We start from the raw sequence: 53018 nt of genomic DNA, 5'->3' as shown, positions 1-53018 counted from the left end.
CAGTACGAGCGCGACGGACAAGCCGACCGCCCCGGCGAAGTCGAACTTTCCCCGCGTACGCAGCGGTGATTCGGGTACGACCAGCAGCACGAACAGCATGCCGAGTGTGCCGATGACGGCGGCTCCCACAAACAGAAAATGCCAGTTCGCGTACTGCACCACGACAGCGGCGACCGGCAATGCGAGCGCGCCCCCCCACGCCAAGCGATGAGCTCATCAGCCCCATCGCCGAACCGACCCGGTCCGCCGGAAGGACGTCTCGCATGATGCTGATTCCCAGCGGTATTGCTGAAAGCGCGCAGCCTTGCAGGGCGCGACCGATCAACACCGGAAGAAGTGAGGCCGAAACCGCGCAGACGATGGACCCGGCGATCAGCGCGGTCAGGGCGATAACGATTATCCGCCGTTTGCCGAACATGTCACCGAGTCGGCCCGCCACCGGCGTGAAAACCGCCGAGGCCAGCAGGGTGATCGTCAGTACCCAGGCCGCATCGGCCCGACTTGTGTGCAGCAGCGTGTGCAGGCTCGGCACCAGCGGAACGACCAGGGTCATCATGACCGACACGACGATGCCGGCCAAGGCGAGTGCTGCCACGATCAGCCCGCTGGGTCGCCCGGTGCCCGTTGTTTTTTTCATGGAAATCGTGTCTCCAACGGAAAATGGTGCGTGAACGACAGACCACTGGGGCCTGCCAAGAAATGGATATTCCGTCAGCCGGTGAGTGCTCAAGACGACGGTGTACGTGACCGTGCTATTCACTCAGTAAAAGGAAAAGATTTCGTCGAGGAATCCAGGGAGCCGCTCCTCGATCACTTTGTCCGCCTCGTCGTCGCCGCGGCCCAGGGTTGCCACGAAGAGCGCGACCAGCCCGTGCGCACTGACATAAGCGTGGGCGGCCGATTGTGCTTGGACAGGCGTAGGCAGTGGCCGGCGTCGGCGCAGCGTTGAAACGCCTGGGTGAGGTCATCGAGGACGCCGCGAACGGAGCTGTTGGTACAGCCGGTGGAGTACGTGGGCGGGGTATCGATGATCAGCCGATAATGGGCAGCGTGGGTGTAGCCGTACTCGCAGTAGGCACCCGCTTGAGCACGTGCCCGGCCGATCGCGTCGTCAGGTGCGACGCTCGCGTCCGCGGCGGCGATCGCCGTACGCAACTGCTGCACGAGGTGCTCTCTAATGTCGTCGATGAGAGCGGCCCGGTCCTTGAAGTGTTCGTAGATGCTGGCTGGGGCGACCACGACGGCACGCGCGACGCCGCGAATGGTGACGCCGTCCTCGCCGCCGAGGTCGGACAGCAACTGGCTGGCACCGGCGAGGATCTCAGTGTGTAGGTGCTCACCTTCGCCCCACCGGTTGCACAGCCTCGACTCGACCGGCTCTGTCCGATCCGACACTCCGCCATTGTGGTCAACGATGGTCCGGTTCGCGGCTATAGGGGCGCGCATGTCGGGTGCCGCCTCTCAGAGAGATGCGTTTCGCGAGTAGCGGATCGAAGTTGGCTGCGGGCGATGGCGTGTTGCCGGAGCAGCCGAGCTTGGCGCGGCACGTTCCAGGTGAGTGCAACGACGATCCGGTCCAGTGAGTTCACTGGACGCTCACGGCAATCGCCAGCGCGGGGCAGATCCGGGCAGCTTCACGTACGTCCTCGCGGTCGGCTTCGCCCGGGTTTTCCTGCAACAGTACGGCAATGCCGTCCTCTCGAATGCCGCGAAGTGCCGCCGGCGCGAATTTGGTCGTTGAAGTAGATCAGGATGAGGTAGGCGCGTTCGGCCCAGAGGCGGGGTGTCCGGACGATCTCGCGGGGGGAAGACACTCACTCCTACGGGCAGGTCGAGTGTGGTCAGCGGCGGGGCCGCGGCGGAGAAGCCTTCCCAGTAGAGCCGGGCGGACGAGGCCGCAGGCCGGTGAGCCGGTACACGGAGATGTCGTCGAGGATCGCGTCCAGTCCGAGCAGAGCCTCGGGGTTGTCGTCGAGCGCCCAGTGTCCATAGCCCTGGCCGCGCAAGCGCTCCCCTTGTACCAGCGCTGCTGTGCGGCGAGGTCAGCCGCGGAGAGGCTGAGGTGGTGGAAGCGGATGGCGAACTTGGACGTACCGGTCATGAGTGGTGCTCCTTCAGGTGGTGTCCGCCGTTGCCGACTTGTACAAATGTAGACGGCATCTATATTGTAGTCAATGTCTAGATAGGCCTGCCGCAACTTGGAGGATTGGATGAGTGACTTGATCGCTCCCGCTGTCACGCTCGACCGCGGGGTCACCATGCCGACCATCGGGTTCGGTACCGCACACCTGACCGACGAGACTGCGGCCCAGGCTCTCGAGAAAGCGTTTGCCGCCGGCTACCGGAAAGTCGACACCGCCACGGCTTACACCAACGAGACTGGTGTCGGCCTAGCCATCGCGGCGTCGGGCCTGCTCAGGGACGAGGTGTTCGTCACCACCAAGGTGTGGAACAACGACCAGGGCCGCGACGCCGTCCGTCCCGCCCTGTTGGCCAGTCTCGGCAGGCTGGCTCTCGACCATGTCGACCTGTATCTGCTGCACTGGCCCGCGCCAGCTCTCGGCCGGTTCATCGAGAGCTACCAGGTTCTCGAGCAGCTCCGCGACGAAGGTCTGACGCGGGCGATCGGTGTCTCCAACTTCCAACCGCACCACCTGCGACAGCTTCTGTCGGCGACGACAGTCACGCCTGCGGTCAACCAGATCGAACTACACCCATACCTGCAGCAGCAGGAGTTGCGCGCCCTCCATGACGAACTCGGAATCGTGACCGAAGCCTGGTCACCACTCGGGCAGGGCTGTCTGCTGAACGACCCAGTGCTGCTCGACATCGCCCACCAAAGAGCAGTGACGACGGCGCAGGTCGTGCTGGCCTGGCACCTGCAGCGCGGCACAGCCGTGATCCCCCGCTCGCAGGACCAGGCACGCATCCGGGCCAACCTCGCCACCCTCGACGTCGCTCCGCTCGACGAGGCCGACCTCTGCTCGATCGACAAGCTCGACCAGGACCGCCGGCTCGGCCCACATCCCGACGAATTCGACGGGCGATGACGAGCGGCCCCAATTTCCTTGAAGAGAAAAGAAAAAAGACATCGTGGAATACGACCAAGAAATGGAAGCCGGACAGGCACGCATGGCAGTGCGCGACTGGGCCACCGGATACCAGCACTTCCGCCAGGCACACGACCTCGGCCACCCCGTCCGCGGCCGGCACCTCACAGCACACCGGGCAGCGCTCAAAGCTGCCCGCCGTGCGCGTCATCCCGGCCGCGTCCTTTACCAGCTGGTCTTCCTTGGTTTCGCCAGCATCACCTCGCGTGACGGCAAACCCCATCAGTAATAGCCGCCACGGGCGGTGGGGGGGGCGGTCAGCGCGGCAGCCGCGCTCGAGAAGAGAGAACGATCACGGCTCCGACATGATCGTTGTTCGCGCAAAGTCGCTGACTGAGGCTCGCGCAATCTCAGAACGCCGCCGTTCATTCATGGCCTCCGCGCGTACGACTTCACCGAAAAAAACACACGTTGATGCACGAACTTGACGACCTTTGTCCGTCAATCTGATTGGCTGAGTCAGGATGATGTCTGTCGTGACCATGGACGTGAACCGCGGATCAGCAGCGAATGGTAGCTATTCATACTGAAGCTCGCGCGTAGACGGGCTGAGTTTGGATCTGCCGATGAAGCCGTTCGAGATCGAAGAGTCCTTACGGTATGTGGGTCACTGTGTCACGACGTAGTTCTTGCCTGGACGTTGCGCGCGGAGCCCGTGGACGAGCGTGTGGATTGTGCCTGAGACCACCGTCTCGACAGGACGGTCACCGGTCATGCCACTTGCGACGATCGTCGCAAGGCCCTGTTTCCGTGATGGTAGCGGTCTGCGGTCTGATCCATAGGGCACGTGTAGTCGATGACTACAATGTAGGTATTGACTACATGTTAATGAGCGGTGAAAACTGGCGGCCAGAGTCAGCCTGCTGTTGACGCTCATCAGCCTCCGTGGCGGCGCAACCACCAAAGTTTGCGACAGTTGCCGTCGTAACTAAATGTGTTATGTTGAGATTGATGTAACCAAAACTATTACAACAAGGAGTTGGATATGAGTAAGCCGCTGGCGGGCAAGGTCGCGCTGATCACCGGAGGCTCCCGTGGGCTAGGCGCCTCGACTGTCCGGTTGCTGGCCGGACAGGGCGCGGACATCGCGTTCACCTACGCGAGTTCCGCGGCCAAGGCGCAGGCCGTGATCGACGAGGTGCGGGCACTCGGCGCGAAGGCGGTCGCCTTCCAGATCGATCACGCAGACACGAGTCAGGCTCCGGCGCTTATCGACAACGTCGTCGCGGCGTACGGCGGCCTCGACATCCTGGTGAACAACGCGGCGATCTCCGTCGAGCAGGGCCGTACGGTCGACGACCCGAACGTCGACACCGCGGCGCGGGACGGATGCACGCGATCAACTACCTCGGGGTGATCGCGGTCATCCGCGCGGCCGTCAAGGTACTCCGGGACAACGGCCGGATCATCACCGTCAGCTCCGGTCTCGGCACCCGCGTCGGCGTCCCCGGCCTGGCCGACTACTCCGCGACCAAGTCGGGTATAGAGCGGTACACCCTCGGCGTCGCCCGCGACCTCGGCCCACGCGGCATCACCGCGAACGTCGTCGAGGCCGGCCTGATGGAGAGCGGGATGGCGCCGGACCCAGAAGTTCTGAAGATGATGCTCAGTAGCCTTTCCATCCAGCGCGTCGGCCACCCCGACGAGATCGCTGCCGCCATCGGCTTCCTCGCCGGCCCCACCGCCACGTACATCACCGGCGCTGTCCTCGACGCCCACGGCGGCTACAACGCCTGAGACCGCAGGCTCCTCCGGAAGGCAAGGACAGCAAGCGGGAGCTGCTCGCCGCGTAGAATGACGCGGAACGTGTACTGGTTGAGGGTCTGCTCCCGGTCGAACGGCAACGGCACGACGCCGACCAAGCCCCCGCCGATGCCGTTCGGCACCGCCCGAACAGCGTGGGAACGACGTACTCCAAGCCGTCCTGGCAGTCCCCGCTGACCCTCAGTCGGCAACGCGGACGGCACCCGAAGCCGCAGTCAAGGCATCGATCGTGGAGACCGTGTCGTTGGTAATCGGTTGCCCGCGGCAGGGGTGGCTACAGTCGACGCGCGCGCCTGCAAGGGCTCCAGCCCTGACCGCGTCAGCTAAGCCGAGCTGTTGCCTGCCACTCCTGGACGCCCACTCCGCCCTGGTCGCGGGCCTGCGTTCCCTCGGGCATCGCCAATCTGCACCCGCTCGGCGACCCGGCCGGCGATCACCGTCGTGAGCGTGTGCAGGTCTGGGATGCACAGGTTGATGTAGGCAGTGACCATATAGAGTATACGCTCGCTTGATGATGAGCGTGTCGGCCGAGAGGTCCCCTTATCACCACGGCAACTTACGCGAGGCGTTGTTGGATCGCGCAGAGCGGAAGCTGGAGGTGGCGGGTGTGCAAGGTTTGTCCTTGCGGGAACTGGCGCGCGAACTCGGAGTAAGCCATGGTGCGCCCCGCCCGCATTTTCTTGACAAGCAGGCACTGTTGGACGCGTTGGCGGCCAGAGGACTGGAGCGGCTCGGCGTCGCGCTGGATGAATCACTGAGCGAAGCCGAGGGCAGTTTCACGGATCGTTTGGAGATTTTCGCTGCCACGTACGTTGAATTTGCCACTCGTCGACCGGCGATGCTGAAGTTGATCTCTCGCCCGCAAGGAGCAACCTGACGCGGTGGCGTTGCGCGCAGCCAACGACCGTGCGTTCGCGGCACCAAAGGCCTTGATCGCAACTGCGCGCGTTACTGGAGAAATCGACAGCGACGATCCTGACCGGACAGCGATGGCGGTGTTGGCGACGTTGCATGGGTTGGCGTCGTTGGTCACCAACGGAATGCTGGGAGACCGCAAGATCGAGGCAGTCGTCTCGGGCACGATCCACACACTCGTGGAAGGTCTTCGCCCACGCCGCCGCATGCGGCACCGCAAACGGGCTTGATCGTCGCGTCGCATTCTGGGACCTTTTACCGAGGAAGCCTTGGTCGCTGTCAGTTGGAAAGGCCTGTCCGGGATGGGGCGGTCACCATCGGCGTACACCCTACGGGCGCTGTTCGGAACGGTCGTGTTCGTGATCATCCCCAGCTTCTCCACACTGACCTCCGCGACGTCGCCCGGTTTCAACAGCCATGGCGGCGTTCGGGAGGGAGCCCACGCCCGACGGTGTGCCGGTCCCGAGGAGGTCACCCGCCGCAGGGTGAACGTCTTCGACATCAACGACAGCGTCGTACCGACGTCGTAGACCATCTCGTCGCTGCCGCCCTCCTGGGCGAACTGGCTGTTCACCCGCGTCTCAAGCCGGTACGTAGATCACCGACCGCGTCCGCGGGCACGAGCGGGCCCAGCGGGCCGGACCGGTTGGCGTTCTTACCCAATGTCCACTGGGAGGTGGCAGAGCAGATCAAGCCCCACCTCGTGGTCCGTCGGAACACCCGCGCGGACGGTCCGCGACTGAGCAAACTCATCGCTGCTCTGCGTTGCGTGTACAAAGTGGCAACGCGCTAAGAGGGCGCGCGGCCGGCTCAAATCTGGCGGATATCGCTGTGCGGTACATGGCCCGCCCCGCAGCTTGCGAGGGGCGGTCGTAACGTTTATGGTTACGTCGTGACCGGGAAGCGAAGGCCGACGTGAGCGCCAACAGTCGACTGACTGTCGCCGCACATGCCCTGACCTGGATCGGGCTCTATCAGCGTCGCGGCCACGAGGTCGCGACCTCCGAGCAGATCGCCACGAGTGTCAACACCAATCCGGTGGTGATCCGCCGCCTGCTGGCCGAGCTGCGCAAAGCCGGCCTGGCTGACTCCCGCCGAGGCGCCGGCGCCGGCTGGACGTTGTTGCGCGACTTGGCGGCGATCACTCTGCTCGACGTGTACGAGGCGATCGAGCCGGGGCCAATCTTCGCCCTGCACCGATCTCCACCTGACCCCGAGTGCGTTATCGGCAATGGCATCGGACCGGCGATGGCCGCGGTCTACGACGGAATTGAGGCCACACTGCGCGCGGAGTTGGCGAGAACCACGCTTGAGGACGTGCTGAGGGACATTCTGAAAGGCGCTTAACCGACCACCTTGGTCACTGGAGATGGATTCCTGCGGCCATAGATGTAACAAGAATGGTTACGTCTGCTTGGAATCATCCGGATAGTACGGAGGAAAAACCGTGAGAAGTGTGATCTTCAGTCAAGCGGGTGATGCGGCGTCCGTGGCTCGGGTGGCGGATGTTCCGGACGCGCCGGCGCCACGGGCCGATGAGATCCAGTTGCGGGTCAGTCTGTCGCCCGTGCACAGGGGAGACCTGGTCGGCACCGAAGCTGTCTCGCTCCCGGCTGATGAGTCCCGTCATGTTCGGTTGGGCAGCGAGGCTGTTGGAGTGGTGACCACGGTCGGCGATGCGGTGTGCAACCTCCGGGTCGGCGACCGGGTCGCGGTGTTTCCGGCGCCGGGTGCCTGGGCCGAAAGCGTGACGGTGCCGGCCGAAGCCGCCGTGAACGTGCCGGAGACGGTCAGCGACGAGATCGCGAGCATCCTGCTCGTCAACACCATCACCTCGCGAGACGTACTCCGCGCCGTCAGCGACCTGCGCGGCACAACCGCTACCGTCGACGACACCCCTCTCGTGGTGTCCGCGGCGGCGTCCGCAGTGGGCAAGCTCGTCGTGCGGCAGGCCCTGGACCGACGCTGGCCGGTGATCGCGGTCGTCCGCAGCGACCGCTCCGCGGCAACAGTACGCAAGCTCTTCCCCGACGTCCCGGTCGTGGTGACCGGCAACGACGGGTGGCAGGGCGAGCTGCGCGGATCTTGTTGGTGCGAGGCAGCTGCCGGTCATCGCCGATGCTCACGGTGGCGGTTTCGTACGGGAGATCCTGCCGTTCCTCGCCGACGCGGGAACCCTGGTCGTGTGGGGTGACCTGGCGGCGCGGCCGTGGACGCTGTCGACCTCGGACCTGCTGCCACGTGAGCTGCGGGTACGCGCCGTGAGCATCTCACGCTGGATGACCCGTCCCGCCGACGTCCGCGAAGACGACCGGCGGGCCGCCGCCGAGCTCGCCGCGCACCACCCCGAATTACTCGCCGTGCACGCCGCGTACCCGCTGGACGACCTGCGTGCGGCCATCGACGCCGCGCGTACCAACGGCACGGGCGCCGCGTTGCTCGACATCAACGGCCGGCAAACCAGCAAATAACGAAGGAGGCATTCCGCCGTGGAATTCATGACCATCGGCACTCTTGGCGCGGGAGCGGTGGCGCAGGCAGTGGCCAGGCACGCCGCTCGAGCGGGCCACCCGGGTACGCATGAGCAACAGCCGTGGCCCCGAAACTCTCGGCGACCTCGTCGCCGCCATCGGACCTGGTGTGACAGCGGCCACGTTCGAGGAAGCAGTAGCGGCGGACCTGATCCTGCTGGCGGTCCCGTTCGGAGCAGTTCCCGCGATCGGGCAACGGTTGGCGGACTGGACGGGGGCGGGTGGTGGTGGACATGACGAACCAGTTCGCACAGTCCGATCCCTATCGTGGTTTCGCCGACGTGTCGCCGCTGACCGGCAGTGAGTGGGTGGCCGAACAGCTGCCGGGTGTCACTCTGCTCAAGGCCTTCAACGCGATGTTCGCCTCCTATATGGCCGCCGATCCCCGCCACGGCGAAGGCAACCAGGCCGTGTTCGTCGCCGGCGACGACGAAAAACGGCCAAGGCGGCCTTCGCCGGGACAGTCAGCGGCTTGGGTTTCGCGCCCGTCGATCTCGGTGCGCTTCGTGCGGGCGGTGCGCTCATGCAGCTAGGCGGACCACTGAGCGGTAAGCACTTCCTGCTCCAGGGATAAGAACCCGAAACAATTCGTGATTTCCAGTTGAAAGGAAGGAATGATGGCAACAGATCCGCGGACCTCGCGGGCCGTGGCAACAGCATTTTTGGAGCGTCTCGGCAAGCAGGACCAGGACGGCATCCAGGAACTGTTCGCGTCCCGGGATCGACCGGCTCGTCCCGGGAAGCGACACGCTGCCCTGGACCGGCCGTCGCACCCGCCGGGAAGACGTCGCACCGTACTTCACCACCCTGTGGTCGGTGTTCGCGCCGGGCAAAAGCAAAGTTGCCCTGGAGCGCACGATCGTCGAGGACGGCGAAATCGACCGTATGCACCTCTACAAGGACACGCTGACTGCCGACCGGGCACTCAACGCCGGCGGACTCACACCAGCACGGGATTGGACATCAGCAGGCGAAAGGCATGACGCATGAAAACCGTGCGGTTCGAACAACAGGACGCGGTCGGGAGCATCATCCTGGTCAACCCGCCGGAGCAGGAGCTGGGCCGGCGGTTCGCCGACGACCTCGCCAATGCCGTGCACGAAGCGAGTGACAGTGACATCAAGGTGCTCGTCGTCCGTACGGAAGGACCCAACTTCGGCACCGGCGGAAACGTACCTGAATGGCCTGGCAAGAGCGCCAGTTGGTTCCGCACCTTCATTGCCGAGGTGAACCAGTCGTACGCGGCCATCGAGGCGCTGCGAGTGCCCACGGTCGCGTCGGTCCGGGGCAGGACGATCAGCGGTCACTACGAGCTCGTCCTTCGCTGCGACCTGATCGTGGCCGCCGAGGACGCCACTTTCACCTGGGTGGAGGCGACGACCGGCATGGCCCCACTGGCCGGCGGTGTCCAGCGCCTGGCCGAACGCATTGGCCGCGGCCGCGCCGCTGCGCACGTCATGCTCGGCGAGACGATCACTGGCGTCGAGGCCGGACGGATCGGCCTCGCGGCCCGTGTCGTCCCTGAGTCCGCACTCGACCACGAAGTGCGGGCCATCGCCCAGCAGCTCACCGGCCACTCCAGGCAGGCGAACGCCGCGATCAAGTCCCTGCTCAAGGCATGGGCGGGGAGCGGGACGCCCGGGGCGGACGCCATTGCACTCGACCTCACGATGGACCTGTTCGAAACCGACGAGGCTCAGGAGAACTTCCGCAGCAGGACAAGCAGGCAGCCGAGTCGGCGAAGGCGTCAACGGCGGCGAACGGGTGACCAACGACGCCAGCCCCTGCTCGCCGACGGCAGGTTGGTCGTCACCCGTCACATTCGTCCGGGTGCGGGCCGAGCCGGTGGTCCAGGTCACGCTTGTCGATCGAGTTCAGATCGGCGTCGTCGAGTGGGGCGAGGACGATCTCGAGCATGGCGAGATTGGGCCGCATCCAGTCCGGGTCTTATGACCGGTCCGCGCTCAGTCCCGTGGCCGAAGTCCTTCGATCAGTGCGTGAACAGTGCCGGTCACCAATTGGTCGATGGAGCGGTTACCGGCCATGCGTCCGACCACCAGAGTGGCGAGTCCTTGGAGGACGGCGAGGATCGCCATCTCGACGCGATCCCGGTCGGAGTCATCGATCTGACCGCGCTTGCAGGCTTCCTCAATCAGTCGCACAGGCGCACCGAACGCCCGCTGGTTCGCTTCTCGCAGCTCTTGGTTCGTAGCGTCTTCCTTGCGCAGGAACATCAGCTCGAGCAGCTGTGGACCGTTACTGGCGAACCGCACGTACGTGGTGGCGAACGCGGTCAGCTGGCGGGCGAAGTCCTCGTCAGTGTGGTCGAGGGCCGCGTCCAACTGCTCACCAAGGCGGTCGAGACCGACCACGGCGAGCGCGTCGAGCAACGACTGCTTGTCGGGAAAGTGCCGACGGGGCGCACTGTGGCTGACGCCGAGCTCGCGCGCGAGCTCACGCAGCGACAGCCCTTCGATACCGGATTCCCGGATCCTGCGTACCGCCGCGTCCAGCAGGGCAGCGCGCAGGTTCCCATGGTGGTACGGGCCCTGACTCGATGACATGCGTTCAGCGTACCAACGATGTGCCCATTGACAACATTGTAGGCGGTGACTACTTTTGTTGATGTTCGTTCCCATACCACCGAAGAGGATGCTGACAATGGCTTCATCGACCTGGTTCATCACTGGAGCCGGTTCCGGCCTTGGACTGGAGTGACACGACAACTACTCGCGCGTGGCGATCGTGTCGCCGCGACGAATCGCGCGCCGGCAGCTGAGGTCGGCTTGGCCGAGCTCGTCGATCGGTACGGCGACCGCCTGTGGACCGCGACTGTCGACGTGACTGACGCTGCGACCGTCAACCACGAAGTCGGCCGGGCATTCAACGACTTGGGCCGGATCGACGTGGTGTTCTCCTGCGCCGGGTTCGGCGTACTCGGCGCCGCGGAGGAGCTGTCCGAGGATCTGCTCACGCGGCAGATCGAGGTCAACCTGATGGGTGCCATCCGGGTCGTCCGCGCGACTGTTCCGCGCCTGCGCGCGCAGGGCGGTGGGCGCATCATCCAGATGTCCAGTTCGGGTGGTCACGTGCCGGACCCGGCCATGAGCGTCTACAACGCCACGAAGTTCGGTGTGGAGGGCTTCCTGGAGTCCGTGGCGATGGAGGTGGCGCCGTTCGGGATCGGGGTCACCCTGATCGCGCCGGGCGGCGTACGCACCGGGTTCAACGCCCACATAGTCCAAGCGCAGCCACTTCCCGCCTACGCCGACGGCGTCGTGGGGATGACCCGAGCCGCGCTTGGTGGAGGTCTCTCACCGGAGGCGATGCGGCACGCGATTCCGGGTGATCCGGTCCGGATCGCCGCCGCGATCATCGACTCCGCGTCAGTCGACCCCGCGCCGCGCCGCCTGGTGTTGGGAGGAGCCGCGTACGAAGCGGTCACCGCGGCACTGCAGAACAAACTCGACGCATTGCGAGCTCAGAAGATGCTCGCAATGAGCACGGACGCCGACGACGTCCGAGAACACTGATATCGGCTGGTGTGGAATATCGGCAAGTGTTCGATATCCCGCCGATTGATCGGACGAACGTGTTCGCGCGGGACAACCCGATTTCCGCGCGCTGGTGCAAGCGAAAGGTGAACGCCCGATACGGTACGAACCCTCTATGCCGACTGCTGTGACTATGTTGGCGCCAAACGCTATCGATCGATGTGGTCTGGGGCACATCTAATGCAGATAGATTTGTTTGTAATTTACTCCGCCTGGCGCGTGAGATCGGCGATCTCGGTGGCGGCGAACAGGTGCGCCATCTGGGAGGTGATATTGCAGATCTTGTCGATGATCTCGTCTGCGGTTGCTGTCCACTTACTGAGTACACAGTCGAGGTTCCAGTTGGCGACAAACGAATTGATGTCGTCTGCGAGCATCTTCACCGAAGTATGCGTGCCCTTCCTAAGGAACAGTTTCCGTTACTCCAGCAGGAAATACTGGTCCAGATCGCCGCTGACCTCAAACCCGTCTACACAGCGCCATCCGAGGCCGCCGCACTGGACCGGTTCGCTGACTTCAGCGAGAAATGGGAATTGAAATCCCCCCGCGATCGTCAGCCTGTGGACAGATGCCTGGGCCGAGTTCGCGCCGTTTCTGCAATTCGACAACGATGGCCCGGCTGGGCGCTTTCGGAGCGCCGCCGTGGTGCGTGCTGGCCAGCATCGATCTCGGGCCGAACACTGGCAGGTCCATCCTGCATTCCGGTACTGTCTGCGCCGCCCTCACGGCCGCATCACTGGGCATATCCGGGTTGGCGGTCAGCATCGACGCTACCGAGCCACAGCACCTCCACACCGCTGCCGGCGTCGCAGCCAAGGCCACCGAATGGCTGCCGGCCGCCCGTAAAAGGACCGTAGTCAACATCAACGTGCCAGACCTGCCGGCCGAGGAGTTGGGTGGGATCCGGCACGCCCGGCTGGCCGCCTTCGGGCGGGCCCGCCGCGACTGGAACGCCGGCGACGCCACCGTCAATGTCGAGCCGACCGAGCTGCCACTCGACCCCGACACCGACGAGGGCCTGCTCGACGCCGGTTTTGCCACCGTCACGCCGATCACCGACGTACAGGCCGTCGCCGACGACTCCGCCGCGGCTGCGACAGCGAGTACCAGCCTGCGCGCCTGACAGTCGTCGCCGCATAACGCCCGAGCCGGCGCGGACAGTTCGTGAACAGGGCCTGGCCGGCCTCGGCGAGCGCGGGTGAACGGGTTTTGTCCAGCCCGGCGACGAAGGTGAGTTCGAACAGCGCCGGCCGGTCGGCGGCGAACTGGACGTACGCCGCGGCGAAGGCCGCCAGCTTGTCGGTCGCGGACCTGAATGCGCAGCGTGCCTGGTATCAGCGGGCGCTCGGCCTGCATGAGGTCATCGAGGAGTTCCAACTCGACGAGCCAGCTGTGCGCACGGTCGTGCTGCGGTCCGGTTCGGGCGTACGCCTGGAACTCATTGAACGAGCTGGCGCGAGCAGGAACCGCGACTATGTCGATCCGCTGGACGCAGCGAGCACGCTGGGGTTCGGGCACTGGGCGGTGTCGGTCCGCGATCTTGATGCGGCATTCGCCGCCATCGTCGCGGCCGGAGGTGTCGGGGTGTGGCCGCCGGTCGACGCAGTGCAGCCGGGCGCGCTCGGTTTGCCTACGTCAAGGATCCGGAGGGAAACCTCATCGAACTGATCCAGCCACCGGCAACGACGGTCACTTCTCCAGAGTGACAACAATCTTTCCCTTTGCCCGCCCAGATTCCAGGTAGGTCATGGCTTCGGCGATATCCTGGAACGCAAACGTACGGTCCAAGACGACCTCAAGTTTGCCGCTGTCGAGAAGCCCGGCGAGCAGGGTGAGGTCGTCCCCGCTGGGATGCATCAGGAGATATCGATAGGTGATGCCGCGCCGGCGAGCTTTCCGGCGCGTACCGATGCTGATAGCCCAGAACAGCGCCGTCAGCAATATACCCGCTTTGAGGTCCAGTCGAGCGGTGGCCGGCTCTGGACGGCCGGCAACCGACACTATTTTGGCGCCCGGCTTGAGAATCCTGAAGGCTCGATCCAGCGTCTCGCCGCCGATGAGCTCGAAGGCTCCGTCGTAGCCATGCAGGAGGTCGTCGAACTTTTCCGTCGTGTAGTCGACGATCACGTCCGCGCCGAGCCTCTTCGTCAGTTCGGCACCGCGGACCGACGCGGTGGTGGCGACCTCCGCGCCCAGCCACTTGGCGAGCTGGATGGCAAAAGTCCCGACGCCGCCGGCGCCACCGGAAATGAAGATCTTCGAGCCCTTGGCCACGGCCAGTTCGTCCCGGAGCGCCTGCAGAGCGGTCAAACCAGCCAGTGGTACGCCCGCGGCCTGCTCGAACGTGAGCGACGACGGCATCGCCGCGAGGAGGTCCTCGGCGACGACGGCATATTCGGCAAAGGCGCCCATCTGGCTCTTGTCCACTCGCGCGTACACCCGGTCGCCTGTCGAGAACCGGCTCACGCCGGACCCGACCGCGCTCACCACACCCGCAAGTTCGTTGCCAGCGACAGCTGGAAAAACTAGCCGGTTGATGAGTCGTACGCTGCCTTGGCGGGTCTTGTAGTCGATCGGGTTCAACCCCGCGGCGCGTACCTGGATCTGCACCTGTCCTGGGCCGGGCGACGGCGCGTCCACCTCCCGTAACTCCATCGCAGAAGAATCGCCGTATCCGGTGAAGACGTAGGCGCGCATTCTTCCTCCCAGGTTCGATGTTAGCGCCGTCCACATTAACGACTCCATGTGAGCAGTGTCAACATCTGCCGCCGGCGACCTCTATGCGACGGACTGGGGCCAGGGCTTTGGCGTTGACAGCGGTAGTTTGCCAATATTTTTAGGGCTTTCTCCTGAAGGTGAGGTTGGTTTTATGAGCGGGTGTGTGTGTGACGGGCCGAGCTCCAGTTCTGTCAGAGTCGGGACCCCGAGCCGGACCGCCTCGGTCGCCAGCTCGGTGCGTACCAGCGCGGCGGCGCCGCCGGCCGCGTAGCCCTCGTTGAAGATCAGGTAGACGGTCGCCGCGCCGCCGGACAGCCGGCTGGGCAGCTCGGCCGGCTCCCGCACCCGATACGGGATGGCGGCCTGCCGGATCTTCTGCTTGGCCCAGGTCGGCCGCTTGGCCATCGTCGCCTCGGGCACCAGCAGGCCGCGGGCGGGCGACCTCGCCAGTGGACAGGCCGCCCAGGGTGCGAAGGGCGAGTGACGAGGTGTTCAAGAGTGTCCTACCGGCTATCGTGGTATTCCGATCGTGACTGGTTTGATAGTCAAGGTGGGAGGGGCGTGATCCGGCGGTGGCCGACGACCGCACAAGGCCGATCCTCGTGGCTGGTGATGGATCTGATGGACGAACTTGCAGGACGATTGTTGACTTGTTGCGCAACGCCGGTGTCTCGGCTGAGGTCGTAGTCTATTCTGAAGGTTCGATTGATCATTGGGTCGAACAGATTCGTGACGGTCTGGGTGACTATAGTTGTTTGCTGTTCGTGCTTAGCGATGCTTCGCTCGTTGCAGTCTGGCCATCGGTTGGCCGAGAGCTGATGCGAACCCGGGAGCTAGACGATCGTGCAGTGACCTTTGTTTGTGCCAGAATTGCGGGGACTCACACTCCTGCGATGTTAAATGCTTTTCCTGTTGTCGAAATTGGCGCGACCGGAAAAGGGCTGCCGGAGTTAGCGGAAAGGCTCTCCAATCTCCTTTCGCTCGACTTTCAGCGGCTCGAGCCAAGCGCCTTTGAATCTATGATCCGCCAACTACTCGAGCGGCGGACTAGTCTTAGGTTTGTCGAATTACCGGCAGACCAGTACGGGTTCGACTTCGCTATGCGTCCAACCGGTCCGCCCGAGCGCCAAGCCACGGCGCAATTGGTCGTTGAGGTGAAAAGGTGCCGACACCGGGTCGGTCCTGAGGTTATCAGGCAGTTTGCGTCTATGGTCGCGTCGCAGACAGTCCCGTCCCGAGGTTCATCCGGCTCCTGGCACCGCTCGACCATTTTGTCGCCAGTCTCGTCACCGACGAGAGTCGCCCGACGGAATGGGGCGAGTGGCTATTCCCCGGCACGAAAGCTGGACAGGCGCGCAGCGCGGCCCGTATGAAAGTCCGACTCCACCACATTGGACTCAAACCAGGTCCTCAGCGCTCTCGCGCACTCATCCACCTCGCCCAACGCATGGAAGCGCCCCTCCTAGCGCGCACCCCCTGGGCCTACACCCCAGTACCGCCATCCGGTGGTCGGAACTGGTTGGACGCAGCTACGGCGGCTATGTCGGCCGCTCAGCCCACCAAGACCCCCCGATAGACGGCTGACCCCGCGCGGCCCGCTCCGCGCCGGCCGATCAGGATTGCCTGAACCGGACTCTTGGCGGCATTGCGGGGTTAGTTAGGTGAACTGAATGTCGAGGACGGCGTGCAGCTCGATGCCGTTGGGGGCCACCCCGGTTTGTCCATGCAGGAAGTCGAAAAACCCGACACCGGTGACGGTGACCGGCACGTTGACGGTGTGGAAACTGCCAGTCGGGGTGTATTTGGCGTTGAACTCGGTACGCGATTTCTGGATGCTGGTCCGAAGTGGGCTGCTGTTGCCCACGCAGGTCGGATCCGGGATCTCACTGATCATGGTGTGCCCGACGCCATCGGCAAGCACCAGGTGGTAGTCGGAGTCGGCTTCCAGCTTGTATTTCGTCAACGTCGCCGCCAGCTGGTAGACCGTCGTCTCGGTCGGCGTGACCCGGGAATTCGAAGGCAACGACGACGGCGCCGTCAACGCGTCCAGGGCAGCGATCGTGGTCGGCGTCGTCGACTGCAACGTGATCTTCCCGGCGTCGGCATCCGTACCGGTCTTGACCGACCACCGCTCCACTCCGCAACTGCCGGAGGCGGCGTTCACGTTGGCCACCACCGCTTCGACTTCCTCGGCATCAGGTTCGGAGCTGCGCACATTGGAACTAACGGCAGGCAAAGCCACCGCGCCAAGACCGACCACCACCGCGCCGGCCACGACACCGATCAGGGTGTAGCGCTTCCACCGTTGCATGACACACCCCTTCCACCCACGTGCAGCAGAACCCACGGCCCTATTGCAGGGGTCACCTCGTCACACACAGAATCCGCTCCGTGACCAAACATCACAACCAAGCAAAGGTAAAACAAGGCCCGGAGTCCATCGCGCCGTCGAGAACACCCTTGGGACGTGGGTCGGCGGTGGATCTTCGTCAAGGATCGTCGTCAAGGTCGAGGGCCACAACCCGACGGGCAGCATGAAGGACCGGAGGGCTCAGTCGATGATCTCCAGTTCACTCACCCATCCGACAGTTGCCACTTTAGCCAACGGTCAGCGGCCATCAGCTGGATGTGACTGCATTGCTGGACTCGCGGGAGGCGGCCGGATTCTCGTTCAGTCACTTCGATGCCGACTCCAGCGTGCGAGCCGCCTTTAGCGATTGACGAGTTTCCCGAATGGCGTAGAGGGCCAAGATGTAGCCGGCCAGCGGATCGGCCCACCACCAGCCGAGAACGCTGTTGAGGACGAGGCCGGCCAGCACCGCGACGGCGAGAATGCCGTCGATGGTGGTGACTCGTGCCTCGGTGCGCAGGACCGGGTTGGCCAGGACAGCGCCGGTACGCGCTTTGCCGGCAGCGAGGGAAAACATCACCAGCGCGGTGATCGCCGTCGGCGATCCCGGCCGGCGAGCGGTCTGGCCGGAGCCCGGCGATCAGCGCGACGGTGGATTGCAGGACGAGATATCCGGCCAACGCGGCAAAGGCGATGCCGATCAGCCGCAGCGCGCGCGCGCGCCGGGCGCCACCGGTGTCGGACAGTTCCCAGATCACCGCGATCGAAGCGCCGATCTCGATCAGCGAGTCCAGCCCGAACCCGGCCAGCGCCACCGACCGGGCCGCGACTGCCGCGGCGGCGAGCACCACGATGCCGACGACGTTCCAGCCCAGTGTCGCCCATTCCAGCGCAAACCCGCGGCGCAGCAGGCGGCTGGTCTTGGTGGCCATGTCGGTGGTCTCGTTGGTGTTGCTCATAGCGTGCGCTCAGCGATCAGGTCGAGAAATTGGTCATGTAGTACGCCGTTGGCATCCTGGCCGTGCTGCGCCAGGTCGACGACCCCGAATCCAACCAGCCTCAACCGGGACTGAGCCGCCTCGACGCGCTGGTGGCCGGGGTCAGCGCGGCCGGTCTGCCGACCACCATCGCCACCACCGGCCAACCACCCAGCACCCTGCCGCCCGCAGTCGACCTCGCCGCCTACCGCATCGTCCAAGAGGCACTAACCAACTCGATCCGCCACGCCGGACCGGCCACGGCCACCGTCCAGTCCAGATCAACTACGACCAACGCGAGATCAGCCTGCAAATCAGCGACACAGGACGCGGACCGGCACCCTCCACTCCAGCTGGCGGTCATGGCCTGATCGGCATGCGCGAGCGGGCCGCAGCCGTCGGCGGCGCCCTGCACGCTGGACCAGGCCACGGCGGCGGATTCCATGTCACCGCACACCTCCCGCTGAAAAAGCCACCAGATGATCCGAGTTCTTCTCGCCGACGACCAAGCCCTCATCCGAGCGGGCTTTCGCGCACTGCTGCAACACACCGACGACATCGAGGTCATCGGTGAAGCCCTGGACGGGGAACAAGCCGTGAGCCTGGCCGCCACGACTCATGCCGATGTTGTCCTGATGGACATCCGGATGCCAGGAGTCGACGGTCTGGAGGCGACGCGCCGCATCGCCGACAACCCGAACCTTGCCGGTGTGCGCGTACTGATCCTGACCATCTTCGAGTCCGACGAGTACGTCTACGAAGCATTACGCTCAGGAGCCGCCGGGTTCGTCGTCAAAGACACCGAACCCGCCGACCTCATCCAAGCCGTCCGCATCGTCGCCGGAGGCGACGCTCTGCTCTCGCCCAGCGTCACACGCCGTCTCATCGCCGATATCGCCGCGCGAGGGCGCCCCGGCAAAGCCGCAACCGACTACCCCCTCGACCGACCGACTCACCGACCGGGAGCGCCAAGTGCTCACCCTGGTCGGCCAGGGTCAATCCAACGACGAGATCGCCAACACGTTGTTCCTCAGCCCCCTCACCGCGAAAACACACGTCAGCCGCATCATGACCAAACTCGCCGCACGCGACCGCGCCCAGCTCGTCGTCATCGCCTACGACGAAACCGGACTCGTGATCGCAGGAGCGCGCGCCCAACCCTGAACAGCGCCGGCCACGGCCGTGCCGGATTCGACCCACTTCGAAAACTCGTCTCCCACGCCTAGCCAGCGACCGGCAGGGCCAACTACTAACCCGGAAATTGGGCCAGATCCTAAAATACTCGACGACACTCGGGCGTCGGGCCCCGGAATTGCTGATTCCCGATTTGCAAACCTCGGCCTCTACCAGATCCACGTGTCGGCAACAACAACTCCTACAACAAAGACAGCGTCGAGAACGCCGTCAAGAAAGCAGTCTGCGCGCGACAGGTCACCCTCGCGGCCGCGCAGCAGACGATGCTGACGAACTGGACCACCGCCAAGGCCGTCCTCGGGATCGGCTGATGACCACCGGGGATCCGGTCCGTACGCATACCCGGCACACCACGCCGGACAGCGGTTTTGTTACATCCGTTGTGACCCGCGGAGGTAAACGCCACGGCAAAGTCATCGCGAGCGATGGGGCGCGGTGGGTCTGGTATGTGTCGACTGTTCGAGCCGAGCCCCTGCGGAGGTCGGCTCCCGGATCGGTTTCAGGTTCAACGTCAACGGAGCTGGAGGTCAGCGCGGCCGGGCTCGGCATGGCCTGTGTGTGTCCTGGTGAGAAATCTTGGCTGACGATTGTGTTTAGCTGAGCCGAAAGCGTTCAGTCGCTCAGCGGGTGGTTTCAGCGATTTTCTTGACATGGTTGTTCCGGATGTTGATCAGCCGGGGCATGTACCAATTGAGTGCCGCCCGTTCGGCGACGGCTCCCAGGAGGCCGAGCGGAGCAGCGAAGTCGACCACGTCGCGCATCAAGGTGCCGCCTTGCTTGTCCGGCTCGAAGTGGTGGGCGTGGTGCCAGCGCTTGAACGGTCCCCGGACCTGCTCGTCGACGAAGTATCCCGGTGGCGTCAAGGCGCTGATCCGGGAGGTCATCCGCCACGGCAGGCCAAAATGCCTGGCTTGCCACGTGACGGTGTGTCACCGAGCGTCAGACGACCAGACGTGACGCCACTGACAGCGCGCTCGGCGGCACCGGCCATCGAAGCGGTATGCACCTCCACCTCCAACGAAACCTCAAAGACACGCTGCGGAGATGCGCTGATGCTAGTGGTGACCTCAAAACGCGGCATTGGGCAACCCTACGACCGACGACGCCCACGGTGCCAACCTGTCCGGGTACGGTGGAGTAGCGCACCGAGCAGAACCGCCCGTACGGAGCCGGGCGGTGAACATGTCCGTCGGGCGCCTGCCAACGGATGAATTCCGTCTCAGTGAGGCTTGGGCGGTGGAGAGATTCACGTGCGAGCCTGACCCCACCGAGGTGGAGTTCGCCGGACACGCCAACAGGCATTGGTTGGCCAGCAGGATCGAGAATGAACGTGGTCTGGTTCGCCAATGGGCGCCTGTGCGGAATGCTCCGCCATTGTGGATCGACATCGGTTACCTCGTAGAAGGTGGAATGAATGGACGCCCCCGCCGAGGGCCGCGAACACGACCTGAGGTGCGATGGCGCGCAAGCGTGCCAGGCGGTTGAGTGCAGCCACGCTGGCGGGCGCGGCCTTGGTGACGCATTTGCCTGGACCATCTCTGGGCAGTTGTGGGGTAGGCCGTCCGCCGCTACGAGTATCGTGTACAACGTCTGCGACACTCATGCATCGTTGACGATCAAGAGGCGGCAATGGGTATCAGGCAGTTGGCAGCCACCATGTTATGCGTCGGAACCGGGTTGGCGGCATGGGTGACGCCTGCTGCCGCCGCACCGACCGTGTCGATCCCGCTTGTCGGGCTGACGGTGACCCCGGCCACGGCCGTGGTCGGTGATCAGGTCACGGTGGCGGCAACGCTCACCAACAACACCTCCGCGACGGTGTCGGCGGCACTGGGTATTGAGAATCCTCAGTACGCGTCGCAGAAGATCACCGGGGTGGGTGGAAGCGGGTGCGCCCGACGCAACCTCCAACGCCTCATCTATATGCGGCAACTCGTTATTGGCCCCCGGCGCCACCGCGAGCATCATCGTGACTCTGGTGACCACTGCCGCCGGAACCGACAACTTCACAGCCTATGGGCGCATTACCAACACCAACGACGTCTACGCGTACGCCACACTCAGCACTTCCTGAACGTCTGGGCGCGCGAGACCAGCTAACGGGCGGGTCCGCAGACGCGCGACCTCGAATCGGCCACGCCGACATCAAAAACCGGCCGCGGCGGCGCAGCGAGGCTGGTATTGATCTCAAGATGCGGCACGTGGAGACTTAACAATAATGTGTCAGGTACGCCAGCCAGGGGGAGCGGTCGACCACCGATACTGGGGCAAGCAGTCCGGTGCGCTGGTCCGCGATGCAGGTCCCGTGGACCTGCCCGTCCTGGTTCCATTGATAGTCTTGGCCCCAGCCGTTGGGGTCGCAGTTGGTGGCTACCCACCACGAATTTCCGTTGTCGTCCACCTGCTGATGCACACCGCAGGTGTCCGCCGGTGCCGCCGATGCTGGCACGGTAGGTCCGACGAGCGCGACGGCCGCGACTGTCATCGCGATCAACAATTTACGCACGAGTTTCCCATCACTGGTTCCGTTCTCGGATTTCGAGAAATAATGACGAATGGCAAGGTGGGGTTAAGCAGGATAACGGATATAGAGCCACCATTCGCCAGAATTGACCACGTCGCAGGCGTAGCCAATGGCGGCCGGGTCATGGCGGACCAGGTCTGCTCCATCGGTGGCACACCGATTGTGGTCGAAATAGCTGCCTTCGAACTCACAGCCAGCGAACGGCTGGCCTGGGTCCAACGAGTTGAAACAGATACCGTCTGCCGCGGCCGGCGTCAGCGGCGTGAGCAGAGCACCGCACGTCACCACGCCAACAACCAAGCTAGCCAACCAACGTCTCGGGATCAATTCGAACTCCTTCGTCAGGGTCCAGCCGTGAGGTCAGTAGATCGTGAGGCTGATGATGATGGCGTCAGGCGGAAGGCTACCGGACTCGTTCCGGCCGAACACGACCGGCGGCGGGCAGCGGTCCGGGAGGATATACGTGAACGTGCCATAGTTGTTTTCCGCGTACCACAGTCCGACAGGGGCCAGATGCATGGTCATGGTCCCGCTGTCGGTGTAACAGACGGGATATCTGTCGACGTAGAAAGTGAAGTACTGGAAGGAGTTACTATCGTCGCACGCGGTGTTCTGGATGGCTGGCGACGCTGTGGACGCGCTACTGGGGCTGGGTGTGATCGAGAGCAGCGCGGCAACCAACACAGCTGCGGTCACCCTGACCTTCGAGATCCTCGTGAGGATTTTCATAAGACATTCTCCAAGCACAGTCAAAGTCCGACATAGCCCAACGGACAGGGCAGAGGTGATCGTACGACGAGACCAACAGTCGCCCGCAATTGACAATTGTCACCAATGTTCAGCGGTTTTCACGCCAAAGGCAGTAGCGACTGCAGCACCAGTGAAGCCCATGACAAATGTGAATTCGGTCTTGGATGCCTCGCTGTAACGTCTCAATCAGTTGGTCAACACCTAACGGTCACGTAAGCGGCGGTAGAAGGCGTAGATTTTCCAGGGAGTGTCCGCATAAGCGGTCCAGCCAATGGGTCGTGGACCAGGTCTATCGGACCCTTGAGTCGTTGATGACCTGTTTAGGGCGTGTCTGCTTATTCGGCGCGGCCGGGTAGGTGATCATGAATGGATGCTGCGGACGGGCGCTATTTCAGATGAGTTGTGGGCAGTTATTGAGCCGGTCATGCCGATGCGTGGTGGCCGGCGGGGACGGCCGTGGAATGATCATCGGCTGACATTGGAAGGGATCGTGTGGCGGTTCCGGACCGGTACGCCTTGGCGTGATGTGCCGGATCACTTCGGGTCGTGGCAGTCCCTCTGGGAGCGGCATAATCGCTGGTCAGTGGACGGAACCTACGTGCGGATGTTCACGACTGTGCAAGCGGGGACACCGGATGGTGGCGCTGAGTTGATGCGATTGCTGTCCGTTGATTCAACCAACGTTCGTGTGCATCAACACGCCGGGGCGTGTCATGCCAAGTGTGTAAGCCGGAGGTGTACCAAGATCGACTGGCCTGTTGGTTGGTCGGAAGGGACACCGTATGACTCGGAACATTTCGTCTCGTCGTGATGATGAGACGGCGGCTGCGCGGCTGACGGGGGCGCTCTCGACCGCGACGATCGATGCTCTACTAGCGGACGCGAAGGCCACTGGGACGCCGGTAGACGGGGCGAACGGTCTGCTGAACCAGATGACCAAGGCGGTGCTGGATCGGACGTTGCAGGTCGAGATGAGCGACCACCTGGCTATGAGCACGGCGCGCCGGAGGGACGCGGGTCCGGCAACTCCCGGAACGGGCTAACCCGCAAGACCGTGTCCACGCTCAGCGGCCCGGTCCAGATCGAGGTGCCGCGGGACCGGAACGGGACGTTCGAGCCCACGATCGTACCCAAACGTGCCCGTCGTTTGGGGAATATCGATGACATGATCCTGTCTTTGTACTCGCGAGGAATGACAACTCGTGACATCGAGGCGCATTTACTTGAAATATATGGAGTAAACGCGTCCCGGGAGTTGATCTCGAACATCACCGACGTGGTCGTCGACGAGATCAAGCTGTGGCAGTCACGGCCGCTGGACGAGGTCTACCCGATCCTCTACATCGACGGGATCCGGGTCCGAATCAAGGACAACGGCGTGGTCACCACCAAGGTCGCGTACCTGGCCATCGGAGTGGACGTGGACGGCCGCAAACACTCCCTCGGATGCTGGATCCAGGACACCGAGGGAGCCAAGTTCTGGGCCAAGGTCCTGACGGACTTGCGCAACCGCGGCGTGCGGGACATCCTCATCGCGTGCTGCGACGGGCTGACCGGGCTCCCGGACGCGATCCGCTCAATCTTCCCTGACACCGTAGTGCAAACCTGCGTCGTGCACGTCATCCGCAACGCCATGCGGTTCGTGTCCTACAAGGACCGCAAACCACTGGCCGCGTCGATGCGCGAGATCTATACCGCGCCCACCCTGGAGGCCGCCGAGCTCGCCCGCGACGCGTTCGCCAAGACCCACGGCAAACAATACCCCGGAGCCGTCGACGTGTGGAACAACGCCTGGAACGACTTCACCCCCTTCCTGGACTACCCCGCAGAACTCCGGAAAATTGTCTACACCACCAACCAAATCGAATCCATCAACTTCCAACTCCGCAAAATCACCAAAAACCGCGGACACTTCCCCGACAAAGACGCAGCCATGAAACTCATCTACCTCGGACTACGCAACATCTCCACCCAACGCGGCGGAGCCTCAGGAACAGGCACCTGGGGCTGGAAAATAGCACTCAACACCCTCACCCAACTATTCCCCGGCCGCCTAACATTCTGATATAATAAGACAAGTAAGCCAATCACCTCCGGCTTACACAGAAATCGTGACAGGCTCACACGCCGCGGGCGCCCCTAAACCGGACACAGGGGGGCTCCATCGAATGACAAGAATCGGCCCGATGAACCTGCCGACCACGCGATCGGACGATCCCGCGGCGGGCTGACGACCAAGATCCACGCCCTGGCCGACACCCTCTGCTGCTTGGTCACCGTCCTGCTCTCGGCCGGCCAAGCCGGCGACAACCCGTATCTGATACCGCTGCTCACCGCTCGCAAAGAGGGCGACGACAGGAAATTTCGGCTGCTGGCGGACAAGGCGTACTCACACCCCTCGACCCGCCAGCGGCTGCGTGATCTCAAGATCCCCCACACGATTCCTGAGCGCAGCGACCACATCCAGCATCGCAAAGCCAAAGGCTCAACCGGCGGCCGACCACCAGCCTTCGACCCCGAGATCTACAAAGAACGCAACACCGTAGAACGCGCCTTCGCCGGCATCAAACAATGGCGCGCCATCGCCACCCGCTACGAGAAATACGCCACCAACTTCCTCGGCGGCGTCCACCTCGCAGCCCTCATCACCACCTACCACCAGGCACATCAATTAGCAGACACGCCCTAGGGGCACGGTGTCCTCGCCTGCGACGTAAGGCGCACGGATACTGGGCGGTGCGCCAAGAACTCCTGCCCACGGCGGGAGGTAAACGGCGCCTGTTCCGTCGGTCCACGTACACCACAGCCACACAAGCCCAGGCCGATCTGGACGTGGGGCGCGCCATCCTGGCGCTCCCAGGGCCCGACGACGACGACGGCAGGGAGAACGTGGCCGCGTTGTTGGCGCACCTGTCCCGAACCGGTGAACCGCTTCCTGAGCCCGACACTGTCCAACGCCGGCTACACGCGCCGGTGACGTTGACCGCGAAAGTCACCATCGCGCAATGGTTGGATCAATGGCTGGCCGCCAAACGAGGCCGGACACCGAAGTCATACGAAGTCGACGTGCGGGTGCACCTCAAACCCCGGATCGGGAATATCCGCATCGACAGGCTGACCGTCGGCCAACTGGCGGACATGTTCGACGCGATCGACGAGGAGAACATCGCGCGGGAGGCCAACAACACCGCCCGGCGCGACATCGAGTCGCGCCGCAAAGCCGCGCACGGCCGCAAGGACAAAGCCGTCCTACGCGAGGAACTCCACGCACTGCCGCCGTACCGGCGCCCAACCGGACCCACCACGCAGAAGAACATCCGGGCATGCCTGCGGGCGGCGCTGAACAAGGCGATCTCCCACCAACTGATCACCTTCAACCCAGCCGCCCACCTCGACATGCGTGACACCAAGAAGACCCGGCCGCTGGTCTGGACGGCGTCCCGCATCGAGTTCTGGCAGCAGACCGGTCGCGCGCCCGGACCGGTGATGGTGTGGACACCCGAGCACACCGGAGCGTTCCTGGACCACATCACCAACGACCCGCTCTATCCCCTCTTCCACCTGATCACCTTCCGCGGGCTACGCCGCGGCGAAGCGTGCGGCGCCCGCTGGATCGACCTAGACGAAGCAGAGGAACCCCTCACCATCGCCACCCACTCGTCCTGGACGGCTGGGACGTGGTCGAGGCGCCACCCAAAACCCAGGACGGCAACCGCACCATCGCCCTGGACGCCACGACACTCTCCACCATCCGCAAACACCGCACCCGACAGAAACAACACCGGCTCGCCCACGGAGCCAACTGGAACGACACCGGACGCATCTTCACCCAAGACGACGGCTCCTGGCTACACCCCGGAAAGGTCACCGACCACTTTCAACGCCTCGTCACCGACAGCGGCTTACCCCCGGTCCGACTCCACGACCTTCGACACGGCGCCGCCGCCCTCGCCTACGCCGCCGGAGCCGACACCAAAGACATCCAGGAAATGCTCGGCCACGCCAACCTCAACTTCACCTCCGACACCTACACCAGCGTCCTGCCCCAGCTCGCCCACACCAACGCGAAGCCACCGCGAAAATCGTTCCCAGAAAAGCCCAATGAGATGAAGGAAACATCCTGGGCACACAATGGGCACACAACCGCTCCACATGCGCCGTCACGCATGGATCACCGCAGCCGCCCACGATCAACAAAAACACAAAACCGCAGCTCACACGCAGTGTGCTGCGGTTTCGGACGAGAGCCGGCGAGGGGACTTGAACCCCTAACCTTCCGATTACAAGTCGGATGCGCTACCAATTGCGCCACGCCGGCGGACCCGTCAATGGTAGGCGATGGCGGTGGGCGGGTCTGGCTGCGGGCGGCGGTGTCGTAGCCGGGAGGCAGACTCAGGAGCATGCGGGTCGTGCTGAACACCGAGCGCCAGCCGGCGTTGCTGACCGTCGATGAGGCGGGGGCGCCGGTTGGACCGGTGCGGCGGACCGCTGACGTGGTGGCGGAGGTACGAGCGGCGTCCCCCCGATACGCGATACGCGGTGGGTGTGGCCCGACGCGGTCAGCACTTATAGACCGCTGCTGGCGGCGGGCGTACGGGTGCAGCGGTGTCATGATTTGGCGCTGACCGAGGCTTTGCTGCTCGGGTACGACGGGCGGTGGGGTCAGCCGCGGGCGGTGGCGGCGGCTTGGGCGCGGCTGACGGGGCATCCGGTGCCGGCCGATCCGGAGCCAGCGCAACGGGACGCGCCGGCGTCGTTGTTCGAGCCGGACCGGACCGGACTGCCGCCGGAGGTGGATCCGCTGGAGGCGGCCCGGCTGGTGTTCGCCGACCAGCAGCGCCGGATCGCGGCCCTCCCCGAGCCGGGCAAGTTCCGGCTGCTGGTGGCAGCGGATTCGGCGGGTGCGCTGGTGGCCGAGGAGATGGGCCGCGCTGGGCTGCCGTGGCGTACGGACGTCCATGACGCGCTGCTGGCCGCGCTGCTGGGTGGCCGGACGCCTCCGGGCGTAAGACCGACCCGGCTCGCTGAGCTCGCGAACCAGGTGGGCGAGGCGTTGGGCAACCGGTCGCTGAATCCCGACTCGCCGGCTGAGGTGCTGCGCGCGTTCGGCCGGGCCGGGCATCCGCTGGAGAACACCCGGTCGGCGGCGGTGAAGCAAAAATCGACCATCCGGCGGTCGAGCCTTTGTTGGAATACAAGGAACTCGCGCGCATCTTCACGGCGAACGGCTGGGCCTGGCAGGCCGAGTGGGTACGGGACGGCCGGTTCCGCCCGGAGTACGTGCCGGCCGCGGTCGTCTCCGGCCGGTGGGCGACCGACCCGCGGTGGCGGCGGGCTGCAGATCCCACGCCGGCTACGCAAGGCGGTGGTGGCCGAGGACGGCTGGGTGCTGATCGTCGCCGACGCGGCGCAGGTCGACCCGCGGATCCTGGCCGCGATGTCCGGCGACACCGGGATGCTGCGGGCCGCCCGCGAACCAGACCTTTACTCCGCCCTCGCCGCGGAGGCCTTCGCCGGCGAGCGCGCGAAGGCGAAACTTGGGCTGCTCGGCGCCATGTACGGGCAGACCGGTGGCGCTGCGGCAGCCCCCGCTGGCAACCCTTCGCCGCCGCTATCCGCAGGCCCTTGAACTGCTGGAACAAGCCGCCCCCAAGCGGGTGAGACCGGCGGCTTGGTGCGCTCGTGGCTGGGCCGTACGTGCCCGCCTGGCAACGCGGCGGTGGCCGAGCCGTCGGACGGCGGGGTCAGCGAGGACGGGCCACCGGATCGTACGAGCGTGTCCGCGGCCCGTGCCCGCGGTCGCTTCACCCGCAACTTCGTCGTGCAGGCCACCACCGCGGAGGAGGGGCCGGCGCACTGATCGCGGACCTGCGTACCCGGCTGACCGGCATCGACGGCGCCGAGTTGGTCTTCTACCAGCACGACGAGGTGATGGCCCACGCCCCGAAGGACGTGGCTGACCAGGTGGTCACCGCCATCGGCGAAGCCGCCGCGACCGCGACCCGGCTGCTTTTCGGCGCCCACCCCGGCCCGCTTCCCGGTCGCCGTCGACGTGGTCGACTGCTATGCCGACGCCGCCCACGGCACCCTGCTGGGCTGACGCCGACCCGAAAATGCCGCCCCCGAATTCCAGCCTGCCGGCTGGGGGCGACAATTTCGGGCCGCATGTTCTAGCTGATATGCAGGGAGAAAATGTCGATGCTTGGGTTGAAATACTGGTAATGGTGCTTCGGGAACCATTCCCGGCATGCCGAGCAGCCGGGCGCTTTGTAAACGAACCATCCGGAGTTGTTGCCGCTGTCATAGGCGTCGACGGGGAAATAGCCGTTGCCGTTGTACAGCTGGATATCACCGGCGTACGCGAAACAACGGTCGCCGGGGATCTGGTGGAAATGGAGGAACCCGTCGCTCGCGCCGATGCAGCGGACCTCTTGCAACGTCGGTGGCGCCGCACTGGCAGGCCCGGTGATTCCCAGCACAACCGCCGCCGCGACCGCGACGAAGGTGAGCGTCTTTGCTGTGAACATTGAGCGAAAATCCCCATTCGGTCGCCTCAACTGGCCCTTTCCGGCCAGCCAGCATTGTGCCCTCCAGACGGATCGTACGCAATTGACGAATGTCAGATCCACCCGGTGGATCAGGACTTCAGAAAATGAGGAGCTTACGAACGAAAGCGCGCACTATTTGACTTCCCAGCGCTGAACGGTCGCGAGGTTCAGCGGTTGTACGATTGGGCCTCGGAGTGTCATTGTTGTTGAGAGAAGTCGCCAGTAATCCACCACCGCAACAAAGAACAACCACCCCGACCGAGATGATGACGATTATCAGCGCGCAACCGAAAATGCCGCCCCCGAATCGAGGCTGCCAGCGAGCACCGACATTTTCGCGGCGCACCCGGCTTCGGCGTCGCATTGTTCGCAACGCCCCTTCGCTTGCGGCAGGCGCAAGTAAAGGGCCGTTGCGAGCAGAAGGTCAGAGGGCGCGTACGTCGATGGCGTCCGCCATGGCGTGGTAGCCGGCGTCGCTGGGGTGCAGGTGGTCGCCGCTGTCGTACGCCGGCCGCATCCGGTTCGGGTCGGCCGGATCGGCCAGCGCGTGGTCGAAATCGACGACAGCGTCGAAGGCTCCGCTGGTACGGATCCACTGGTTGACCGCGGCCCGAACAGTCGCGCCGTGCGGGGTGTCGTAACCCGGGTACGGGCAGCCCTCGGTCGGCGTCAGGGTCGCGCCGATCACCCGGATCCCGCGGGGGTGCGCGGCGGCGGCGATCAGCGCGCGATAGCCGCCGATCAGATCCTGCGCGCTCACCAGTTCGCCGAGTCCGCCTTCGCCGAAACCGATGTCGTTGATGCCTTCCAGGACGATAACGGTCCGTACGTCCGGCTCGCCCAGCACATCCCGGCCGAACCTCGACAGGCCACTGTCCCCGAAGCCCGGCGAGTCATGCAACAGCCGGTTGCCGGAGATGCCAGCGTTGGCGATCCCGGTAGGGCGACCGTCGGCGAGTCGTTCGGCAAGCTCGTCGGGATAGCGATTGTTCTTGTCCACACTGGAAAAAGCGCCATCGGTGATGGAATCGCCAAAGGCGACCACGGTGCCGCGGCCGGTCGCCCCCCCACGTCGACACCGGAAAGGTAATACCAGGACTCCGAGTTTTCGTCGTTGAAGGCGGCCGATCCGCTGTCCGAGCGGTGGTCGCCAGCGGCCCGGTACGAGGTGGCCGACGCCAGCGGATGGAAGGTCGCTGGGCCGGTGGGACCAGCGAAGTAGAGCGTGACCGCCAGCCGATCCAGCCCCAGAACGGGCAGCGGGACCGGGTCGGAAATCGCGGTACGACCGGCGGCCACCGCCGTCGACAGCGACCAGCCGAAGCTGACCGGCCGCAACGATCCGGCGCGTACGGCCGCCCCGTCAGCGGCCTGCCCGACAGTGGCGCCGGCCAGCCGCAACGGCGTCTTGCCGTACACATTGGACACTCGGATCCGGATCGCCGCACCGGCTCGGCTGACGCGTACGACCTCACGAATCGACTGGTGGTCGAAGCCGGTCACCGACCAGTTGGTGGCGCCGGTGTCGCCAGGAGCAGCGACCTGGGCCGACTCCCACCCGCCGGTCCAGCCGACCGGCGACGCCACCGCGGGCGCCCCGGCCGCGCCGACGACCAGCGCCGCCGCGACCGAAACTCCTCGAAGAAAGTGCGTTCTCATTTCGATATCCTCCTCGGTTTCCTAAGGACATCGAAACGGTCGACGGCATCTCTACATCCGCCGAGGGCAGCTACTCCGGAGCTGGACCGGTGGTGGCTCTTACGACCAGGTCGGCCGTCAGCATCCTGGTCCGCGGCGCCGGCCGCTCACTGGTGTCCAGCAGCAGCTCGCCAGCCGCCCGGCCCTTTTCCCGGAGCGGCTGTCGGACGGTCGTGAGGTGCGCCAGCGCGGCGTCCGGCACGTCGTCGAAGCCGGTGACGGACATTTGCGCTGGCACCGAGATCCCCCGCTCGGACAGCGCGTCCAGGACGCCCAACGCGACGATGTCGGTGATGGACACGATCGCCGTACGGTCCGGATAGGCATCCAGCAGCTTGCCGGCGCCCTGCGCGGCCAGCTGCCGGTCGTTGGCCGGCAACTCCATCACCGGCACGTCATCCCAGCCGACGCCGACCGCCTCCAACGACCGGCGCAGCCCGTCCAACCTGTTGCGTACGACGTGATAGCCGGCGGCCCGCTGCCGATCGCGAGACGCGAAGCCAAAAGTGGCGTCCGGGCTGATCGCCGAGCTGACCACGCCCACCCGCCGGTGCCCGAGGTCGACCAGGTGCCGGGCCAGCGCGATCATCGCGGCCCGGTCGTCGACGCCGACGAAGTCCACGCCGTCCACCCCGGCCGGCTCGTCGACCACCACGGTTGGCACCGGGCGGTCCAGCACGGTCTGCAGGAACTCGTTGCCCTCCGGCATCGAATAGACCACGAACCCGTCCACCGCCGCCCGCGCCACCACGGCCGGATCAGTGCCGCTGGCACCTTCGACGGCTGGTACGAGCAGAAGCCCGACCCGGGCGTCCTCACAGGCCAGCGAGAGGCCCTCCAGGAAGGCCACCGCACCCGGGTCGCGGAACGCGTACGACAGCCGTTCGGTGAGCAGCAGCCCCCCGACCGCGCCGGCCCGGCGGATCCGCAGCGAGCGGGCCACCGGGTCCGGGCCCGGGTAGCCGAGCCGCTTGGCGGTGTCCAGGACTCGCTGGCGCAGCTGCGGCGACAGCTGGTCCGGCCGGTTGTAGGCGTTGGAGACCGTCGTACGGGAAACCCCGAGCTCGGCTGCCAGCGAGGCGAGCGTCGCGGTTCGCCGGATCCGCTGGCCCGCGTGCTGTGCTGTCATGGACGGACCATAACCGATTCAGGCTCGTTTGCTCCGCAAAGGTCGACACTGACTGTGCTCAATGCAGGTTGGTGCGGTAATCGCAGGCTTTTAACGCACGAACGACCGGACTTCACAGTCCCTGGGCGATAACCGCGGCGACCCGGACCCAAGCGTCCCGGGTTTGCGGGGAAAGCGCGTGGTAGTCGATCCGGCCACCGTGGTCCAGGGCCGCGTCGTACGGCGTCTGGATGACCGCGCGCGTACGGCTGGCGAAGTGTTGCGCCAGGTCCGCATACGCGGCCTGCTCAATCGCCGGCGCCGGGGTGGAGAAGACCGTCACGGCGTGCGCGACCTTCGCCGCATATCCGTCCTCGACCAGCAGCTCCAGCATCCAGTCGGCGGCGAAAGCGGCGTCCTCACGGGGCAGCGTGATGACGACCAGCTGGTCGGCCCGCTCGATGATGGTCCGCCAGTTGTCGCTGTCGATGTTGTTGCCGGTGTCCACGATGACGATCTGATGGCTGCGGGTCACCGCGCGGGCCAGCCGTTGGACGACGTCGGTGGTGAGCAGCCGGCCGATCCGCGGATCCTCGTCGGAGGCCAGCACGTCGAAACAACCGTCGTCCTGGCGGCGCAAGTAGGCGTCCAGCTCTTCCGGATACGGCCCGCCGGTGGCTTCCAGCTCCGGCAGGTCGTGCAGCAGGTGCTTGATCGTGCGGCCGTGCCGGGCCGTACCAGCGCGCAGCCCGAGGGTGCCGCGCAGCTCGTTGTCGTCCCAGGCCAGCACACCCCGGCGGCGCAGCACGCCGAAGCTGGCCGCGGTCAACACGGACGCGGTGGTCTTGTGCGCGCCACCCTTGGGGTTGATGAAGGCGATCACCCGGGGGCCGGGGATCTGCGCTCGCACGGTGTCGATCAGCCGGGCGATCTCCGGGGCTGGATACTGGTTGAGAGCCAGCGGGTCGGCCAGCTGGGCTTGCGGAGCCTGCGGGGCACGGACCACTGCCTCGTCTTCCTCCGCGCGACGGCGGTTGAAGAGCCGCCGCCAGCCGGACGGCGGGTGCTCTGGCGGGCCGGACTCACGGATCGACTCTCGTACGGCGCCGTGCCGGTTCGGCGGGGACCACTGAGTTGGCGGTATGGTCGGCGGTCGCTCTGTCACAGCCCCGCTCCCCTCCATGCGTCGGCGCCCGGACACCATTGTCGACGGTGTATCAGGAAGACCGCTATGAGCCTACGGCCATCGGTGCCGTGACCTGCATCCGACACCACCTCTGGTTACGCAGCGTCGCTGATTGGGTACGAGCTCGATTCTGCCCGGTTTCTCATCGAAGAGGGTGGCCCGAGTCACTCGCGAAATGTAGGTTGACTGCGGGCTGCCTGCATGGAGGCCCGAGGGCAAGGTGGGTCGAAACGGAAATATGCCAATCATCCTGGCGTAGTTGATCTTCCGTACGACCGGCCTGGGCGGCAAGCACGTCACCGTGCGCCACCCGCTCCCTCCACTCGGATCGTCCGGCACGTTCCTGCCGGTGGAAGGAAGCACGATGGCTACTGTCACGTACGAGGGGGCGAGCCGGATCTATCCCGGCACCACGACTCCCGCGGTCAACAAGCTCGACCTGGAGATCACCGACGGCGAGTTCCTGGTCCTGGTAGGCCCGTCCGGCTGTGGGAAGTCCACGTCGCTGCGGATGCTGGCCGGTCTTGAGGACGTCGACGAGGGCGCGATCAAGATCAACGACCGCGACGTGTCCAACCTGCCGCCCAAGGCCCGCGACATCGCGATGGTCTTCCAGAACTACGCGCTCTACCCGCACATGACGGTCTTCGACAACATGGGCTTCGCGCTCAAGCTGAAGAAGGTCCCGAAGGCGGACATCAAGAAGCGGGTCGCCGAGGCGGCCAAGATGCTCGACCTCGAGCCCTACCTGGACCGCAAGCCCAAGGCGCTCTCCGGTGGCCAACGGCAGCGGGTCGCGATGGGCCGCGCAATCGTACGCGAGCCCCAGGTCTTCCTGATGGACGAGCCACTGTCGAACCTGGACGCCAAGCTGCGCGTGCAGACCCGTTCGCAGATCGCGTCGCTGCAGGCCCGGCTCGGCACGACCACTGTCTACGTCACGCACGACCAGGTCGAGGCCATGACGATGGGCCACCGGGTCGCCGTCCTCAAGGACGGCTTCCTGCAGCAGGTCGACACCCCCCGCGCGCTCTACGACACCCCGAAGAACGCGTTTGTGGCCGGCTTTATCGGCTCGCCCGCGATGAACCTGAAGACCGTGCCGCTGGTCGACGGCGGCGCGCAGCTGGGCGGCATCGTCGTACCGCTGACCCGCGAGCAGGTCGCGGCGGCCGGCGCGAATGGCGCGAAGACGGTCACCATCGGCTTCCGGCCGGAGGACCTGGACATCGCCGGCAACGGCAAGTCGCTCACCAAGGAAGACGACCCCGGCTTCTCGATCAACGTGGAGCTGGTCGAGGAACTCGGTTCGGACGCCTTCGTTTACGGCACCGCCGAGCTGGGCGGCGACCAGGAGCGGATCGTCGTGCGTACGGACGGCCGTACGCCGCCGGCGATGGGCGACAAGGTGTCGATCGCCATCCGCAAGGGCCAGGAGCACCTGTTCCACGCCGAGACCGGCGAGCGGATCCGGGCCTAGTTTATCTCGTACGAAAGCGCCCCCCCGGCCTGGTTGGCCGGGGGCGCTTTCGTCCAGCTCAGCGGGTGATATCGACCTGCGAGAAGGACTTGTAGTGGTCGCCGGTGTAATACCAGTGCGCCGGGTTGGTGCTGCCTCCACCGGTGATGATGCGGCGAGTGCCACGAGTCGGCGCACCGGGCGTCTTCACCGTGTATTCGTGGTAATAGCCGGAAGTTTGCGCTGGCAACAGGCCCTCACGGTTGTCAAAGACAACACCGTCCTGCGGGTACGGGAACGGGCCGCCCTTCTGCACCAACCGAACCGTGTCGGTCGCCTGCGACGGCAAGCTCGACAACCCGACGGTTGGCAACGGCAACGCTTTCTGCACGCTCGCTTGTTGCACGCTGGCTTGTTGCACGCTGGCTTGTTGGGCGCTGGCCGCTGCCGGTCCGGCGGTGACCGACGCCGGCGCGGTCAGCCCGAACAGTCCCGCCAGCAGCGCGGTCAGCAGCAGGAGGACGACGGGTTTGGGAGTACGAGAGTGTGGTCTCATGCGTTCGTACGATAGGTGCCGTTCGTCACTTATTGACGGATTATCCGAAGATTTCGCACTTTGATTACCATCTGGTTACCCGCCCACCCACCGCTCGCCGCTCGCTCGCCGCGAATGTAACCAAACAGCTCCGTTTTGTCCGTTTTGTGAACCGTACGGTTACATTCGCAGGTGCCCGACTGCGCAATAATCACTGGAGTCACAGAGGTAACGGTCGAGCCCGAAATACAGGACTCCCATCCCGAAATATGAGACGGAATCCGGTCAGCCACATTCCACGGTGACCCATGAGGTCGGGTCAATTTTCACTGCCAGTGATCAATTTCCGGGTGCGGCGCAAAAAAACTGTCGTACCCACCCCCAAAAATCACCCCCCCCCCAGTGACGGGTGGGGGGCGGGTTCGAGGACCAATGTCCAACTAAAAATCAAGGTCCACCTCTCGACCCACCCCCCGCCCGTTCAAAGGGAGGGGGAAAGAAAAAAACAGACACCTACGACAATTCCGCGCCGTAACAGGTACTTCAACACCAAACCAGCCGCACGGGTTTTCCATCCCAACCCCCCCGCCCGCGCGGCGGCCGAAGGCCGTCCCGGTGTTCGAGGCGGTGGGGTGCCCGGTTTTTGGGCGCCCCGGCGACGCGAACACCTTCGCGCCGCGGCAGGAACTGCCGCCAGAGACTCAGCCGCGGCGTTGGCGAGCTACTTCGGCGAGGGTGACGGCGGCGGCGATGGAGGCGTTGAGGGATTCCGCGCCGGTGGCCATCGGGATGGAGATGCGCATGTCGCAGGTCTCGGAGACCAGCCGGGACAGGCCCTTGCCTTCGGAGCCGACCACCACGACCACCGGGTCGACGCCGGCCGCGAAGTCGTCGAGATCCAGTTCGCCGACGGCGTCCAGGCCGACGACCAGGAAGCCCTCGTCTTGGCAAGCCTTGAGGGCTCGTACGAGGTTGGTCACCCTGGCCACCGGGAGCCGGGCGGCGGCGCCGGCGGACGTACGCCAGGCGGTCGCGGTGATGCCGGCGGAGCGGCGGGACGGGAGCACCAGGCCGTGCGCGCCGAAGGCACCGGCGGAGCGGATCACCGCGCCGAGGTTGCGCGGGTCGGTCACCCCCCCGTCCAAGGCGACCAGCAGGCCCGCGGCGGGCTGTTGGCGGACCTTGCCGAAAACGTCGTCGAGCTCGGCATACTGGTACGGCGGGACCTGCAGGCCGATGCCCTGGTGCAGCACCCCGCCGGTCATCCGGTCCAGCTCGGCCCGGGAGATCTCCAGGATCGCGAGTCCGCGGTCGGCGGCCAGCTTCACGGATGTCTTGACCCGGTCGTCAGCGTCGATGCCGAGCGCCACGTAGAGCGCGGTGGCCGGGATCTGCGCGGCCAGCGCCTCGGACACCGGGTTGCGCCCGACCAGCAGCTCAGGTGCGTCGGCAGCGGCTGCCGAGCGGCGGCCTGGGGCGGTACGGGGTTTGGGCGGCTGGCCGGCCTTGGCGGTGGCGGCCCGCTGGGCGGCGGTGGCCCGCCGCTTGGCCGGATGACCGGTCCGTTCCTCCGCCTTCGGGGTCGGTCCACGGCCGGCCAGTTTGCGCCGGTTCAGCCCGCCGGTGCCTTTGCTGGCGCCCTTCTTGGACGAGGTGTTCCGCCGGTTGGGGCGCTGTGAATTGCCTGGCATCGGGAGTTGTCTCCTTGGTCGCACCGAATGAGAGTCAGGATCCAAACGGCTGCGCAGGACTGCCCTCTTACGTCAATCGTACGTGGGCAGCCCCGCAGACAACGAATCTCTGCTAACGCTCCAGGGTCCAGCGGGGGAGCCGGCGGCGCCGTCCTCGACTTGTACGCCGGCTGCTTTCAAGTTGTCGCGCAGCGCGTCCGCGGTGGCGAAATCCTTGCGGTTGCGGGCATCCTGGCGGGCCGTGAGGATGCCGGCGACCAGCGCGTCGACGACCTCCCGGAGCCGGTCACCGGACTGGTCCGCACTCGCGCCACCAGCCCATTCCGGTGCACTTGAGTCCAACCCGAGGATGCCGAGCATGGCGCGGACATTGCCCAACGCGGCTCGTACGGCCGGAAGGTCCTCGCTCTGAAGAGCGGTGTTGCCCTCCCGGATGGTGTCGTGCGTGCACCACCGCGACGGCCCGCGGCACCCCCAGGTCGTCGTCCATCGCGGCGACGAACGCCTCGGGCAGGTCGACGGCCGGGACCTCACCGACCTTCTCGCTCGCACGGACCACGAAGTCCTCGATGCGCCGGTACGCGGTGACGGCCTCGGCCAGCGCTTCTTCGCTGTACGCGATCGTGGACCGGTAATGCGGGGTCGAGAGGTAATAACGCACCTCGATGGGCCGCGCGATCTGGGTGACCGCGTCCAGTGAGAGCACGTTGCCCAGCGACTTGCTCATCTTCTCGCCGGCGAGGGTGACCCACGCGTTGTGCAGCCAGAACGCGCTGAACTGCTGCCCGTCCGCCCGCGACTGGGCGATTTCGTTCTCGTGGTGCGGAAAAAAAAAAAGGTCGATGCCGCCGCCGTGAATGTCGAAGGCCGGTCCCAGGTATTTGCCGGCCATCGCCGAGCACTCCAGGTGCCAGCCCGGCCGGCCCGGCCCGCCCCCAGGGCGAGGCCCACGACGCGGTCGCCGGCTCACCTGGTTTGGTGCCCTTCCACAGCGTGAAGTCCACCGCGCTGCGCTTGCCGGTGGCGAGCGTCTCGCCCTGCTGCATGGCGTCGACCTGCTGCCCGGACAGCTCCCCGTACGCGGGCCAGGAGGCCACGTCGAAATAGACATCGCCATCGGCCGCGTACGCGTGACCAGCCGCGATCAGCCGGCGCATCATCTCGACCATCTCCGGGATGTGCCCGGTCGCGCGCGGCTCGACGGTCGGCGGCAGGCAGCCGAGCAGCTGGTAGCTGGCGGTCAGCACCCGCTCGATCCGGGCCGCCCGGGCCCACCACCACTGCTCGCCGGCGTCGGCCGCGCGACGCAGGATCTTGTCGTCGATGTCGGTGACATTGCGGACGTACGTGACTTCATAACCCGAGTGCCGCAGCCACCGCAGCAGCACGTCGAAGTTCAGCCCGCCGCGCAGGTGGCCGATGTGCGGCACCGCGTCGACCGTCATGCCACACAGATACATGCCGACCTGACCGGGTGTCACCGGGGTGAAGTCCCGGACGGACCGTGACAGCGAGTCGTACAGGCGCAAGCTCACCCCAACCAGGGTATTCGACGCCGTCACCGGCCGGGTGAGCACGGCGAGATCCATGCCCCGGCGGGTACGCGAAAGCCCCCGATGAACCAGTCAACGGTTCATCGAGGGCCAAAGCGGCGTGACTACTCGGCGTCGTCCTCCGATGAGGGCGCGTCATCAGAGTCATCCGAGGCGAGGATGACGTAGAGCGCCTTACGCGCCTGCGTCAGGACCTTCTTCGCCTCCGTGACCTGGGCCTGGGTGCCGGCCTGCATGACCTGGCCGAAGGCCATCATCACCTGGGCGACCAGGTTCTGGACCTCCACCACGTCGTCGCCGGGGCCGTCGGTGAGCACCTCGAAGGCGGCCGCGAGCTCCTCGCGACGGGACTCCGCATACTCCTTGCCGGCGTCGGTGAGCTGGACGACCCGCCGGCCGTCCGTCGGACTGCTCCGTACGCACCAGGCCCTCGTCCTCCAACAGCTGCAGGGCCGGGTAGACCGAGCCGGGGCTCGGCCGCCAGGCGCCACCGCTGCGCTCGGTGATCTCCTGGATGATCTGGTAGCCGTGCATCGGCTGCTCAAGAAGCAGCGCGAGCACGGCCGTACGGACATCGCCGCGCGAACGGCGACCGCGGCCGCGCCGGTGACCGCGACCACCGCCCGGCCCGAAAGGACCGAAGCCGCCGCCGAAACCACCGGGACCGAACCCGCCCGGTCCAAAGCCACCGGGACCGAAACCACCCGGCCCGTGCCCACCAGGACCAAAACCGCCGCGACGGCCGAAGCCGGCGCCCGGATCAAAACCAGCACCCGGCCCGAAGCCACCACGCTGGTGCACCCGGCCGTGTGCCCGCCGGTCACCGCCGTGGTGGCCGTGATCGTGCTGGTCATGCCCGTGATGATCACCCTCGTGCCGGTGGTCGTGTCGGTGTCCCCGACGCTCGCCACGCACGCGTCCCATCGCTGCCGCGAAGGCCGCCCGCCGGTCGCCGAAACCCCAGGCGCCCGGTCCAAATCCACCATCTGCTGATAGTGCTGACATATAAAACCACTCCTCAATAAGTCTGGACTGCATCTCGATGGGTTAACGATATATCGAGATAGTCTTCAAAGCAAGGCCTTACCGCAAGGGCTCCGGTCAACCTCGCTGCTCGTACGGCAGGATGGGGCCCATGACGTGTACGGACCGGCTGGTCAGCCTCGCGCCGCCGGCGCCCAACGGAGGCCGTCGATGAGCACACCCCCCCCCACCCGCCGGCTGGACCCAGCCGGAGGCGTACGGCCCGACCCTCACCCCGGGCACCGGCTGGGTGTCCGACGGGCCGCCACCGGGATACCGGCCACCAGTTCTGGTGCACGGCCATCCGCTGGCGCCGCCGATGGATGGACGGTTCCTGGCCCATCTCATCGACATCGCGATCCTGCTGCTGCCCAACCTCATCATCTGCACCGTGCTGTTCATGTTCGTTCCGCTGGGGATCCTGATCGCCGCGCAGGTGCAGGAGCCGTGGCCGTACGTCCTCGCCTATCTCGGCGGGTTCTCGCTGGCTCTGCTGGTGAACCTCGTTCTGCTCTACTTTTACGAGGTCGGATACCAGGTCAAGCACGGCCAGACGTACGGCAAGAAGCGGATGGGGATCAAGATCGTGGGCTTGGAGAACGAGCAGCCAGGCAAGCGTGCCCTGCAACGCCGGTTCCTCGCCCAGTACTGCGTCTCGATCGTGCTGGTCATTCCGATTGTGGGACTGCTGGTCGGATCGGTCGTCGGGATGTACAACTATCTCGATCTCCTGTGGTGCCTCTGGGACAAGCCGTACCAGCAGTGCCTGCATGACAAGTACGCGAAGACCGTGGTGATCAAGGTGGCCCAGTGACCACGCCAGGCTGGTACAAGGACCCGGCTGAGCCCGATGTCCGGCGCTACTGGGACGGCGAGCAGTGGATCGGCGGCGACGGCGTGCCGGCCGACACTGCTATCCCGACCGAACCGCCGGTCGACGAGAAACCGCGCTACGGCGTCAAAGAGCCCGTCCTGGCGCCTTTCGGACCAGAGTCGTTCGGTCCGGAACGCACCGCCCAAAGCCCGGCCGGCTGGGGCGTACCAGTCGGCGGCACCTCGGCCGATGGCCGGCCCACCGGCTATCCAGCGCAACCTGGCTTCCCACCGGCCGGCGCTTTCAAGCTGCCGTTGGGCACGCTGCCCGGAGACGTGCCGGCCCAGGCACTGGCCAGCGTCGGCGAGCGGCTGGCCGCCCGGGTCATCGACATCATGCTGGTCGGGCTGCTGAACGTGGTGGTCAACGGCTGGTTCGTCTACCAGTACATCAGCCAGCCATATTGGCAGCAGGTCGCGGACGCGATGACGGCCGCCGCGAAAGGCCAGGCCATCGATCCGCCGACGGCGACCACAACGGTGTCGTGGCTGGCGATCCTGATCATGGTGATCGCGCGCTCGGGCTCTGGTTCGCGTACGAGGTGCCGCAGATCTGGTACAGCGGGCAGACCCTGGGCAAGCGGCTGATCGGGATCCGCGTGCAGTTCCTGCTGGACCAACAGATGACCTTCGGGTTGTCGATGCGGCGCTGGTGGGTGCAGGCGCTGACGGTGATCTGCTGGCCGATTGGCGCGCTGTTCGGGCTGCTCGACGCGCTGTGGTGCACCTGGGACCAGCCACGCAAGCAGTGCATCCACGACAAGGCCGCTTTCACCATCGTGGTCCGCGCGAGGGCTCCGCGGTCCGAGGCGGCGAGCGGGACCGGCAGCGAGGGAGACCCGTCATGAGCCTGGTTCGGGCGGACCTCGCGAAACTGCCGTCGTACGTGCCCGGCCGGCGGCCCGCCGACGTGGCCGACGCGGCCGGCAACCTCCTGCCGCCGGTGCGCCTCGCCAGCAACGAGGTGCCGTACGGACCGCTGCCCGGGGTCGTCGACGCGATCGCCCACGCGGCCGCCGACGCGCACCGCTACCCGGACGCGGGTTCGGTCGAGCTGCGTGGCCGGCTGGCCGCCTCGTACGGACTCGATCCGGACCAGGTGGCCACCGGCTGCGGTTCGGTCGCGCTCGCCGAGCAGCTCGTACGAGCCACCACCTTCACCGGCGACGAGGTCATCTACTCCTGGCGGTCATTCGAGGCTTATCCGATCGTGGTCGGCGGCCACAGCGCGGTCGCCGTGCCGGTCCCGAACACCGCTGAGCACGGCCACGACCTGGCCGCGATGCGGGCCGCGGTGACCGACCGGACCCGGCTGGTTTTCGTCTGTAACCCCAACAATCCGACTGGTACGGCCATCCGCGGCGGCGAGTTGGCGGAGTTCGTCGACTCGATGCCGGCGGACGTCCTCGTGGTGGTCGACGAGGCGTACCGGGAGTTCGTCACCGACCCCGACGTGCCCGACGGCCTGGATTTCGCCCGCGGACGGGAAAATGTCGTCGTCCTCCGGACCCTTTCCAGCCTGGGGAATGGCGGGCCTGCGGGTCGGCTGGCTGGCCGCGACCCCACATGTGGCCGACACCGTGCGCAAAATCGTCACCACCTTCTCGGTCTCCAGCCTCGCCCAGGCCGCCGCGCTGGCCGCGCTCGACCAGCGCGACGAAATGCGGCGGCGCTGCGACCTGGTGATCGCCGAGCGGCCGCGGATCCTTGAAGCGGTGCGAAAACTCGGCTTCGAAACCCCCGACAGCCAGGCCAACTTCGTCTGGCTGCCGGCTGCCGACGCCACCAGCCAGATCGTGGCGACCTGCGACCGGCACGGCGTGATCGTGCGCGGCTTCGCCGGCGAAGGCATCCGGGTCACGGTTGGTACGCCTGAGGAAAACGACCGCTTTCTGGCGGCCCTCGCCGACGCCGTCTAGCTGTCTCAGTGCTTTGGCAGCAGGGTGGCCAAAGTGGTGGTGAGTGCTTCGACGGCGGCGGCGAAACTGGTGTTGCGGCGGAGTGCCGTAGCGACGATTAAGCCGGGACCGAGCGCGGAGGCCGTACCGGTATGTCGGCTGAGCGGGTCGAGCAGAATGCCGCGGTCCTTGAGCCGATCGAACACCGCGGCTTCGTCCACAGTGGACGGAAACGTCAACGTGATGTGGTAGCCGGCGGCCACCCCGAGAATCCGGGCGGTAGGCACGTACGTCCGCAGAGCCCGCACCAGAGTCTCGCGGCGGGCCCGATAGCGGCCGCGAACCCGGCGCAGGTGCCGATCCAGCGCTCCACTGCCGATCAGCTGCGCCATCGCGAGCTGGTCGATCACCGGGTTGTGCCGATCGGTCAGCAGCCGGAATCGCACCAGCTCCGGCATCATCTCGGCCGGCACCGTCAGCCAGGCGAGTCGCATCGTCGGCGCGAGCGATTTGCTCGTGGTGCCCACATAAACCACCCGGTCCGGCGCGAGGCCCTGGATGGCGCCGACCGGCTGCCGGTCGTAGCGCAGCTCGCCGTCGTAATCGTCCCGATCACCAGCATCCGCCGTCGCTCGGCGAGCGCGAGCAATTCGCTTCGGCGGCTCGGATGCAGTGGTACGCCATAGGGAAACTGGTGTGCTGGGGTGACCAAGACCGCATCAGCGTTGGCATTGGCCAGCCGGGAAACCTCGAGACCGTGGCCGTCCACCGGAATGTCCACAGTGGACAGTCCAAAGTGGACAACCGCTTCTCTGTTGCTGCCAAGGCCTGGATCCTCCACCGCGAGCCGGCCACGGCCGTGCTGTTTCAGCCACTGCAAGACCAACGCCAGCGCATGTGAATAGCCGGCGCAGACCATGATCTGGTCGGCACTGACCCGGACCCCGCGTACTCGTCCGAGGTAGCCGGCCAGCTCGCTGCGCAGTACGTGATGGCCGCGTGCGTCGCCCTGGCGCAGGTCGTCATCGGCCGCGGTCCGCATGACATGCCGGACCGCGGCCGTCCACGCGTTGCGCGGGAAGGCGCTCACGTCCGAAGTCCACGGCCGCAGGTCGAAGACCGGCCCGGTGGCCCGCACCGGATCAACCGGCGCCGGCTCGGCGGAACCAGCTCGTACGGCCGCCGCTACCCGGGTCCCCGCACGGGGATGGGTAACCAGATAACCCTCGGCCATGAGCTGCGCGTACGCCTCGACCACGGTGCCCCGACCGACCCCCACATCGGCAGCCAGCAGCCGAGAGGACGGCAACGACGTACCGGCCGCCAGCTGACCCGTACTGATGGCCTTGCGCAACGCGCGCTCCAGCGCCGCTCGGCGGCCGCCGGACAGGTCGACATCCAGGTGCAACGTGGGTGATCTGGTCCATCTTTCTGCCATAAAGCTGGATCGTACGACCGGACCAGCCGGTGCGTAGAGTCGAGGCATGAGTGAATACGTGATTCCCACCTCGCGACTGAACGCGCGCGAGGAGGCACCGCACGCGTACAAGGCCATGCTCGGCTTCGCCCAGGCGGCCGGTGAGGGACTCGACCCGACCATCGGCGACCTGCCGGATCCGGGCCTCCCAGCTGAACGGCTGTGCTTATTGCGTCGATATGCACACCCGGGACGCGGTCGAACACGGCGACACCCCAGCGCCGCGTCAACAACGTGCCGACCTGGGCCGAGTCACCGCTGTTCACCGCCAAGGAACGAGCTGCGCTGCGGCTGACCGAGGCGATCACCCTGCTCACCGAGGGGCATGTGCCGGACGAGGTCTGGCAGGAGGCCGAGAAGCACTTCGACCCGGCCGAGCTGTCCCGGCTGGTGCTCAGCATCGCCGCGATCAACGCGCTCAACCGGATCGGCGTCTCGACCCGGATGGTCCCAGCGGTGGCCGTATGAGTGCCCAGGCCCTGCGGGCGCTACACCAGCCCGGCCAGCCGCTCGTGTTGCCCAACGCCTGGGACGCCGAGTCAGCCCGCTTGGTGGCCGACGCCGGCTTCCCGGTGGTCGCCACGTCCAGCACCGCGGTCGCCGCGAGCCTCGGCTACCCGGACGGCAAGACCCCGCCAGACGAGGTTTTCGCCGCGCTGGCACGAATAACCCGACGGGTGGACGTGCCGGTGACCGCTGACCTGGAAGGCGGCTACGGCCTGTCCGCGACCGAACTGGTCGACCGGATGGCGACCGCCGGCGTGGTCGGACTGAATTTCGAGGACACCAACTACGACGGCGAACCGGGCCTGACTGACATCAGCCGCCAAGCGGACCGGATCGCCGCTATCAAAGCCGCCGGCCCCGACGTCGTGCTGAACGCCCGTATCGACGTTTTCCTGCCCAGAATCGGAATTCCCGAACAGGACCAAGTTGCCGAGTCTCTTCGCCGAGCCCGCGCCTATGTCGCTGCTGGCGCCGACTGTGTCTACCCCATCTTCATGGCCGAACCGGCCGCGATTTCCGCCTATGTAAAGGAAATCAGCGCACCGCTAAACGTCCTGCTCCGCCCGGGCGCGCCTTCGGTTGCCGAACTTGCCACCCTCGGGGTTGGGCGCATCAGCTTGGGTGGCGGGTTGATGTCCGTCGTACGGGACACTATTTCCGCGGAGCTCAAGAGGCTTGCTGGCTCTTGAAAAACGCACCCCGCAGGCCATGCCGTCGCTGGACTCGTACCAATGCGTGCGCGGGCTGGCAGAACTCCGCCAGCCCGCATCGCTATGTGGTGCTCAGATGAGGTCGGTGCCGATTTCGTGCTTGGAGAGCGCGTGGAAGGCGGCGTCGGAGCCACCGACCTGCGCGGACAGGTGACGGAACGCTCCACGCTCGCCGTGGACATCAACCATGCGACCCCAGGCCGACTGGGCGCGACGCTTGGAACGGGTATGGGACAGGGTAACGGCCTCGCCGCTAGCCAGGTTCACGACTAACTCCTCTTTGAGTGTTTCTCGTCCTTTGTTTCGTCTTCTACGGTACCGGTTCAGAAGCAGATTGCTTAATGGATTCAGACGTGATCGTCCGCACGTTACGGCCGTCACAAAGCCCCCCGGAAAGTGTTGCTGGACAAGACATTCCGCGTTAACCAAGGGTTTCCCACCGGGCCGTCCGGCCCCTGGACCTTGCCCAACCGCGCAACCCCGGTGCGGCGCGAAATTGTCGTAGGTGTCTGTTTTTTTTCTTTCCCCCTCCCTTTGAACGGGCGGGGGGGGGTCGAGAGGTGGACCTTGATTTTTAGTTGAACGTTGGTCCTCGAACCCGCCCCCCACCCGTCACTGGGTGGGGGCAAATCTGCCGGAGGGGTACGACAGTTTCGCGCCGCACCCGACGCGACCGCCACCGAAATCGCGTCGCTCGGCAAGCACGTAGGGGGTTCATGCGGACAACAACGCGGCTACCGAGCGCCAGGGGCGATCAGAACTTGCGGCGTAGGGCGATCAGCGTGATGCGGAACCAGACCATGCCCGCGCACGCCGCGGCCGCCCCCACCTCCAGCAGCCCGACGGCACCGCTAACGGAGTAGCTGACGGTCAGCAGCGCCCCGAGGAAGATCAGGCCGGTGGCGCCGCCGCCAGCCACCGGTGCCGACGGGCCAGCAGCGGCAGGGCCCGCCGGAGGCGGCGGGGCATGCGTACGAGGAACGCGCCCACCACGACCGCGACCAGCACGTTCACCACCCCAGCGAACAGCCGGGACGGCACCCCGCCGGCCTCCACGAGTTGCGTCGAGAACAACGCGCAAAGCAACTCCATCGAGCCGAGCACCCCCACGCACCACGCGAGGACACCGACAATGTTCTTGGCGGCGACCGTCTCGTCTGGAGCCGCCGCGGCCGCATCCAACAGGCCGCCGAGCGCCCGCAGCACTCGCCGGCGACGAAAGTCCAGGATCGCGAGGTCGTGCCGGGCCGCCACGTGGTTGGGCTTGAGCCGCAGCGTCTCCTCGTACGCCAGCCGCGCGGTCTCCCGGTCGCCGCGGTCGGACGCGATGTCACCGACCCGGAAATGCGCGTCCGGGTCGAGCGGGTTCAGCTGGACGGCCCGCCCGGCCATCTCCTGCGCGAGCCCGGACTGGCCGGCCGTGTGCAACACGATCGCGTAGCAGCGCAGCACGATGGATGAGTACGGGTCGAGGCTGACCGCCCGAGCCGCCGCCTCCACCGCGGGCTCGTGCCGGCCGAGCCCGGACAGCGCGAGCGCTCGCAGCCGGTAGGCCCGCTCCGCGAACGGGCCGGCCGCCACCGCCGAGTCGGCGGCCGCGAGGGCCTCGGCGAAGCGGCGGTCCATCAACTGCAGATGCGCGAGCATCATCAGCGCTTCCGCGTCCGCCGGCTCACCGGCCAGCAGCCGGCGCAGTTCCGCCTCGGCGTCCGCGATCCGGCCAAGCTCGACCAGCGCCTGCGCGCGGCGCAACCCTGTGTCCATCAGCCGCGATTCGACCCGTACCCAGGCGCGCCCCCAGCGCCGCTGGCTCGGCGCATCAGACCATGCGCCGTTTTTTCATATACGCCAGCAAATCGTCGTACTCACCGTCGGAGTTCGCGAAGGTGGCCACGTTCCGGGCGGCCGCGAACCACGGGCCGGTGCTGGGTTTGATCTGCCGCAAAGCGGTCTTGAAGTCGTCCATGGTGACCGGCCGGATCGTGCCCGTACGCACCGAGTCAGCCAGCGCGAGCTCAGCGGCGGACTCGCAGCTGTGTGCGATGTCCGCGCCGGAGAAGTCCTCGGTCGCCTTCACCAGCTTCTCGATGTCGATGCCGGCAACCGGCCGGCCAGCGAGGTGGTAGCGCAGGATCGACGCCCGGGCGACCGCGTCCGGTGGCAGCACGAGCAGCATCCGGTCGAACCGGCCGGGCCGGCGCAGCGCGGTGTCCACGTCCCACGGGTGGTTGGTGGCGGCCAGTACGAAGACGCCCTCGTTCTTGCCGGCCACCGAGTCCATCTCGACCAGCAGGGTGTTGACCAGCGTCCGGAGCCAGCTGTTGTTGCGCAGATGTGACCGCTTCTGGCCAAGCGCGTCCAGCTCGTCGAAGAACAGCACGCAGGGCGCGTTTCGGCGGGCCACGTCGAAGAGTTCCTTGACGGCCCGCTCACTGTTCCCGACGTACATGTCCAGCACCTCGGCGATGCCGACCGGGTAGAACTTCGCGCCCATCTCGCCGGCCACCGCGCGGGCGATGAACGTCTTCCCACAGCCGGGCGGGCCATAGAGCACCAAACCACCGGACAGGCTCTTGCGGAATGTCTTGGCCAGCTCGGGGTGGCGCATCGGCCCGAGGAAGGCGATCTCCAGCCGCTGCTTCACCTCTTCCATGCCGCCCACATCGGCCAGCCTTACGCCGGCGACCTGCACCTCTTCGTCCAGCGCGACCGGCTCGCCGTCGTTCACGAAGGCGGGCTGGACGATGTCGCTGACCTCCTGCTCAGCCGCCGACCAGTCGAATTCGGTGCCACCAGGAGGGCGCCCGTCTCCCGGCCGCTGGGCATCGGGTCGCTGAGCGTCCGACGGCTGGGCATCCGGTTGCTGAGCTGCCGACGCGTCTGGCGGCGTGGTGGACTCGGGCTCTCCGGCGGCCGCACCGGCTCAGGCGTGACCGGGGTCGGCTGGGTCGTACCCGACAGCGCCACGCTCACCCCCCCCAGCAGCGCGATCGCCTCGGCGTTGCCGGGTTCCCGCTGCAGCACCTGCGAACACTCGGCCAGCGCCGCGGCCGGTTCGCGGTCAGCCAGCAGGCCGGCCAGGTGCAGGCGCAACGGCACGTCGTCCGGCGCCGCGGCGACGGCGGCGCGAAGACTGGTCAGCAGTGGATCGTCGGTCATCAATTCCTCCGAACATCCACCCTATCCGCCCGCCGCACTCTCCCACCGTCGCTTCACCCGTCCCGCTGCTTTGTCCGCAACGCCGCCGCGCGGAAGGGGCGGGAAAACTGTCGGCCACCCGGAGGAGCCTCGAATTCGGGGGCGGCATTTTTCCGTCGACCGCCATGGGCGTACGCGGGCCGGCTCAGCGGGGGAAAATGAGGGGCGTTGCGATCGCCGCCAGGCCTTCGCCGCGGCCGAGAAAGCCGAGCGTATCGGTGGTGGTGCCGCTCAGGGTCACCGGGCCGCCGGCGGCCGCGGACATCGCCCGCTGGGCCTCGGCCCGGCGCGGTCCGATGCGGGGGGGGTTTTGCCAATCACCTGTACAGCGATGTTGCCGACCTCGAAGCCGGCCTCCCGTACCAGCCGGGCCGCCTCGGTAAGCAGCACGAACCCGCTGGCGCCGTGCCACTCCGGCCGGCCGGTGCCGAAGATGGCGCCGAGGTCGCCCACCCCGGCCGCGGACAGCAACGCGTCGCAGCTCGCGTGCGCGCGACCACGTCGCCGTCCGAGTGGCCGGCGAGGCCAGGCACGTCCTCCCAGAGCAGGCCTGCGACCCAACACGGCCGGGTGACGTCGAAGGTGTGTACGTCGGTGCCGACACCTACTCGCGAAATCGGTGCGCTCATGCCGCCGATCAAAGCACGCGCTACCGTACGCCCGGTGAAGGCAGGGGTGCTGGTGTTGGCCGGCGGCAGCGGTACGTACGCGGCTCGGCGCGGCGACCAACAAGGTCTACCTGCCGCTGGCCGGCCGCAGCGTGATCGCGCATTCGCTGCTGAGGTTCGCGGCGACCCCCGGTGTCGAGCGGCTCGTCCTGGTGGCGCGGCCGTCCGACCACGAGCTGGTACGGGCCGTTCTCGACGAACTTCCGCCCGATCGGGTAGAAGTGGTGGCCGGTGGCAGCAACCGGCACCTCAGCGAGTTGGCTGGTCTGCGGCATCTCGCGGCAGCGATCACCGCCGGCGACCTGGACGTGGTGGCCATTCACGACGGCGCCCGGCCACTGGTCACGCGGGAGTTGATCAGCAAGGTGCTGGCGACGGCGGCCGAACAGGGCGGCGCGATTCCCGGCATCCCGGTCACCGACCTGGTGGCGAAGGACGACTTGCACACCGACCTCACCGAAGCCGGCGGCACGCTCGTACGGGTGCAGACCCCGCAGGCCTTCCGCGCCGCTGAGCTGCTCGATGCGTACGAACGCTCGGCCGCCGAGGATTTCGCCGGCACCGACACCAGCGCCTGCGTGGAGAAATTCACTGATCTGACGGTCGTCTGCGTGCCCGGCGACCCAGGGAATCTCAAGGTGACCTACGCAGCCGATCTGCCGCTCGCCGAGGAACTACTTTCTCAACGGTAAGGCGCCTTACCCGGCACCCCGTACCACCGAAATGCCGAGCCGCTCGGCATAAAAAGGCAGTGCGTTCAAAGGAAAATTCGCCGGTACGGTCGGCAGGACTGCTTCCAGTGCCGCCCGGGTGGCCGCCTGCGGACATCGCATCCGCAGCACAGTCTCGCGGTCGAGGGTCCCGACGATCCGTTGCCGCTGGTCAACGATCTTCACCGTTTCGGGCATCTCCACGACCGGCACGCTCCAACCGAGCGGCCCGGCTGGCAACCCGGCCAACACCGCGTCCGCGACCTCCGGGGTGACCCGGTCGACCTCGTAGAGCAGCACGGTCGAAATGTCCGCCGGCAGCGACTCGACGACGGCCGTCCACGCCCGCACCGCCGGCGCACTCATCGAAAAGGGGACAATAGTCACAGCGTGATCGCTCGCGGTTTTTGGCTCGTACGAGCCGTCGGCGACCGCCAGCACGACGTGGTCGACCGGCCCGGGATGCCGCAGGAACCGCGTCACATTGTCGCCGATTGGAGCGCGAAAAAACGCCCAGAAGACAAGGAAAAGGTGGCAGCCATCCCGACGGCTGCCACCTTTTGAGACGTTACGGAGTTCAGGACTCGAGAACCTCGTCCAGCAGCACCCCGGCCTTGTCCTTGTCAGTGCCCTCGGCCAGCGCCAGTTCGCCGACCAGGATTTCCCGCGCCTTGGACAACATGCGCTTTTCGCCAGCGGAGAGCCCGCGTTCCTTGTCCCGGCGCCACAAATCCCGAACAACCTCGGCGACCTTGTTCACGTCGCCACTGGCGAGCTTTTCTAGATTGGCCTTGTATCGGCGAGACCAGTTGGTTGGCTCCTCGGTGTGTGCGGGGCCCGGAGCACCTGGAAAACGTGCTCGAGTCCCTCTTCGCCAACCACCTCACGAACGCCGACATACTCGGCGTTGTCGGCGGGGACGCGGACGGTTAGATCTCCTTGAGCAACTTTTAGTACGAGGTATTGACGCTCTTCGCCTTTGATGACGCGAGTTTCAATGGCCTCGATGAGAGCTGCCCCGTGGTGCGGGTAGACGACGGTCTCACCAACAGTGAAAGTCATTGGCCTAAGAACCCCTTTCGCTTCACTAAGGATACCACGCCCGCGGTCAGGGACGAGCGTCAAGGTGACGGCATCACCGCAGGTCAGAGGCCATAAGTTGGGTGCCGTAGGGGTTGACAAACCGAGTTGGAGGCTACTCAGCAGGAAAAAACACCGCCCGGCGGACCAGGATCGGTCGGTCCACCCTATGGCGTTGTGGACGCGCTCGGCGCACAGTTAACGGGTCACCCCACCTCACCCCGCCGGGAGTCGTACCGATGGATTCTGCGCGCCGGACGACGAATCCGGCCCGGCCGCCGGCAAAGACCGGTCCGGCCGCGACAAGCACCGTCAGGACCACTCCAGCGACCGGCACGACGAGCTGCCGGACCTGCCGCCGGAATGGGCCGACCTGGTCATCCCGGACGACGCCAGCGCGCTCGCCGACGAGGCCGCCGAAGTACGGGCGGAGCTGCGTTCGCAGCGGCGCGCGGCGGCGCTGGGAGCGGGCTGCTGCGTACCAGGCGTTGGGAAAGGTACGGCCTGTCTGGTCCGCTGCTTGTCCTGGTGCTGGTCGTCGTCGCATCCTTCGCCAGCCTGCTGATCACCGTGCTGCCGAGCCCGCCGAAGGTCCCCAAAGCCGTGGCGCTGACCCATCCAGCGGTCGCCAACGGCCGGCCCGGCGGGCTGCTGCCGGACGTGGTGCTGGCCCGTGGCGACGGCCGGCCGCTGGCGATCCGCAGCCTGCGCCCGGCGGTCGTGCTGCTGATCGCCGACGGCTGCGGCTGCCAGTCGCTGATCAGCGCGTACGTCGACGCCACCGCCGACGCCCGACTGGAGCTGCTGGTCGTCGGCGGGCGGGCATCGTCGGCCGGCCGTACCGCAGCTCGCGATGAGCAGGATCATCGGACTGACCGATCCCGCGTCCTCGCTCACCAAGGGACTGGTCGCGCAGTCCGGGCCGGGTCAACCGACCTCGGTGCTGGTCGGCGCCAACGGCGTGATCTCCAAAGTGGTCAGCAACGCGACCGATCCCAGCGTTCTCCGCGACCAGATCAACGCCCTGATCCCGGCTTAGGCGCTCTGCGGAAAAGCCGAATTCAGAAACCGGCGACCGGCGCCTCGCCGCCGCTCCAGACAGTGATTTTGGTACGGTCACCGCGGAAAAGGTCGCGGGCATATTCCAGCGCGAGCCCGGACTGGGCGTAGGCGGTGCGCTCGATCATCATCAGCGGCTGGCCAACGGCGATCTCCAGCGCGGCCGCCTCGACCTCGGTGGCGATCACCGGCCGGCGAGAGCGCCTCGAACGCCCGCGCCGGCTCCTGCCCGTACACCGAAGTCAGCAGCGCGTAGAGCGAGCCGGTCAACGGTCGCGAAAGCAGGTCCGGGCAAAGCGCGGCCGGGAAGTACGAGCACTCCAAGGCAAGTGGGCGCAGGTTGGCCAACCGGACCCGGATGATCTCGTACACGCCGGCGCCCTCGTCGATGTTCAACGCCGACGCGACCACCCCGGTGGCCGGCCGCCGCTCGGCCTTCAGCACCCGCGCACCGGGCTCCAGGTTGCTCCGCCGCAGTTGCTCGGTGAAGCCAGTCAGCCCGGTCAGGTCGCACTCCACCTTGGGCTGAGCCACGAAAGTGCCGCCATTGCGACCGCCGGTCCGTACCAGCAGCTCGCGCCGTTCCAGCGCGGCCAACGCCTGCCGCAGAGTCATCCGGCTCACCTGCAGCGAGGCCGCCAACTGCCGCTCCGGCGGCAGTCGATCACCAGGAGTGAGATGCCCGGCGACGATCTCGCCACCCAGCCACTGCTCGATCTGGACGTGCATCGGCACGCTGGAGTCGGGTCGGGGATGAAACTGGTCCCCCACAACGAAACTCTCCGTGGTCACGGTCCGTAATGGTACCGGTTCGACCGGGCCGGCGGGGCCGGTTCGGCCCGGCTCGCTAATCACACCAGCCCCACCCAGCCGAGGACGGTGCTGGCAGCGGCATTACGCTGGGGCCGATTTAGCTGGTAGGTCGGGATCTGGGCACGTAAAGCAGGAGGACAGTCGCAGTGACCGTAGGTTCTGGGTCAAAGTCGATGCCGGTAACCGTACGCGCTGGTTTGCTGGCCGCGGCCGGCCTGCTCGCGCTGGCCGGTTGCAGCTCCGGCAAGGTCGCGCAGACCGCCGACCAGCAGAGCGCCATCGACGGCGTGAACGTCAACGTCGGGCAGATAGCCATCCGCGACGCCGCGATCGTGTTTCCCGATGAGTGGCGACGCCACCACGTATCAGGCCGCTGGTGCGGCCCCGCTGGCCGCGGTGCTGGTCAACTCCAGCGGCACCGACGACACCCTGGTCTCGGCCAGCTCGCCGTACGCGAAAAAGGTGACGCTGGCTCCCGCCGAGGATGGCGCCACTCCGCCGGCGACCGGCTGCGTCGCGTCCGCGTCGGTGCTGCCGAGCGCCTCCGCCACCCCCAGCGAGAACGGGCACGCCACCCCGAAGCCAACCGGCAGCCCGAAGCGGCCCGCCGGCACCCCCGGTGCGCACCCGTCCGGGTCCGCCGCCGCATCGAGCTCGGCAGCACCTTCCGGCTCGGCAGCGCCGAGTGACTCAGCCTCGCCGTCGGAGCCGACTGGACCGTCCGCGATCGGCCTTGCGGTGCCGTCGTCGAGCACGGTCCAACTGGTGTCCGGTTGCCAGCAGTTGGTGCTGTCCGACCTGTCGCAACCGGTCACTCCGGCGATGCTGGTGCCGGTC

General features: G+C 66.2%; 64 protein-coding genes, 1 tRNA gene and 18 pseudogenes (2 of these 83 running past the window's edge). 41 read left to right on the top strand and 42 right to left on the bottom strand.

Features of this window, described 5'->3' with window-relative positions; all coding sequences use genetic code 11:
- The 3 genes and pseudogenes from GNX96_RS04010 to GNX96_RS04005 form a co-directional block, all read right to left on the bottom strand.
- Positions 1-204, bottom strand: the 5' end (the start) of a protein-coding gene (locus GNX96_RS04010) for an MFS transporter (protein ID WP_279579294.1). Its footprint begins 831 nt before the window's first position; only the first 204 of its 1035 coding nucleotides appear in the window; its start codon is at positions 202-204; the stop codon falls past the left edge of the window.
- A gap of 46 nt (positions 205-250) precedes the next feature.
- Positions 251-553, bottom strand: a pseudogene (locus tag GNX96_RS48650) (MFS transporter); the annotation flags it as partial.
- 257 nt (positions 554-810) lie between these two features.
- Positions 811-1395 (bottom strand): TetR family transcriptional regulator, encoded by a 585-nt coding sequence (locus GNX96_RS04005; RefSeq protein ID WP_279579293.1) that lies wholly within the window; start codon positions 1393-1395, stop codon positions 811-813.
- Positions 1396-1579: 184 nt separating this feature from the next.
- Here GNX96_RS04005 and GNX96_RS48645 point away from each other — a divergent pair, with 184 nt between their 5' ends.
- Positions 1580-1741, top strand: a complete 162-nt coding sequence (locus GNX96_RS48645) for a hypothetical protein (RefSeq protein WP_279579292.1) — start codon at positions 1580-1582, stop codon at positions 1739-1741.
- Positions 1742-1841: 100 nt separating this feature from the next.
- Here the strand turns inward: GNX96_RS48645 and GNX96_RS03995 are convergent, their stop codons facing one another.
- On the bottom strand, positions 1842-2006 hold the full coding sequence (locus tag GNX96_RS03995) for a hypothetical protein (protein WP_163567035.1): 165 nt from the start codon (positions 2004-2006) through the stop codon (positions 1842-1844).
- 204 nt (positions 2007-2210) lie between these two features.
- On the opposite strand from GNX96_RS03995, the gene GNX96_RS03990 reads away from it, so the two are divergent.
- From GNX96_RS03990 to GNX96_RS48625, 6 genes are all read left to right on the top strand, one after another.
- A complete protein-coding gene (locus GNX96_RS03990; RefSeq protein ID WP_163567034.1) occupies positions 2211-3050 on the top strand; it encodes an aldo/keto reductase in 840 nt (279 codons plus the stop codon).
- Positions 3051-3093: 43 nt separating this feature from the next.
- Positions 3094-3339, top strand: coding sequence for a DUF3703 domain-containing protein (locus tag GNX96_RS03985; RefSeq protein ID WP_163567033.1), 246 nt, complete (start codon positions 3094-3096; stop codon positions 3337-3339).
- A 756-nt stretch (positions 3340-4095) separates the two neighbouring features.
- Complete coding sequence (locus GNX96_RS48640; protein WP_279579291.1) at positions 4096-4467, top strand: SDR family NAD(P)-dependent oxidoreductase; 372 nt, start codon at positions 4096-4098, stop codon at positions 4465-4467.
- Positions 4440-4847: an SDR family NAD(P)-dependent oxidoreductase gene (locus GNX96_RS48635; RefSeq protein WP_279579290.1), complete on the top strand. Its 408-nt coding sequence runs from the start codon at positions 4440-4442 to the stop codon at positions 4845-4847. Before GNX96_RS48640 ends, GNX96_RS48635 begins: the two co-directional genes overlap by 28 nt.
- Before the next feature lie 541 nt (positions 4848-5388).
- On the top strand, positions 5389-5751 hold the full coding sequence (locus tag GNX96_RS48630; protein WP_279579289.1) for a TetR/AcrR family transcriptional regulator: 363 nt from the start codon (positions 5389-5391) through the stop codon (positions 5749-5751).
- Between the two features lie 4 nt (positions 5752-5755).
- Positions 5756-6019, top strand: a complete 264-nt coding sequence (locus GNX96_RS48625; RefSeq protein WP_279579288.1) for a hypothetical protein — start codon at positions 5756-5758, stop codon at positions 6017-6019.
- Between the two features lie 182 nt (positions 6020-6201).
- On the opposite strand, the pseudogene GNX96_RS62445 reads toward GNX96_RS48625, so the two are convergent.
- Positions 6202-6324, bottom strand: a pseudogene (locus tag GNX96_RS62445) (hypothetical protein); the annotation flags it as partial.
- 380 nt (positions 6325-6704) lie between these two features.
- Between GNX96_RS62445 and GNX96_RS03965 the strand changes: the two are divergent.
- The 7 genes and pseudogenes from GNX96_RS03965 to GNX96_RS62440 form a co-directional block, all read left to right on the top strand.
- Positions 6705-7136, top strand: coding sequence for an Rrf2 family transcriptional regulator (locus tag GNX96_RS03965; RefSeq protein ID WP_163567032.1), 432 nt, complete (start codon positions 6705-6707; stop codon positions 7134-7136).
- Positions 7137-7236: 100 nt separating this feature from the next.
- Positions 7237-7983 (top strand): alcohol dehydrogenase catalytic domain-containing protein, encoded by a 747-nt coding sequence (locus GNX96_RS03960; protein WP_163567031.1) that lies wholly within the window; start codon positions 7237-7239, stop codon positions 7981-7983.
- On the top strand, positions 7973-8260 hold the full coding sequence (locus GNX96_RS03955; RefSeq protein ID WP_163567030.1) for an MDR/zinc-dependent alcohol dehydrogenase-like family protein: 288 nt from the start codon (positions 7973-7975) through the stop codon (positions 8258-8260). Before GNX96_RS03960 ends, GNX96_RS03955 begins: the two co-directional genes overlap by 11 nt.
- Positions 8261-8369: 109 nt before the next feature.
- Complete coding sequence (locus GNX96_RS48615; RefSeq protein WP_279579286.1) at positions 8370-8624, top strand: NAD(P)-binding domain-containing protein; 255 nt, start codon at positions 8370-8372, stop codon at positions 8622-8624.
- A complete protein-coding gene (locus GNX96_RS48610) occupies positions 8554-8853 on the top strand; it encodes an NAD(P)-binding domain-containing protein (RefSeq protein ID WP_279579321.1) in 300 nt (99 codons plus the stop codon). The genes GNX96_RS48615 and GNX96_RS48610 overlap by 71 nt, the downstream gene beginning before the upstream one ends.
- 283 nt (positions 8854-9136) lie before the next feature.
- Entirely contained in the window at positions 9137-9310 is a 174-nt protein-coding gene (locus GNX96_RS48605) for a hypothetical protein (RefSeq protein WP_279579285.1), read from the top strand.
- Positions 9307-10014, top strand: a pseudogene (locus GNX96_RS62440) (enoyl-CoA hydratase/isomerase family protein); the annotation flags it as partial. The gene GNX96_RS48605 and the pseudogene GNX96_RS62440, both read left to right, overlap by 4 nt.
- A gap of 270 nt (positions 10015-10284) precedes the next feature.
- On the opposite strand, the gene GNX96_RS62435 reads toward GNX96_RS62440, so the two are convergent.
- Positions 10285-10884, bottom strand: a complete 600-nt coding sequence (locus GNX96_RS62435) for a TetR/AcrR family transcriptional regulator (protein ID WP_344313700.1) — start codon at positions 10882-10884, stop codon at positions 10285-10287.
- Positions 10885-10929: 45 nt separating this feature from the next.
- Here GNX96_RS62435 and GNX96_RS03930 point away from each other — a divergent pair, with 45 nt between their 5' ends.
- Positions 10930-11853 carry an SDR family oxidoreductase gene (locus tag GNX96_RS03930; RefSeq protein WP_313885574.1) on the top strand — a complete coding sequence of 308 codons (924 nt, stop codon included), beginning with the start codon at positions 10930-10932 and terminating at the stop codon, positions 11851-11853.
- A gap of 224 nt (positions 11854-12077) precedes the next feature.
- Here GNX96_RS03930 and GNX96_RS03925 read toward each other — a convergent pair whose 3' ends face one another.
- On the bottom strand, positions 12078-12251 hold the full coding sequence (locus GNX96_RS03925; protein WP_163567028.1) for a hypothetical protein: 174 nt from the start codon (positions 12249-12251) through the stop codon (positions 12078-12080).
- Between the two features lie 16 nt (positions 12252-12267).
- Between GNX96_RS03925 and GNX96_RS67055 the strand changes: the two are divergent.
- Positions 12268-12480 (top strand): annotated as a pseudogene (locus GNX96_RS67055) (transposase); the annotation flags it as partial.
- Positions 12481-12484: 4 nt separating this feature from the next.
- Positions 12485-12997, top strand: a complete 513-nt coding sequence (locus tag GNX96_RS03920) for a 5'/3'-nucleotidase SurE (protein WP_163567027.1) — start codon at positions 12485-12487, stop codon at positions 12995-12997.
- Here GNX96_RS03920 and GNX96_RS62430 read toward each other — a convergent pair.
- On the bottom strand, positions 12927-13118 hold the full coding sequence (locus GNX96_RS62430) for a hypothetical protein (protein ID WP_390623911.1): 192 nt from the start codon (positions 13116-13118) through the stop codon (positions 12927-12929). The two genes, GNX96_RS03920 and GNX96_RS62430, sit on opposite strands and share 71 nt — an antisense overlap.
- On the opposite strand from GNX96_RS62430, the gene GNX96_RS03915 reads away from it, so the two are divergent.
- The gene (locus GNX96_RS03915; protein ID WP_279579284.1) at positions 13105-13542 is read left to right on the top strand and encodes a VOC family protein; all 438 of its coding nucleotides are present in this window, start codon (positions 13105-13107) and stop codon (positions 13540-13542) included. The genes GNX96_RS62430 and GNX96_RS03915 overlap by 14 nt on opposite strands.
- Before the next feature lie 21 nt (positions 13543-13563).
- Here the strand turns inward: GNX96_RS03915 and GNX96_RS03910 are convergent, their stop codons facing one another.
- Together GNX96_RS03910 and GNX96_RS48595 are read right to left on the bottom strand one after the other, a co-directional pair.
- Entirely contained in the window at positions 13564-14571 is a 1008-nt protein-coding gene (locus tag GNX96_RS03910; RefSeq protein ID WP_163567026.1) for an NADP-dependent oxidoreductase, read from the bottom strand.
- Between the two features lie 81 nt (positions 14572-14652).
- Positions 14653-15012 (bottom strand): DUF6596 domain-containing protein, encoded by a 360-nt coding sequence (locus GNX96_RS48595; RefSeq protein ID WP_279579283.1) that lies wholly within the window; start codon positions 15010-15012, stop codon positions 14653-14655.
- 398 nt (positions 15013-15410) lie between these two features.
- Between GNX96_RS48595 and GNX96_RS62425 the strand changes: the two genes are divergently transcribed.
- Positions 15411-15965, top strand: a complete 555-nt coding sequence (locus tag GNX96_RS62425; RefSeq protein ID WP_390623910.1) for a restriction endonuclease — start codon at positions 15411-15413, stop codon at positions 15963-15965.
- A gap of 284 nt (positions 15966-16249) precedes the next feature.
- On the opposite strand, the gene GNX96_RS03895 is transcribed toward GNX96_RS62425, so the two are convergent.
- A complete protein-coding gene (locus tag GNX96_RS03895) occupies positions 16250-16903 on the bottom strand; it encodes a hypothetical protein (RefSeq protein WP_163567024.1) in 654 nt (217 codons plus the stop codon).
- A gap of 263 nt (positions 16904-17166) precedes the next feature.
- Complete coding sequence (locus GNX96_RS67050) at positions 17167-17901, bottom strand: hypothetical protein (RefSeq protein ID WP_279579282.1); 735 nt, start codon at positions 17899-17901, stop codon at positions 17167-17169.
- Between the two features lie 62 nt (positions 17902-17963).
- Here GNX96_RS67050 and GNX96_RS03885 point away from each other — a divergent pair, with 62 nt between their 5' ends.
- Positions 17964-18290 carry a sensor histidine kinase gene (locus GNX96_RS03885; protein ID WP_163567023.1) on the top strand — a complete coding sequence of 109 codons (327 nt, stop codon included), beginning with the start codon at positions 17964-17966 and terminating at the stop codon, positions 18288-18290.
- A 75-nt stretch (positions 18291-18365) separates the two neighbouring features.
- Here the strand turns inward: GNX96_RS03885 and GNX96_RS48590 are convergent, their stop codons facing one another.
- Positions 18366-18539: a hypothetical protein gene (locus GNX96_RS48590; protein ID WP_279579320.1), complete on the bottom strand. Its 174-nt coding sequence runs from the start codon at positions 18537-18539 to the stop codon at positions 18366-18368.
- Between GNX96_RS48590 and GNX96_RS03880 the strand changes: the two are divergent.
- Positions 18456-19083 (top strand): annotated as a pseudogene (locus tag GNX96_RS03880) (response regulator). The gene GNX96_RS48590 and the pseudogene GNX96_RS03880 sit on opposite strands and share 84 nt — an antisense overlap.
- Before the next feature lie 650 nt (positions 19084-19733).
- Here GNX96_RS03880 and GNX96_RS48585 read toward each other — a convergent pair.
- The gene (locus tag GNX96_RS48585) at positions 19734-19997 is read right to left on the bottom strand and encodes an SRPBCC family protein (RefSeq protein ID WP_279579281.1); all 264 of its coding nucleotides are present in this window, start codon (positions 19995-19997) and stop codon (positions 19734-19736) included.
- A gap of 805 nt (positions 19998-20802) precedes the next feature.
- Here GNX96_RS48585 and GNX96_RS03870 point away from each other — a divergent pair.
- Positions 20803-21213: a hypothetical protein gene (locus tag GNX96_RS03870; RefSeq protein WP_163567022.1), complete on the top strand. Its 411-nt coding sequence runs from the start codon at positions 20803-20805 to the stop codon at positions 21211-21213.
- Between the two features lie 109 nt (positions 21214-21322).
- On the opposite strand, the gene GNX96_RS03865 is transcribed toward GNX96_RS03870, so the two are convergent.
- From GNX96_RS03865 to GNX96_RS03855, 3 genes are all read right to left on the bottom strand, one after another.
- The gene (locus tag GNX96_RS03865) at positions 21323-21619 is read right to left on the bottom strand and encodes a hypothetical protein (RefSeq protein ID WP_163567021.1); all 297 of its coding nucleotides are present in this window, start codon (positions 21617-21619) and stop codon (positions 21323-21325) included.
- A 63-nt stretch (positions 21620-21682) separates the two neighbouring features.
- Positions 21683-21946 (bottom strand): hypothetical protein, encoded by a 264-nt coding sequence (locus GNX96_RS03860; RefSeq protein WP_163567020.1) that lies wholly within the window; start codon positions 21944-21946, stop codon positions 21683-21685.
- Positions 21947-21997: 51 nt separating this feature from the next.
- Positions 21998-22366: a hypothetical protein gene (locus GNX96_RS03855; RefSeq protein ID WP_163567019.1), complete on the bottom strand. Its 369-nt coding sequence runs from the start codon at positions 22364-22366 to the stop codon at positions 21998-22000.
- A gap of 391 nt (positions 22367-22757) precedes the next feature.
- On the opposite strand from GNX96_RS03855, the pseudogene GNX96_RS03850 reads away from it, so the two are divergent.
- From GNX96_RS03850 to GNX96_RS62415, 4 pseudogenes are all read left to right on the top strand, one after another.
- Positions 22758-23108, top strand: a pseudogene (locus GNX96_RS03850) (IS5 family transposase); the annotation flags it as partial.
- 112 nt (positions 23109-23220) lie between these two features.
- Positions 23221-24452, top strand: a pseudogene (locus GNX96_RS03845) (IS256 family transposase).
- Positions 24453-24539: 87 nt separating this feature from the next.
- A pseudogene (locus tag GNX96_RS03840) lies at positions 24540-25076 on the top strand (IS5 family transposase); the annotation flags it as partial.
- An 802-nt stretch (positions 25077-25878) separates the two neighbouring features.
- Positions 25879-26370 (top strand): annotated as a pseudogene (locus tag GNX96_RS62415) (hypothetical protein); the annotation flags it as partial.
- A gap of 262 nt (positions 26371-26632) precedes the next feature.
- Here the strand turns inward: GNX96_RS62415 and GNX96_RS03830 are convergent.
- Positions 26633-26705 (bottom strand) — tRNA-Thr (locus GNX96_RS03830).
- Positions 26706-26930: 225 nt separating this feature from the next.
- Between GNX96_RS03830 and GNX96_RS03825 the strand changes: the two genes are divergently transcribed.
- Genes GNX96_RS03825 through GNX96_RS48570 form a run of 3 tightly spaced genes read left to right on the top strand, consistent with a single transcriptional unit; the run spans position 26931 to position 28561 of the window.
- The gene (locus GNX96_RS03825; RefSeq protein ID WP_279579279.1) at positions 26931-28016 is read left to right on the top strand and encodes a DNA polymerase; all 1086 of its coding nucleotides are present in this window, start codon (positions 26931-26933) and stop codon (positions 28014-28016) included.
- A gap of 45 nt (positions 28017-28061) precedes the next feature.
- Positions 28062-28247, top strand: a complete 186-nt coding sequence (locus tag GNX96_RS48575; protein ID WP_279579278.1) for a hypothetical protein — start codon at positions 28062-28064, stop codon at positions 28245-28247.
- A gap of 44 nt (positions 28248-28291) precedes the next feature.
- Positions 28292-28561 carry a hypothetical protein gene (locus GNX96_RS48570; RefSeq protein ID WP_279579277.1) on the top strand — a complete coding sequence of 90 codons (270 nt, stop codon included), beginning with the start codon at positions 28292-28294 and terminating at the stop codon, positions 28559-28561.
- Here the strand turns inward: GNX96_RS48570 and GNX96_RS03820 are convergent.
- Positions 28558-28914 (bottom strand): hypothetical protein, encoded by a 357-nt coding sequence (locus tag GNX96_RS03820; protein ID WP_163567017.1) that lies wholly within the window; start codon positions 28912-28914, stop codon positions 28558-28560. The genes GNX96_RS48570 and GNX96_RS03820 overlap by 4 nt on opposite strands.
- A 445-nt stretch (positions 28915-29359) precedes the next feature.
- Positions 29360-29935, bottom strand: a complete 576-nt coding sequence (locus GNX96_RS48565) for an SGNH/GDSL hydrolase family protein (RefSeq protein WP_279579313.1) — start codon at positions 29933-29935, stop codon at positions 29360-29362.
- A gap of 225 nt (positions 29936-30160) precedes the next feature.
- On the opposite strand from GNX96_RS48565, the gene GNX96_RS48560 reads away from it, so the two are divergent.
- Positions 30161-30619, top strand: a complete 459-nt coding sequence (locus tag GNX96_RS48560; protein WP_279579276.1) for a hypothetical protein — start codon at positions 30161-30163, stop codon at positions 30617-30619.
- Positions 30620-30664: 45 nt separating this feature from the next.
- Here the strand turns inward: GNX96_RS48560 and GNX96_RS03810 are convergent, their stop codons facing one another.
- The gene (locus GNX96_RS03810; protein ID WP_163567016.1) at positions 30665-31762 is read right to left on the bottom strand and encodes a LacI family DNA-binding transcriptional regulator; all 1098 of its coding nucleotides are present in this window, start codon (positions 31760-31762) and stop codon (positions 30665-30667) included.
- Positions 31763-31874: 112 nt separating this feature from the next.
- Complete coding sequence (locus GNX96_RS03805; RefSeq protein WP_163567015.1) at positions 31875-32906, bottom strand: MinD/ParA family ATP-binding protein; 1032 nt, start codon at positions 32904-32906, stop codon at positions 31875-31877.
- Positions 32907-33291: 385 nt separating this feature from the next.
- Between GNX96_RS03805 and GNX96_RS03800 the strand changes: the two genes are divergently transcribed.
- Positions 33292-34407, top strand: a complete 1116-nt coding sequence (locus tag GNX96_RS03800; RefSeq protein ID WP_163567014.1) for an ABC transporter ATP-binding protein — start codon at positions 33292-33294, stop codon at positions 34405-34407.
- Between the two features lie 58 nt (positions 34408-34465).
- Here GNX96_RS03800 and GNX96_RS03795 read toward each other — a convergent pair whose 3' ends face one another.
- The 5 genes and pseudogenes from GNX96_RS03795 to GNX96_RS62410 all read right to left on the bottom strand — a co-directional run.
- Positions 34466-34903: a ribonuclease gene (locus tag GNX96_RS03795; protein ID WP_390623909.1), complete on the bottom strand. Its 438-nt coding sequence runs from the start codon at positions 34901-34903 to the stop codon at positions 34466-34468.
- Positions 34904-35622: 719 nt separating this feature from the next.
- Positions 35623-36612, bottom strand: a complete 990-nt coding sequence (rlmB, locus tag GNX96_RS03790) for a 23S rRNA (guanosine(2251)-2'-O)-methyltransferase RlmB (protein ID WP_163567012.1) — start codon at positions 36610-36612, stop codon at positions 35623-35625.
- A 112-nt stretch (positions 36613-36724) separates the two neighbouring features.
- A pseudogene (gene cysS / locus GNX96_RS03785) lies at positions 36725-38201 on the bottom strand (cysteine--tRNA ligase).
- A 68-nt stretch (positions 38202-38269) separates the two neighbouring features.
- On the bottom strand, positions 38270-38482 hold the full coding sequence (locus GNX96_RS48555) for a hypothetical protein (RefSeq protein WP_279579319.1): 213 nt from the start codon (positions 38480-38482) through the stop codon (positions 38270-38272).
- A gap of 142 nt (positions 38483-38624) precedes the next feature.
- Positions 38625-38699 (bottom strand): annotated as a pseudogene (locus tag GNX96_RS62410) (PadR family transcriptional regulator); the annotation flags it as partial.
- Between GNX96_RS62410 and GNX96_RS62405 the strand changes: the two are divergent.
- Positions 38694-39158, top strand: coding sequence for a hypothetical protein (locus tag GNX96_RS62405; RefSeq protein ID WP_390623900.1), 465 nt, complete (start codon positions 38694-38696; stop codon positions 39156-39158). The pseudogene GNX96_RS62410 and the gene GNX96_RS62405 sit on opposite strands and share 6 nt — an antisense overlap.
- A 108-nt stretch (positions 39159-39266) precedes the next feature.
- Here the strand turns inward: GNX96_RS62405 and GNX96_RS03775 are convergent, their stop codons facing one another.
- Positions 39267-39431 carry a hypothetical protein gene (locus GNX96_RS03775; RefSeq protein WP_163567011.1) on the bottom strand — a complete coding sequence of 55 codons (165 nt, stop codon included), beginning with the start codon at positions 39429-39431 and terminating at the stop codon, positions 39267-39269.
- 7 nt (positions 39432-39438) lie between these two features.
- Here GNX96_RS03775 and GNX96_RS03770 point away from each other — a divergent pair, with 7 nt between their 5' ends.
- From GNX96_RS03770 to hisC, 4 genes and pseudogenes are all read left to right on the top strand, one after another.
- A complete protein-coding gene (locus GNX96_RS03770) occupies positions 39439-40002 on the top strand; it encodes an RDD family protein (RefSeq protein WP_163567010.1) in 564 nt (187 codons plus the stop codon).
- Positions 39999-40649: a DUF2510 domain-containing protein gene (locus tag GNX96_RS03765; protein WP_163567009.1), complete on the top strand. Its 651-nt coding sequence runs from the start codon at positions 39999-40001 to the stop codon at positions 40647-40649. Before GNX96_RS03770 ends, GNX96_RS03765 begins: the two co-directional genes overlap by 4 nt.
- Positions 40604-40909, top strand: coding sequence for an RDD family protein (locus GNX96_RS03760; RefSeq protein ID WP_163567008.1), 306 nt, complete (start codon positions 40604-40606; stop codon positions 40907-40909). Before GNX96_RS03765 ends, GNX96_RS03760 begins: the two co-directional genes overlap by 46 nt.
- A pseudogene (gene hisC, locus GNX96_RS03755) lies at positions 40906-41980 on the top strand (histidinol-phosphate transaminase). Before GNX96_RS03760 ends, hisC begins: the two are co-directional and overlap by 4 nt.
- 5 nt (positions 41981-41985) lie before the next feature.
- On the opposite strand, the gene GNX96_RS03750 reads toward hisC, so the two are convergent.
- On the bottom strand, positions 41986-42453 hold the full coding sequence (locus tag GNX96_RS03750; protein WP_163567007.1) for an aminotransferase-like domain-containing protein: 468 nt from the start codon (positions 42451-42453) through the stop codon (positions 41986-41988).
- Positions 42435-43559: an aminotransferase-like domain-containing protein gene (locus tag GNX96_RS03745; RefSeq protein WP_279579275.1), complete on the bottom strand. Its 1125-nt coding sequence runs from the start codon at positions 43557-43559 to the stop codon at positions 42435-42437. Before GNX96_RS03745 ends, GNX96_RS03750 begins: the two co-directional genes overlap by 19 nt.
- Here GNX96_RS03745 and GNX96_RS48545 point away from each other — a divergent pair.
- The 3 genes and pseudogenes from GNX96_RS48545 to GNX96_RS03735 all read left to right on the top strand — a co-directional run.
- Positions 43538-43621: pseudogene (locus GNX96_RS48545) on the top strand (carboxymuconolactone decarboxylase family protein); the annotation flags it as partial. The gene GNX96_RS03745 and the pseudogene GNX96_RS48545 overlap by 22 nt on opposite strands.
- A 49-nt stretch (positions 43622-43670) precedes the next feature.
- On the top strand, positions 43671-43904 hold the full coding sequence (locus GNX96_RS48540) for a carboxymuconolactone decarboxylase family protein (protein WP_279579318.1): 234 nt from the start codon (positions 43671-43673) through the stop codon (positions 43902-43904).
- Positions 43901-44632 (top strand): isocitrate lyase/PEP mutase family protein, encoded by a 732-nt coding sequence (locus GNX96_RS03735; protein ID WP_163567005.1) that lies wholly within the window; start codon positions 43901-43903, stop codon positions 44630-44632. Before GNX96_RS48540 ends, GNX96_RS03735 begins: the two co-directional genes overlap by 4 nt.
- Positions 44633-44725: 93 nt before the next feature.
- Here the strand turns inward: GNX96_RS03735 and GNX96_RS03730 are convergent, their stop codons facing one another.
- The 5 genes and pseudogenes from GNX96_RS03730 to ispF form a co-directional block, all read right to left on the bottom strand.
- On the bottom strand, positions 44726-44920 hold the full coding sequence (locus GNX96_RS03730) for a hypothetical protein (RefSeq protein WP_163567004.1): 195 nt from the start codon (positions 44918-44920) through the stop codon (positions 44726-44728).
- Positions 44921-45407: 487 nt separating this feature from the next.
- Entirely contained in the window at positions 45408-45572 is a 165-nt protein-coding gene (locus tag GNX96_RS03725; protein WP_163567003.1) for a hypothetical protein, read from the bottom strand.
- Positions 45545-46417: a tetratricopeptide repeat protein gene (locus GNX96_RS03720; RefSeq protein WP_279579274.1), complete on the bottom strand. Its 873-nt coding sequence runs from the start codon at positions 46415-46417 to the stop codon at positions 45545-45547. Before GNX96_RS03720 ends, GNX96_RS03725 begins: the two co-directional genes overlap by 28 nt.
- 55 nt (positions 46418-46472) lie before the next feature.
- Positions 46473-47812: pseudogene (locus GNX96_RS03715) on the bottom strand (ATP-binding protein).
- A gap of 184 nt (positions 47813-47996) precedes the next feature.
- Positions 47997-48480 (bottom strand): annotated as a pseudogene (gene ispF, locus GNX96_RS03705) (2-C-methyl-D-erythritol 2,4-cyclodiphosphate synthase).
- Positions 48481-48551: 71 nt separating this feature from the next.
- Between ispF and GNX96_RS03700 the strand changes: the two are divergent.
- Positions 48552-49211, top strand: a pseudogene (locus GNX96_RS03700) (IspD/TarI family cytidylyltransferase); the annotation flags it as partial.
- A gap of 6 nt (positions 49212-49217) precedes the next feature.
- Here GNX96_RS03700 and GNX96_RS03695 read toward each other — a convergent pair.
- From GNX96_RS03695 to GNX96_RS03685, 3 genes and pseudogenes are all read right to left on the bottom strand, one after another.
- Positions 49218-49712, bottom strand: coding sequence for a glycosyltransferase family protein (locus tag GNX96_RS03695; protein ID WP_163567001.1), 495 nt, complete (start codon positions 49710-49712; stop codon positions 49218-49220).
- Positions 49713-49806: 94 nt separating this feature from the next.
- A pseudogene (locus GNX96_RS03690) lies at positions 49807-50291 on the bottom strand (CarD family transcriptional regulator).
- 330 nt (positions 50292-50621) lie between these two features.
- Positions 50622-51176 carry a hypothetical protein gene (locus tag GNX96_RS03685; protein ID WP_163567000.1) on the bottom strand — a complete coding sequence of 185 codons (555 nt, stop codon included), beginning with the start codon at positions 51174-51176 and terminating at the stop codon, positions 50622-50624.
- On the opposite strand from GNX96_RS03685, the gene GNX96_RS03680 reads away from it, so the two are divergent.
- On the top strand, positions 51163-51348 hold the full coding sequence (locus tag GNX96_RS03680; RefSeq protein WP_163566999.1) for a hypothetical protein: 186 nt from the start codon (positions 51163-51165) through the stop codon (positions 51346-51348). The two genes, GNX96_RS03685 and GNX96_RS03680, sit on opposite strands and share 14 nt — an antisense overlap.
- Positions 51349-51370: 22 nt before the next feature.
- On the opposite strand, the gene GNX96_RS62400 is transcribed toward GNX96_RS03680, so the two are convergent.
- The 4 genes and pseudogenes from GNX96_RS62400 to GNX96_RS48530 form a co-directional block, all read right to left on the bottom strand.
- Positions 51371-51556 (bottom strand): UTRA domain-containing protein, encoded by a 186-nt coding sequence (locus GNX96_RS62400; protein WP_390623899.1) that lies wholly within the window; start codon positions 51554-51556, stop codon positions 51371-51373.
- An 88-nt stretch (positions 51557-51644) separates the two neighbouring features.
- A pseudogene (locus tag GNX96_RS62395) lies at positions 51645-52097 on the bottom strand (GntR family transcriptional regulator); the annotation flags it as partial.
- Between the two features lie 248 nt (positions 52098-52345).
- Positions 52346-52540 carry a hypothetical protein gene (locus tag GNX96_RS03670; RefSeq protein ID WP_163566997.1) on the bottom strand — a complete coding sequence of 65 codons (195 nt, stop codon included), beginning with the start codon at positions 52538-52540 and terminating at the stop codon, positions 52346-52348.
- A 6-nt stretch (positions 52541-52546) separates the two neighbouring features.
- Positions 52547-53018, bottom strand: partial view of a hypothetical protein gene (locus GNX96_RS48530; protein ID WP_279579271.1) — the 3' portion only. It continues 65 nt past the right edge of the window; 472 of the gene's 537 nt are visible here — the last part of the coding sequence; its start codon lies beyond the right edge, outside the window; its stop codon occupies positions 52547-52549.

Origin of the sequence: Fodinicola feengrottensis (assembly GCF_010993775.1) — a bacterium.
Lineage (GTDB): Bacteria > Actinomycetota > Actinomycetes > Mycobacteriales > HKI-0501 > Fodinicola > Fodinicola feengrottensis.
The sequence above is the reverse complement of the archived record's forward strand: the minus strand, read 5'-3'. Positions and strand labels throughout refer to the sequence as shown.

What these genes read in the sequence shown, in the direction of transcription:
- GNX96_RS03735 (WP_163567005.1), top strand. Translation starts at nt 43,901, where the DNA reads ATGAGTGCCCAGGCCCTGCGGGCGCTACACCAGCCCGGCCAGCCGCTC.
- rlmB (WP_163567012.1), bottom strand. Translation starts at nt 36,612, where the DNA reads ATGCCAGGCAATTCACAGCGCCCCAACCGGCGGAACACCTCGTCCAAG.
- GNX96_RS48610 (WP_279579321.1), top strand. Translation starts at nt 8,554, where the DNA reads ATGACGAACCAGTTCGCACAGTCCGATCCCTATCGTGGTTTCGCCGAC.
- GNX96_RS48585 (WP_279579281.1), bottom strand. Translation starts at nt 19,997, where the DNA reads ATGACCTCCCGGATCAGCGCCTTGACGCCACCGGGATACTTCGTCGAC.
- GNX96_RS03685 (WP_163567000.1), bottom strand. Translation starts at nt 51,176, where the DNA reads ATGATCCTGCTCATCGCGAGCTGCGGTACGGCCGGCCGACGATGCCCG.
- GNX96_RS03750 (WP_163567007.1), bottom strand. Translation starts at nt 42,453, where the DNA reads ATGCGACTCGCCTGGCTGACGGTGCCGGCCGAGATGATGCCGGAGCTG.
- GNX96_RS48640 (WP_279579291.1), top strand. Translation starts at nt 4,096, where the DNA reads ATGAGTAAGCCGCTGGCGGGCAAGGTCGCGCTGATCACCGGAGGCTCC.
- GNX96_RS03680 (WP_163566999.1), top strand. Translation starts at nt 51,163, where the DNA reads ATGAGCAGGATCATCGGACTGACCGATCCCGCGTCCTCGCTCACCAAG.
- GNX96_RS03895 (WP_163567024.1), bottom strand. Translation starts at nt 16,903, where the DNA reads ATGCAACGGTGGAAGCGCTACACCCTGATCGGTGTCGTGGCCGGCGCG.
- GNX96_RS03820 (WP_163567017.1), bottom strand. Translation starts at nt 28,914, where the DNA reads ATGTTCACAGCAAAGACGCTCACCTTCGTCGCGGTCGCGGCGGCGGTT.
- GNX96_RS03910 (WP_163567026.1), bottom strand. Translation starts at nt 14,571, where the DNA reads ATGCGCGCCTACGTCTTCACCGGATACGGCGATTCTTCTGCGATGGAG.
- GNX96_RS03810 (WP_163567016.1), bottom strand. Translation starts at nt 31,762, where the DNA reads ATGACAGCACAGCACGCGGGCCAGCGGATCCGGCGAACCGCGACGCTC.
- GNX96_RS03990 (WP_163567034.1), top strand. Translation starts at nt 2,211, where the DNA reads ATGAGTGACTTGATCGCTCCCGCTGTCACGCTCGACCGCGGGGTCACC.
- GNX96_RS03920 (WP_163567027.1), top strand. Translation starts at nt 12,485, where the DNA reads ATGGCCCGGCTGGGCGCTTTCGGAGCGCCGCCGTGGTGCGTGCTGGCC.
- GNX96_RS03855 (WP_163567019.1), bottom strand. Translation starts at nt 22,366, where the DNA reads ATGAAAATCCTCACGAGGATCTCGAAGGTCAGGGTGACCGCAGCTGTG.
- GNX96_RS03745 (WP_279579275.1), bottom strand. Translation starts at nt 43,559, where the DNA reads ATGGTCGGGTCGAGTCCCTCACCGGCCGCCTGGGCGAAGCCGAGCATG.
- GNX96_RS48590 (WP_279579320.1), bottom strand. Translation starts at nt 18,539, where the DNA reads ATGAGTCGTGGCGGCCAGGCTCACGGCTTGTTCCCCGTCCAGGGCTTC.
- GNX96_RS48615 (WP_279579286.1), top strand. Translation starts at nt 8,370, where the DNA reads ATGAGCAACAGCCGTGGCCCCGAAACTCTCGGCGACCTCGTCGCCGCC.
- GNX96_RS62425 (WP_390623910.1), top strand. Translation starts at nt 15,411, where the DNA reads ATGCGAACCCGGGAGCTAGACGATCGTGCAGTGACCTTTGTTTGTGCC.
- GNX96_RS48630 (WP_279579289.1), top strand. Translation starts at nt 5,389, where the DNA reads ATGAGCGTGTCGGCCGAGAGGTCCCCTTATCACCACGGCAACTTACGC.
- GNX96_RS03925 (WP_163567028.1), bottom strand. Translation starts at nt 12,251, where the DNA reads ATGCTCGCAGACGACATCAATTCGTTTGTCGCCAACTGGAACCTCGAC.
- GNX96_RS67050 (WP_279579282.1), bottom strand. Translation starts at nt 17,901, where the DNA reads ATGAGCAACACCAACGAGACCACCGACATGGCCACCAAGACCAGCCGC.
- GNX96_RS48635 (WP_279579290.1), top strand. Translation starts at nt 4,440, where the DNA reads ATGCACGCGATCAACTACCTCGGGGTGATCGCGGTCATCCGCGCGGCC.
- GNX96_RS03720 (WP_279579274.1), bottom strand. Translation starts at nt 46,417, where the DNA reads ATGGACACAGGGTTGCGCCGCGCGCAGGCGCTGGTCGAGCTTGGCCGG.
- GNX96_RS62435 (WP_344313700.1), bottom strand. Translation starts at nt 10,884, where the DNA reads ATGTCATCGAGTCAGGGCCCGTACCACCATGGGAACCTGCGCGCTGCC.
- GNX96_RS03800 (WP_163567014.1), top strand. Translation starts at nt 33,292, where the DNA reads ATGGCTACTGTCACGTACGAGGGGGCGAGCCGGATCTATCCCGGCACC.